The organism is Pseudomonas machongensis (genome assembly GCF_034961125.1).
In the GTDB taxonomy this organism is placed as follows: Bacteria; Pseudomonadota; Gammaproteobacteria; order Pseudomonadales; family Pseudomonadaceae; genus Aquipseudomonas; species Aquipseudomonas machongensis.
In genome coordinates, this window is sequence record NZ_JAYFUI010000180.1 from 188,446 (window position 1) to 246,116 (window position 57,671).

The 57,671-nt window shown below is 61.9% G+C and carries 51 protein-coding genes (2 of these 51 only partly in view); 37 read left to right on the forward strand and 14 right to left on the reverse strand.

Annotation, left to right across the window (positions count from 1 at the left end; translation table 11 throughout):
* The 3 genes from VA602_RS16810 to sthA all read left to right on the forward strand — a co-directional run.
* On the forward strand, positions 1-6 hold the 3' portion of the coding sequence (locus VA602_RS16810) for a glyceraldehyde-3-phosphate dehydrogenase (protein WP_054894439.1). 1,458 nt of this gene lie to the left of the window's left edge; 6 of the gene's 1,464 nt are visible here — the last part of the coding sequence; its start codon lies off the left edge, out of view; it ends in the stop codon at positions 4-6.
* A gap of 131 nt (positions 7-137) precedes the next feature.
* Positions 138-1,136 carry an FAD:protein FMN transferase gene (locus tag VA602_RS16815; protein WP_323453746.1) on the forward strand — a complete coding sequence of 333 codons (999 nt, stop codon included), beginning with the start codon at positions 138-140 and terminating at the stop codon, positions 1,134-1,136.
* A gap of 202 nt (positions 1,137-1,338) precedes the next feature.
* Complete coding sequence (gene sthA, locus VA602_RS16820; RefSeq protein WP_323453747.1) at positions 1,339-2,733, forward strand: Si-specific NAD(P)(+) transhydrogenase; 1,395 nt, start codon at positions 1,339-1,341, stop codon at positions 2,731-2,733.
* A 48-nt stretch (positions 2,734-2,781) separates the two neighbouring features.
* Here the strand turns inward: sthA and VA602_RS16825 are convergent, their stop codons facing one another.
* Both VA602_RS16825 and VA602_RS16830 read right to left on the reverse strand, forming a co-directional pair.
* Positions 2,782-3,498: a glycerophosphodiester phosphodiesterase gene (locus VA602_RS16825; protein WP_054894436.1), complete on the reverse strand. Its 717-nt coding sequence runs from the start codon at positions 3,496-3,498 to the stop codon at positions 2,782-2,784.
* 31 nt (positions 3,499-3,529) lie between these two features.
* Positions 3,530-4,114: a PilZ domain-containing protein gene (locus tag VA602_RS16830; protein ID WP_153774541.1), complete on the reverse strand. Its 585-nt coding sequence runs from the start codon at positions 4,112-4,114 to the stop codon at positions 3,530-3,532.
* Between the two features lie 93 nt (positions 4,115-4,207).
* Here VA602_RS16830 and VA602_RS16835 point away from each other — a divergent pair, with 93 nt between their 5' ends.
* The 3 genes from VA602_RS16835 to VA602_RS16845 are packed head-to-tail and all read left to right on the forward strand — an operon-like array spanning position 4,208 to position 7,450.
* Entirely contained in the window at positions 4,208-5,458 is a 1,251-nt protein-coding gene (locus tag VA602_RS16835; protein WP_054894434.1) for a lipoprotein-releasing ABC transporter permease subunit, read from the forward strand.
* 7 nt (positions 5,459-5,465) lie between these two features.
* On the forward strand, positions 5,466-6,149 hold the full coding sequence (lolD, locus tag VA602_RS16840; protein WP_323453748.1) for a lipoprotein-releasing ABC transporter ATP-binding protein LolD: 684 nt from the start codon (positions 5,466-5,468) through the stop codon (positions 6,147-6,149).
* A 56-nt stretch (positions 6,150-6,205) separates the two neighbouring features.
* On the forward strand, positions 6,206-7,450 hold the full coding sequence (locus VA602_RS16845) for a lipoprotein-releasing ABC transporter permease subunit (protein WP_197891617.1): 1,245 nt from the start codon (positions 6,206-6,208) through the stop codon (positions 7,448-7,450).
* Between the two features lie 83 nt (positions 7,451-7,533).
* On the opposite strand, the gene VA602_RS16850 is transcribed toward VA602_RS16845, so the two are convergent.
* Together VA602_RS16850 and cinR are read right to left on the reverse strand one after the other, a co-directional pair.
* Positions 7,534-8,871 (reverse strand): heavy metal sensor histidine kinase, encoded by a 1,338-nt coding sequence (locus tag VA602_RS16850; RefSeq protein WP_323453820.1) that lies wholly within the window; start codon positions 8,869-8,871, stop codon positions 7,534-7,536.
* Complete coding sequence (gene cinR / locus VA602_RS16855; protein ID WP_323453749.1) at positions 8,868-9,548, reverse strand: two-component system response regulator CinR; 681 nt, start codon at positions 9,546-9,548, stop codon at positions 8,868-8,870. The genes VA602_RS16850 and cinR overlap by 4 nt, the downstream gene beginning before the upstream one ends.
* 207 nt (positions 9,549-9,755) lie before the next feature.
* Here cinR and VA602_RS16860 point away from each other — a divergent pair, with 207 nt between their 5' ends.
* Positions 9,756-10,250 carry a cupredoxin domain-containing protein gene (locus VA602_RS16860; RefSeq protein ID WP_323453750.1) on the forward strand — a complete coding sequence of 165 codons (495 nt, stop codon included), beginning with the start codon at positions 9,756-9,758 and terminating at the stop codon, positions 10,248-10,250.
* 67 nt (positions 10,251-10,317) lie between these two features.
* Positions 10,318-11,148 (forward strand): NADPH-dependent 7-cyano-7-deazaguanine reductase QueF, encoded by an 831-nt coding sequence (gene queF / locus VA602_RS16865; protein WP_323453751.1) that lies wholly within the window; start codon positions 10,318-10,320, stop codon positions 11,146-11,148.
* A gap of 88 nt (positions 11,149-11,236) precedes the next feature.
* Here queF and VA602_RS16870 read toward each other — a convergent pair whose 3' ends face one another.
* On the reverse strand, positions 11,237-11,500 hold the full coding sequence (locus VA602_RS16870; protein ID WP_063545619.1) for a DUF4404 family protein: 264 nt from the start codon (positions 11,498-11,500) through the stop codon (positions 11,237-11,239).
* A gap of 123 nt (positions 11,501-11,623) precedes the next feature.
* The gene (locus VA602_RS16875) at positions 11,624-12,187 is read right to left on the reverse strand and encodes a phosphonoacetaldehyde phosphonohydrolase-related protein (RefSeq protein ID WP_323453752.1); all 564 of its coding nucleotides are present in this window, start codon (positions 12,185-12,187) and stop codon (positions 11,624-11,626) included.
* Positions 12,188-12,387: 200 nt separating this feature from the next.
* On the opposite strand from VA602_RS16875, the gene VA602_RS16880 reads away from it, so the two are divergent.
* The 5 genes from VA602_RS16880 to rssC all read left to right on the forward strand — a co-directional run bounded on the left by VA602_RS16880 (position 12,388) and on the right by rssC (position 17,335).
* Positions 12,388-13,095 (forward strand): MlaA family lipoprotein, encoded by a 708-nt coding sequence (locus VA602_RS16880; RefSeq protein WP_063545617.1) that lies wholly within the window; start codon positions 12,388-12,390, stop codon positions 13,093-13,095.
* 142 nt (positions 13,096-13,237) lie between these two features.
* Complete coding sequence (locus VA602_RS16885; protein WP_323453753.1) at positions 13,238-14,146, forward strand: LysR family transcriptional regulator; 909 nt, start codon at positions 13,238-13,240, stop codon at positions 14,144-14,146.
* Positions 14,147-14,300: 154 nt separating this feature from the next.
* On the forward strand, positions 14,301-15,341 hold the full coding sequence (mgrA, locus tag VA602_RS16890) for an L-glyceraldehyde 3-phosphate reductase (protein ID WP_054894424.1): 1,041 nt from the start codon (positions 14,301-14,303) through the stop codon (positions 15,339-15,341).
* A gap of 330 nt (positions 15,342-15,671) precedes the next feature.
* Positions 15,672-16,856 (forward strand): two-component system response regulator RssB, encoded by a 1,185-nt coding sequence (gene rssB, locus VA602_RS16895; RefSeq protein ID WP_153774534.1) that lies wholly within the window; start codon positions 15,672-15,674, stop codon positions 16,854-16,856.
* Positions 16,853-17,335, forward strand: a complete 483-nt coding sequence (gene rssC, locus VA602_RS16900) for an anti-sigma factor antagonist RssC (RefSeq protein ID WP_323453754.1) — start codon at positions 16,853-16,855, stop codon at positions 17,333-17,335. Before rssB ends, rssC begins: the two co-directional genes overlap by 4 nt.
* 28 nt (positions 17,336-17,363) lie before the next feature.
* On the opposite strand, the gene VA602_RS16905 is transcribed toward rssC, so the two are convergent.
* From VA602_RS16905 to VA602_RS16925, 5 genes are all read right to left on the reverse strand, one after another.
* The gene (locus tag VA602_RS16905; RefSeq protein WP_323453755.1) at positions 17,364-19,256 is read right to left on the reverse strand and encodes an alkaline phosphatase D family protein; all 1,893 of its coding nucleotides are present in this window, start codon (positions 19,254-19,256) and stop codon (positions 17,364-17,366) included.
* A 202-nt stretch (positions 19,257-19,458) separates the two neighbouring features.
* A complete protein-coding gene (tal, locus tag VA602_RS16910; protein ID WP_063545613.1) occupies positions 19,459-20,385 on the reverse strand; it encodes a transaldolase in 927 nt (308 codons plus the stop codon).
* A gap of 195 nt (positions 20,386-20,580) precedes the next feature.
* Positions 20,581-21,582 carry a tRNA dihydrouridine(20/20a) synthase DusA gene (gene dusA, locus VA602_RS16915; protein ID WP_323453756.1) on the reverse strand — a complete coding sequence of 334 codons (1,002 nt, stop codon included), beginning with the start codon at positions 21,580-21,582 and terminating at the stop codon, positions 20,581-20,583.
* A gap of 216 nt (positions 21,583-21,798) precedes the next feature.
* Positions 21,799-24,579, reverse strand: coding sequence for an RHS repeat-associated core domain-containing protein (locus tag VA602_RS16920; RefSeq protein WP_323453757.1), 2,781 nt, complete (start codon positions 24,577-24,579; stop codon positions 21,799-21,801).
* Positions 24,580-24,698: 119 nt separating this feature from the next.
* Positions 24,699-25,685 (reverse strand): SGNH/GDSL hydrolase family protein, encoded by a 987-nt coding sequence (locus VA602_RS16925; protein WP_323453758.1) that lies wholly within the window; start codon positions 25,683-25,685, stop codon positions 24,699-24,701.
* 175 nt (positions 25,686-25,860) lie between these two features.
* On the opposite strand from VA602_RS16925, the gene VA602_RS16930 reads away from it, so the two are divergent.
* Positions 25,861-25,998 carry a hypothetical protein gene (locus tag VA602_RS16930; RefSeq protein ID WP_323453759.1) on the forward strand — a complete coding sequence of 46 codons (138 nt, stop codon included), beginning with the start codon at positions 25,861-25,863 and terminating at the stop codon, positions 25,996-25,998.
* Positions 25,999-26,138: 140 nt separating this feature from the next.
* Positions 26,139-27,380: a M20/M25/M40 family metallo-hydrolase gene (locus VA602_RS16935; RefSeq protein WP_063545601.1), complete on the forward strand. Its 1,242-nt coding sequence runs from the start codon at positions 26,139-26,141 to the stop codon at positions 27,378-27,380.
* Positions 27,381-27,736: 356 nt separating this feature from the next.
* On the opposite strand, the gene VA602_RS16940 is transcribed toward VA602_RS16935, so the two are convergent.
* A complete protein-coding gene (locus tag VA602_RS16940; RefSeq protein ID WP_323453760.1) occupies positions 27,737-31,054 on the reverse strand; it encodes a type III effector HrpK domain-containing protein in 3,318 nt (1,105 codons plus the stop codon).
* 528 nt (positions 31,055-31,582) lie between these two features.
* Between VA602_RS16940 and VA602_RS16945 the strand changes: the two genes are divergently transcribed.
* The 7 genes from VA602_RS16945 (at position 31,583) to VA602_RS16975 (ending at position 39,478) form a co-directional block, all read left to right on the forward strand.
* Positions 31,583-32,065, forward strand: coding sequence for a formate dehydrogenase subunit gamma (locus VA602_RS16945; RefSeq protein WP_323453761.1), 483 nt, complete (start codon positions 31,583-31,585; stop codon positions 32,063-32,065).
* The gene (locus VA602_RS16950; RefSeq protein ID WP_323453762.1) at positions 32,062-33,612 is read left to right on the forward strand and encodes a formate dehydrogenase beta subunit; all 1,551 of its coding nucleotides are present in this window, start codon (positions 32,062-32,064) and stop codon (positions 33,610-33,612) included. Before VA602_RS16945 ends, VA602_RS16950 begins: the two co-directional genes overlap by 4 nt.
* Positions 33,609-36,497 carry a formate dehydrogenase subunit alpha gene (gene fdhF, locus VA602_RS16955; RefSeq protein WP_323453763.1) on the forward strand — a complete coding sequence of 963 codons (2,889 nt, stop codon included), beginning with the start codon at positions 33,609-33,611 and terminating at the stop codon, positions 36,495-36,497. The genes VA602_RS16950 and fdhF overlap by 4 nt, the downstream gene beginning before the upstream one ends.
* Entirely contained in the window at positions 36,494-36,697 is a 204-nt protein-coding gene (locus VA602_RS16960) for a formate dehydrogenase subunit delta (RefSeq protein WP_125929374.1), read from the forward strand. Before fdhF ends, VA602_RS16960 begins: the two co-directional genes overlap by 4 nt.
* A gap of 95 nt (positions 36,698-36,792) precedes the next feature.
* Positions 36,793-36,960, forward strand: a complete 168-nt coding sequence (locus tag VA602_RS16965) for a YhfG family protein (protein ID WP_323453764.1) — start codon at positions 36,793-36,795, stop codon at positions 36,958-36,960.
* A gap of 3 nt (positions 36,961-36,963) precedes the next feature.
* Positions 36,964-37,572 (forward strand): Fic/DOC family protein, encoded by a 609-nt coding sequence (locus tag VA602_RS16970; protein ID WP_323453765.1) that lies wholly within the window; start codon positions 36,964-36,966, stop codon positions 37,570-37,572.
* 94 nt (positions 37,573-37,666) lie between these two features.
* A complete protein-coding gene (locus VA602_RS16975; RefSeq protein ID WP_323453766.1) occupies positions 37,667-39,478 on the forward strand; it encodes an ABC transporter ATP-binding protein/permease in 1,812 nt (603 codons plus the stop codon).
* Between the two features lie 69 nt (positions 39,479-39,547).
* Here VA602_RS16975 and VA602_RS16980 read toward each other — a convergent pair whose 3' ends face one another.
* Positions 39,548-41,212, reverse strand: a complete 1,665-nt coding sequence (locus VA602_RS16980; RefSeq protein ID WP_323453767.1) for an electron transfer flavoprotein-ubiquinone oxidoreductase — start codon at positions 41,210-41,212, stop codon at positions 39,548-39,550.
* A 540-nt stretch (positions 41,213-41,752) separates the two neighbouring features.
* Here VA602_RS16980 and VA602_RS16985 point away from each other — a divergent pair.
* From VA602_RS16985 to VA602_RS17025, 9 genes are all read left to right on the forward strand, one after another.
* The gene (locus VA602_RS16985) at positions 41,753-42,502 is read left to right on the forward strand and encodes an electron transfer flavoprotein subunit beta/FixA family protein (protein ID WP_063545593.1); all 750 of its coding nucleotides are present in this window, start codon (positions 41,753-41,755) and stop codon (positions 42,500-42,502) included.
* Positions 42,503-43,432, forward strand: a complete 930-nt coding sequence (locus tag VA602_RS16990) for an electron transfer flavoprotein subunit alpha/FixB family protein (RefSeq protein WP_323453768.1) — start codon at positions 42,503-42,505, stop codon at positions 43,430-43,432.
* 83 nt (positions 43,433-43,515) lie between these two features.
* A complete protein-coding gene (locus tag VA602_RS16995; protein WP_323453769.1) occupies positions 43,516-44,337 on the forward strand; it encodes a substrate-binding periplasmic protein in 822 nt (273 codons plus the stop codon).
* A gap of 9 nt (positions 44,338-44,346) precedes the next feature.
* On the forward strand, positions 44,347-44,700 hold the full coding sequence (locus tag VA602_RS17000) for a DUF4398 domain-containing protein (RefSeq protein ID WP_054894263.1): 354 nt from the start codon (positions 44,347-44,349) through the stop codon (positions 44,698-44,700).
* Positions 44,697-45,512, forward strand: a complete 816-nt coding sequence (locus VA602_RS17005) for an OmpA family protein (RefSeq protein WP_054894262.1) — start codon at positions 44,697-44,699, stop codon at positions 45,510-45,512. The genes VA602_RS17000 and VA602_RS17005 overlap by 4 nt, the downstream gene beginning before the upstream one ends.
* Positions 45,513-45,691: 179 nt before the next feature.
* Complete coding sequence (locus tag VA602_RS17010; RefSeq protein ID WP_054894261.1) at positions 45,692-47,134, forward strand: aminotransferase-like domain-containing protein; 1,443 nt, start codon at positions 45,692-45,694, stop codon at positions 47,132-47,134.
* A gap of 60 nt (positions 47,135-47,194) precedes the next feature.
* Positions 47,195-47,671: a hypothetical protein gene (locus VA602_RS17015; RefSeq protein ID WP_323453770.1), complete on the forward strand. Its 477-nt coding sequence runs from the start codon at positions 47,195-47,197 to the stop codon at positions 47,669-47,671.
* Positions 47,672-47,778: 107 nt separating this feature from the next.
* Complete coding sequence (locus tag VA602_RS17020; protein WP_054894259.1) at positions 47,779-48,033, forward strand: YkgJ family cysteine cluster protein; 255 nt, start codon at positions 47,779-47,781, stop codon at positions 48,031-48,033.
* Positions 48,034-48,064: 31 nt separating this feature from the next.
* Positions 48,065-48,670: an START domain-containing protein gene (locus VA602_RS17025; RefSeq protein WP_153774980.1), complete on the forward strand. Its 606-nt coding sequence runs from the start codon at positions 48,065-48,067 to the stop codon at positions 48,668-48,670.
* Positions 48,671-48,741: 71 nt separating this feature from the next.
* Here the strand turns inward: VA602_RS17025 and gltA are convergent, their stop codons facing one another.
* The gene (gene gltA, locus VA602_RS17030) at positions 48,742-50,031 is read right to left on the reverse strand and encodes a citrate synthase (protein WP_054894257.1); all 1,290 of its coding nucleotides are present in this window, start codon (positions 50,029-50,031) and stop codon (positions 48,742-48,744) included.
* Between the two features lie 364 nt (positions 50,032-50,395).
* Here gltA and sdhC point away from each other — a divergent pair, with 364 nt between their 5' ends.
* From sdhC to odhB, 6 genes are all read left to right on the forward strand, one after another.
* On the forward strand, positions 50,396-50,770 hold the full coding sequence (gene sdhC, locus VA602_RS17035) for a succinate dehydrogenase, cytochrome b556 subunit (RefSeq protein ID WP_043211450.1): 375 nt from the start codon (positions 50,396-50,398) through the stop codon (positions 50,768-50,770).
* Positions 50,764-51,132 carry a succinate dehydrogenase, hydrophobic membrane anchor protein gene (sdhD, locus tag VA602_RS17040; RefSeq protein ID WP_054894255.1) on the forward strand — a complete coding sequence of 123 codons (369 nt, stop codon included), beginning with the start codon at positions 50,764-50,766 and terminating at the stop codon, positions 51,130-51,132. Before sdhC ends, sdhD begins: the two co-directional genes overlap by 7 nt.
* Positions 51,133-51,135: 3 nt before the next feature.
* The gene (gene sdhA, locus VA602_RS17045) at positions 51,136-52,908 is read left to right on the forward strand and encodes a succinate dehydrogenase flavoprotein subunit (RefSeq protein WP_054894254.1); all 1,773 of its coding nucleotides are present in this window, start codon (positions 51,136-51,138) and stop codon (positions 52,906-52,908) included.
* Positions 52,909-52,919: 11 nt separating this feature from the next.
* Entirely contained in the window at positions 52,920-53,624 is a 705-nt protein-coding gene (locus VA602_RS17050) for a succinate dehydrogenase iron-sulfur subunit (protein ID WP_012315348.1), read from the forward strand.
* Between the two features lie 244 nt (positions 53,625-53,868).
* Entirely contained in the window at positions 53,869-56,700 is a 2,832-nt protein-coding gene (locus tag VA602_RS17055) for a 2-oxoglutarate dehydrogenase E1 component (RefSeq protein WP_063545586.1), read from the forward strand.
* A gap of 42 nt (positions 56,701-56,742) precedes the next feature.
* Positions 56,743-57,671 carry the 5' portion of a 2-oxoglutarate dehydrogenase complex dihydrolipoyllysine-residue succinyltransferase gene (odhB, locus tag VA602_RS17060; protein ID WP_323453771.1) on the forward strand. 295 nt of this gene lie beyond the right edge of the window, so the window shows 929 of its 1,224 coding nt (coding positions 1-929); the start codon lies at positions 56,743-56,745; its stop codon lies beyond the right edge, outside the window.

Here is a 57,671-nt window from a genome sequence, read left to right on the forward strand (position 1 = left end):
CGCTGATAGGCTTGTAAGGCCATGAAAAAACGGGAACCTCCGGGTTCCCGTTTTTTTATGTCGTGTCTGTGCCGGCACTGCCACGGTAAACGCTGGTCCCAGGGTAGACGCGGCACAGGCAACCGAGAATCTGAATCTTGCGCAACGCCTTACTGTTTATCCTGATGCTGCTATCGGCCTGTGACCAGCAACCCACGCTGGAGCGCCTGGGCGGTCCGACCATGGGCAGCAGCTACAGCATCCAGTATGTTCGCAACCCCGGCGGCCCGGCGCCGGACCAGGTGCGCGAAGCTGTCGAAACCATCCTGCACGGTATCGACGCGTATTACTCCACCTACCGTGACGACTCTGTCGTCAGTCGCTTCAACCAGTTGCCGGCCAATCAATGCCTGACCATCCCGCAGGACATGCTCGAGCTGGTCACCTTCGGCCAGCACCTGGCGGATGTGAGCGAGGGGGCTTTCGACCTCAGTGTCGAGCCACTGCTCAACCTGTGGGGCTTCGGCCCGCAGGCGCGTCAGGAGCAGGTGCCCGATCCTCAGGCCCTGGCCTTGGCCCGTCAGCGCGTAGGTTATCGTCACCTGCACATCGATGGAGAGCGCCTGTGCAAGGATGTCGCGCTGGAGCTGGACTTCAACAGCATCGCTGCCGGTCACGCCGTTGACCTGATCGCCGAGCGCCTGCGGGCGATGGGTATCGACAGCTTTGTCGCCGAAGCCACCGGGGAATTGCAGGCCGCAGGCCGCAAGCCTGATGGCAGCCCCTGGCGCATTGCACTGGAGCTGCCGCGCGAGGATCGCCAGATCGCCCGCCAGGTGATTGCCATCGATGGCCTGTCGGTGTCGACCTCGGGTGACTACCGCAACTATTTCGAGGACAATGGCCGGCGCTATTCGCACATCTTCGATGCCCGTCTGGGGCGTCCGGTCGCCCACGGTCTGGCTGCGGTCACCGTGCTTGACCGCTCGGCGCTGATCGCTGACGGTTACTCGACGTTGCTGCTGATTCTCGGGCCCGAGCGCGGCTGGGATTTTGCCGTGGCTCACGGCATCGCTGCCGTACTGGTGACCCGGGTCGAGGGTGGTTTCGTCTCCCGTTCCACACCCGGTTTCCAGCGGGTGTTGAAAGGCGGGTGAAAGGCAGGGCACGGATGATCGCGGCCAGGGAAGCGGCGAAATGACATGTAGTGCAGGCAAAGATGGCCTACGACGCGACCAAGGGTTAATGTGCGCGGCGTTCACGCTTGATTAGACTGCACCCGAATTTTTTCATGGCGCCCCGGCGACATGATGAGCCCCGCGGCCAGCCGGCCGGCGGGCCTGTTCTGAAGGAGTACGCATGGCTGTCTACAACTACGACGTAGTGGTGCTGGGTTCCGGCCCGGCCGGAGAAGGCGCGGCAATGAACGCCGCCAAAGCGGGGCGCAAGGTTGCGATGGTCGACAGCCGTCGCCAGGTCGGCGGCAACTGCACCCACTTGGGCACCATCCCGTCCAAGGCACTGCGTCACTCGGTGCGGCAGATCATGCAGTTCAACACCAACCCGATGGTCCGTGCCATTGGTGAGCCGCGCTGGTTCTCCTTCCCTGACGTGCTCAAGAGCGCCGAGAAGGTGATTTCCAAGCAGGTTGCCTCGCGCACCGGCTACTACGCGCGCAACCGCGTCGACGTGTTCGTCGGCACCGGCAGCTTCGCCGATGAGCAGACCGTCGAAGTGGTCTGCCCCAACGGCGTGGTCGAGAAGCTCAACGCCAAGCACATCATCATCGCCACCGGCTCGCGCCCTTATCGCCCGGCCGACATCGACTTCCACCACCCGCGCGTCTACGACAGCGACACCATCCTCAGCCTGAGCCACACGCCGCGCAAGCTGATCGTCTATGGTGCCGGGGTGATCGGTTGCGAATACGCCTCGATCTTCAGTGGCCTGGGCGTGCTGGTCGAATTGGTCGACAACCGAGGCCAATTGCTGAGCTTCCTGGATTCGGAAATCTCCCAGGCGCTGAGCTACCACTTCAGCAACAACAACATCACCGTACGCCATAACGAGGAGTACGAGCGTGTCGAGGGGCTGGACAACGGGGTGATCCTGCACCTGAAGTCGGGCAAGAAGATCAAGGCCGACGCCTTGCTGTGGTGCAACGGCCGTACCGGCAACACCGACAAGCTGGGCCTTGAGAACATCGGTATCAAGGTCAACAGCCGCGGCCAGATCGAGGTCGACGAGAACTACAGCACCAGTGTGCCGAACATCTACGGTGCCGGTGACGTGATCGGTTGGCCGAGCCTGGCCAGCGCCGCCCACGACCAGGGCCGTTCGGCGGCCGGCAGCATCGTCGACAACGGCAGCTGGCGCTTCGTCAACGACGTGCCGACCGGCATCTACACCATTCCGGAGATCAGCTCGATCGGCAAGAACGAGCAGGAGCTGACCCAGGCCAAGGTGCCGTACGAAGTGGGCAAGGCGTTCTTCAAGAGCATGGCCCGTGCGCAGATCGCCGGCGAGCCTCAGGGCATGCTGAAGATCCTGTTCCACCGCGAAACCCTGGAAATCCTTGGCGTGCACTGCTTCGGCTACCAGGCTTCGGAGATTGTCCACATCGGCCAGGCGATCATGAACCAGCCGGGTGAGCTGAACAATCTCAAGTACTTCGTCAACACCACCTTCAACTACCCGACCATGGCCGAAGCCTATCGGGTAGCTGCCTACGACGGTCTGAACCGGCTTTTTTGAGCGGCTCCGACCGGTGGCCTGAGCCGGTCGGGGAGACCGATTTCAGCCCTACCCGAGGGTGGTCTTGGCCAAACCGGGAAAGTCTGTAATCAGGCTGTCCACGCCAAAATCGGCGAGTCGGCGCATCAGCGCCGGCTCGTTGACCGTCCACACCGACACATGCAAACCCTGCTTCTGCGCCTTGAGCAGGCGTTCGGGGGTGCACAGCGTCCAGTTCAGCGCGAGCATCTCGCAGCCGTAGTTCTGTGCCACTTTCAGTGGGTCGAGCCAGGCGTATTCGGCAACCAGCCCACGCGTGATGTCGGGCACCAGTTCCTGCGCTGCCCCCAGTACTTCCCGCGAGCTCGAGGTGATGGTCACCTTGTCGAGCAGGCCGTATTGTTGTGCCAGCTCGCGAATGGCCAGCACCGTGCTTGCTGCACGGGTGCGCGAAGCACTCTTGACCTCCAGCTGCCAGTGGGCGAAGGCGCACTTCTCGAACAGTTCTTCAAGGCGCGGGATAGGGCAGGGCTGCACATGTCCGGGGCCGCCCTTGCGCGCGTCGTAGGTAACCAGGTCCGCTGCCGGGTGTTCGACGACCTTGCCGCGTCGACCGGTGGTGCGCTTGAGGGTAGGGTCATGGATCACCATCAGCTCGTTATCGGCCGACAGGTGCAGGTCCAGCTCGCAACGGTCGACGCCGTGCGACAGGCACTGGCGGAAGCTGGTCAGGGTGTTCTCGGGCGCTTCGCCCTTGGCGCCGCGATGGCCGTAGATCAGGGTCACGTTCGTTCCTTCAGGTCTAAAGGGAAAAGGCTCAGGATGCCGGGTCGTCGTGTTCGAGTTGCTGGCGCCGCTGTTGTTGCTGACGCTGCAGGATATAGCGGGCCAGGAGCTGGCGCTGGGCATCGGTCATGTCGATGAATTCGGTGCCAACCTCGAAGTCGCCTTCGGGACGTGGGTCGCAGTGGGTGACGCGGCCACGCAGCAGCAGGCCGTGGGCGCGAGGCATCAGTACCATCTTCACCTTGACCCGGGTGCCGGGCGCGATCTGCTGCGCCTGGGCGAATTCGACACCGCCTTCGGAGATGATCACCCGCTGCGGCTGGCCGATCTCGCCGATCAGCGTTTGTGCGACCACCGCGCTGAGCAGGTCGAGGCGTTTGTTCTGGGCGCGCAGGAAGGCGGCCAGGGTGCGGTCCTTGTCGCTGAGCTGGCGCAACAGGTGCTGGGATTCGAAGTCCGACAGGTGCAGCTCGCTGAGCAGGTTGAACAGTGGTGAATCATCCTGCAACAGTTCTGGTTCAAGGGCTTCGGCCGCGCTCAGGGGGCTGATTTCCAGTGCGATCCTGTCTTCGATGCGGTAGTATTCCCGGCGATCTTCTTCGTCTAATGTCGTCATGGCGAACCCATGGTTGCGGCGGTGGTCCGAGTGTAAAGCCGCCGTAGGCGCCTCGCCACCAGGACGTTCCCTTTCATCCGAACAAGCCCCGACATGTTCAGACCTCTCTTCGTATTCATCGGTACGCGTTACACCCGTGCCAAGCGACGCAACCATTTCGTCTCGTTCATTTCCCTGACCTCGATGATCGGCCTCGCCCTGGGCGTGGTGGTGATGATCGTGGTGCTGTCGGTGATGAATGGCTTCGATCACGAGATGCGCACCCGCGTCCTTGGCATGGTCCCCCACGCCACCATCGAGGGCGACCAGCCCATCGGCGACTGGCAGGCCCTTGCTCAACAAGTAAAGCAGAATCCGCACGTGCAGGCGGTCGCGCCCTTCACGCAGATGCAGGGGCTGCTTACCCATGACGGCAAGGTGCAGAAGATGCTGCTCAATGGCATCCAGCCGGACCGCGAGCGCGAGGTGTCGATCATCGACAACTTCCTGCAGCAGGGCAGCCTCGACCAACTGGCGCCCGGCGAGTGGGGCATCCTCATCGGTGACAAGGCCGCCACCAAGCTGGGCGTCAAGGTCGGTGACAAGGTCACCTTCGTCGCGCCCGAGGTGAGCATCACCCCGGCCGGTATGTTCCCGCGCATGAAGCGCTTTACCGTGGTCGGCACCTTTCACGTCGGCGCTGGCGAGATCGATGGCTTCCTGGGCCTGACCAACCTCTCTGACCTTTCGCGGCTGCACCGCTGGAAGGCCGACCAGGTGCAAGGCCTGCGCCTGAAGTTCGACGACCTGTTCAAGGCTCCGCGCGAGGCCTGGAGCATCGTCCAGCAGTTGGGCGAGCACCAGTACTACGCCCGCGACTGGACCCGCACCCAGGGCAACCTGTACCAGGCGATTCGCATGGAGAAGTCGATCATCGGCCTGCTCCTGCTGCTGATCGTCGCGGTGGCCGCGTTCAACATCATTTCCACCCTGGTGATGGTGGTCAATGACAAGCGCGGCGACATCGCCATCCTGCGTACGCTCGGCGCCACGCCCCGGCAGATCATGGCGATCTTCATGGTCCAGGGCACGGTGATCGGCGTGGTCGGCACGCTGATCGGCGCAGTGGTCGGGATCATCGCCGCGCTCAACGTCAGTGCGGCGATCGCTGGCGTCGAGACCCTGATCGGGCACAAGTTCCTCAATGCCGATGTGTACTTCATCGATTACCTGCCGTCGCAGATCATCGCCCAGGACGTGTGGATGGTCTGCGGTGCGGCGCTGGTCCTGAGTTTCCTCGCCACCCTGTATCCGGCCTGGCGTGCAGCGCGCACCCAGCCTGCAGAGGCGCTACGTTATGAGTGAGTCGCGCATGAGTGATAAAGCCGTACTGAGTTGCCGCAACCTGGACAAGTCCTATGACGAGGGGCCGGAGTCGGTGCAGGTGCTGTCGGGCCTGAGCCTGGAGCTGCACCCAGGGGAGCGGGTGGCCATCGTCGGTAGCTCCGGCTCGGGCAAGAGCACGCTGCTCAACCTGCTTGGCGGCCTCGACACGCCAACCCAGGGCAGCGTCTGGCTGGCCGGGGAGGAGCTTTCGGCGCTCGGCGAGCGTGATCGCGGCCTGCTGCGCAACCGCGCCCTGGGTTTTGTCTACCAGTTCCACCACCTGCTGGCAGAATTCACGGCCCTGGAAAACGTCTGCATGCCGCTGCTGATCGGTCGTACACCCATCCCGGAGGCGCGCCAGCGCGCAGAGGCGCTGCTCAAGCGTGTAGGCCTCAGCCATCGCCTGAATCACAAGCCTGCCGAACTGTCTGGCGGCGAGCGCCAGCGCGTGGCGATTGCCCGTGCGCTGGTCAATCAGCCAGGCCTGGTGATGCTCGACGAGCCTACCGGCAACCTTGATCACCATACCGCGCTGGGTATCCAGGAACTGATGCAGGAGCTGTCGACGGCGTCGCGCACGGCGTTCCTGGTGGTGACCCACGACCTGAGCCTGGCACGCAAGATGGACCGTGTGCTGAGCCTGGAAGACGGTCGTCTGATCTCGATCTGATTGCATGGGGCCGCCTGCGCGGCCCCAATCTACTGTTCAACTGGGTGTTCGCGTACATGTTCAGACCCTTGCCCTTGTTCATCGGTGCCCGTTACACCCGTGCCAAGCGCCGCAATCACTTCATCTCGTTCATCTCCATGACCTCGATGATCGGCCTCTCTTTGGGCGTGCTGGCGATGATCGTGGTGTTGTCGGTGATGAACGGTTTCCAGCGTGAAATGAGCTCCCGCGTGCTGGGGTTGGTGCCGCATGCCAGCATTCTTGGCGTACAGCCGCTGGATAACTGGCAGCGTGTTGCCGAGGCCGCGCTGAAGAACCCGGCGGTGATCGCCGCGGCGCCCCTGACGGAAATGGAAGGCATGCTCTCCTACAAGGGCGCGATGCAGCCGATCCAGGTCAGCGGTATCGATCCGGCGCAGGAGGGCAAGGTCTCCATTGTCGGCCAGCATATCGTTCAGGGTGCCCTGCAAGCGTTGCAGCCCGGTGAGTATGGCGTGGTGCTCGGGGAGCTGACGGCGCGCCGTTTTCGCCTGAACACCGGCGACAAGGTCACCCTGATCGTGCCGGAAGTGAGCAGTGCGCCCGGTGGTATTACCCCACGCATGCAGCGCCTGACCGTGGTCGGCATCTTCAAGGTCGGTGCCGAACTGGACGGTTCGCAGGCCTACATCCACATGGCCGACGCCGGCGAGATGCAACGCTGGGCACCGGGCCAGGTGCAGGGCGTACGCCTGAAGCTGCACGACCTGTACGCTGCGCCGCAGGTGTCCAAGGCGATCGCTTCGGGCCTGGGCGATGCCTTCCGCGCCGATGACTGGTCGCACACCCAGGGCAGCCTGTTCAGCGCGATGAAGATGGAAAAGACCATGATCGGTCTGCTGTTGCTGATGATCATTGCCGTGGCGGCGTTCAACATCATCGCCACCCTGGTGATGGTGGTGAACGACAAGGGTGCCGACATCGCGATTCTACGCACCATCGGCGCGACGCCGGCGCAGATCATGGGGACCTTCATGGTCCAGGGCAGCCTGATCGGTATCGTCGGCACCCTCATTGGCGGGGTGTTGGGCGTGATCGGTGCGCTTAACGTCAGCGCCATCGTCGGTTGGCTGGAACGCACCAGCGGCCAGCATATCTTCACCTCCGACATGTACTTCATCAGCAGCCTGCCATCGCAGTTGCAGTGGGGCGATGTCGCGATCATCTGTATCGCCGGCCTGGTGATGAGTTTCCTGGCCACGTTGTATCCGGCGTATCGCGCGTCGCAGATCGAGCCTGCGATGGCATTGCGTTACGAGTGACGTCGTGGTCTGCGCATGAAGGTGGGCGCGATCCCTGCGCTGGCGCGAGCGTAAACGAAGCCCGCGCCAGCCGTTGCACTGCCTCAGCGCTTCGGGGGCAGGTCAATCACAAAGCGTGTCCATCCCCCTTCACAGTGGGCGTGAATTCCCCCGCCATGGGCCTGCACGATGGACCGGGTGATCGCAAGCCCCAGCCCCGCATGTTCGCTGCTGCCTTCATGGCGTGTCGGATCCTCTCGGTAGAACCGGTCGAACAGGCGTGGCAGGGCCTGCGCTGCAATCGCGGGGCCGGTATTGGCGATCTCTATGTGCAGCCCCGGTGACAGCGTCACTTCGATGGTCCCGCCAGGTGGGGTGAAGCGCAGTGCGTTGTCCAGCAGGTTGGACATGGCCCGGCGCAGCATGTGCCGGTCGCCCTCTGTCTGTGCTTCACCGCGGCGTCGCAGGATGATGCCGGCATCTTCGGCCAGCGGCGCGTAGTACTCCAGCAGAGCATCGGTCTCGGTCGCCAGGTCCAAAGCCTGTCGGCTGGGCATCAGCAGACCATGGTCGGCCTTGGCCAGGAGCAGCATGTCGTTGACCATCTGCGCCATGTGTTGGAGTTCCTCGAGGTTGCCGTGAAGGGCTTCGCGGTACTCCTCCAGGCTGCGGGGGCGGGTGAGGGTGACCTGGGTGTGGGTGAGCAGATTTGACAGCGGCGTGCGCAGTTCATGGGCGATGTCGGCGGAAAAGGCCGAGAGGCGTTGAAAGGCATCGTCCAGGCGTTGCAGCATGGCGTTGACGGTGTGGCCGAGCTCGGCGAGTTCTTCAGGCAGTTGTGCCACTGGCAGGCGCGTGGTCAGCGAGCGCGCATTGACGCTGGCGGCCACCGCGCCCATCTGGCGCAACGGTTGCAATCCGCGGCGCGCAGCCCAGGCGCCGAGGAGGGCTGTAGCCAACGCGCAGAGCCCGACGGTCAGCCAGATCAACTGCTGCATGCGTTGCAGAAAGTGCTGGTGGTGGGTGATGTCGAGAAACAAGGTGACCTGGGCGTTTGGCAACGCCTGGCACAGGCTGCGGTAGTCCATGCCGTCACTGTGCAGGGTGGCCAGGCCCGGCTGACGGGGTTCCTGCGGCAAGCCTGCGCGGCTGTCGAACCACAGCGTACCGTCGTTGCCGCGGATACGCAGGGCCAGGTCCGACTGGTGGCTGAGCTCGCTGCGCAGCGTCGGCAGGTGGGCGTCCAGCGCGGCGCGGGAGTCGACATCGGCCAGGTGCGCACGCAATTGCGAGAGGCGGGCGCTGAGCAACTGCTGGTCGAGCTCGACGAAGTGACGTTCACTGGCATGGCTGAACAGCAACCCGGCGCTCAGCGACACGGCGGCGGTGCAGGCCGCGAACAGCAGGGCCAGGCGCCCGCTGAGGGAGAGTCGGGGCATCAGTCGTGGCGCTCCTCGAGCACGTAGCCCATGCCGCGCACGGTATGGATCAGCTTGTTGGGGTGGTTGTCGTCGATCTTCAGGCGCAGGCGACGGATCGCGACCTCGATCACATTGGTATCGCTGTCGAAATTCATGTCCCACACCTGCGAAGCGATCAGCGATTTGGGCAGCACCTCGCCCTGGCGCCGCAGCAGCAGCTCGAGCAGGGCGAATTCCTTGGCGGTCAGGTCGATGCGGCTGCCGGCGCGCTCGGCGCGGCGACGGATCAGGTCCAGGCGCAGGTCGGCCAGGGCCAGGGTGGCGTCCTGGGAGGGGCTGGCGCCGCGGCGCAGCAGACTACGTACCCGGGCCAGCAGCTCGGAGAAGGCAAAGGGTTTGACCAGATAATCGTCGGCCCCCAGCTCCAGGCCATGGACGCGGTCTTCGACAGCGTCACGCGCGGTAAGGAACAATACCGGCGTGTCCAGCCCCGCCTGGCGCACCGCCTGAAGGATCTGCCAGCCATCCCGGCCCGGCAGCATGACATCCAGGATCAGCAGGTCGTGGTCGCCGGTGAGCGCGAGGAATTGCCCCGTTTCACCGTCATCGGCCAGTTCCGTGGCAAAACCGGCCTCGCTCAGGCCCTGGCGCAGGTATTGGCCGGTCCTGGCCTGGTCTTCGACGATCAGCAGTTTCATGTACTGTCCATTGTCAAAAAGGTAAGCGCACAAGCACTCCAGTTTTCATAGAACAGGCCGGAGTGTCGTGCCGCAGCATTGGCTCAAATGATACGTGACGATCGGCAAGCGCGCCCAAGCTGACAAACTTGTAATCTGCCTGTCAGCTAGCCGCCAGTCCCATGACCCTAGAGTGGCTCCATCTCTAGCGCACAAACCGGAGTTGCCATGAAACACCTGATCCTCGCCGCCACCCTCGCCGTGGCCAGCCTGCCGGTCTTCGCCGATGGCGCCAAGACCTTCGGCTTCGGCGAACCGGCGCCGGCCTCCAAGGCCACCCGTACCGTCGATGTGGTGCTCAAGGACATCGCCTTCGAGCCCAAGAGCCTGCAGGTCAAGGCCGGCGAGACGGTGCGCTTCGTGGTGATCAACGAAGGCAAGCTGGCTCATGAGTTCAACCTGGGTGACAAAGCCATGCACGTCGAGCACCAGAAGGAGATGGCGGCCATGGCAGGCATGGACCATGGCAACATGGCCGGGATGGACCACAGCCAGATGGGCCATGGCGACAACGGGCATGATCAGGGCAACACTGTGCTGGTCCAGCCCGGGCAGCGCGCCGAGCTGACCTGGACCTTCCGCAAGTCGGCGCCCATCGAATTCGCCTGCAACGTACCGGGCCACTATCAGGCGGGCATGGTCGGTCAGTTGACCATCGAGTGACATCATCCCCAAGGCGGGGTGCAAAACCGGTAGAATGGCGCCATTCCCGCGCTTTCAGGTCAGATACATGCATCCCGCCGCCGAACACTCCCCGCTGGGCAAGTCCAGCGAATACATCGCCACTTACACCCCGTCGCTGCTGTTTCCGATCCCACGCACGGCCAAATGGGCCGAGCTGGGCGTGACCGCGCAGACCCTGCCGTGGCAGGGCGTGGACTACTGGAACTGCTTCGAGCTGTCGTGGTTGCTGCCCTCCGGCAAGCCGGTGGTGGCCATCGGCGAGTTCGCCATCCCGGCCGACTCGCCTAACATCATCGAGTCCAAGTCGTTCAAGCTCTACCTCAACTCGTTGAACCAGACGGTGTTCGCATCGACCGGCGAGCTGCAGGCGTGCCTGGAGAAGGACTTGTCCGCTGCTGCAGGCAAGCCTGTGAAGGTTCAGGTTCGAACGCTGGGTGAGGTCGAGCAGCAGGGTGTGGTGGCCTTGCCGGGCCAGTGCATCGATGGGCTGGACGTGAGCATCAGCAACTACGAGCAACCGCAGCCTGAACTGCTGCGCTGCGACTCGCAGCGTATCGTCGAGGAAACCCTGCACAGCCACCTGCTCAAGTCCAACTGCCCGGTCACCGGCCAGCCTGACTGGGGGAGTGTGGTGGTCGAGTACAAGGGCTGCGCGCTGGATCATGCCAGCCTGCTGACCTATCTGGTGAGCTTCCGCCAGCATGCCGACTTCCACGAGCAGTGCGTCGAGCGGATCTACCTGGACCTGCTGCGCCTGCTGCAGCCGGAGCATCTGACGGTGTATGCGCGTTATGTGCGTCGGGGTGGGCTGGACATCAACCCCTACCGCAGCAATCGGCCGATCAGTCCGAGCAACGGGCGGTTGGTGCGCCAGTAAGCGCAATGCTTGGGGGCGTTATACCCCCAGCGTAGCGCGAGGCCGCTCCGGCAGGTGATGACTGCAGGGGCGGCTCTTGGTGATGAAATCAGATCCCCATGCTGTGCAGCGAGTTGGCAATGCTGCGCAGCGTCGCCGTGAGGTCCGGGTGATCGGCTTCGAAACGCTCGATGGCCAGATTCACGCCATCGACCAGGTTGTTGTCTGGCGTGGCCTCTTCGAGCTTCAGTTGCGCTTCGATCTGTCGCGCTTCCTCATGCAGGCTGGCAAGTTCTTCTTCCGACAGCGGTACGTTTCGATCCAGTTGCTCGCGCAGGCTGTTCAGGCGCTCTTGCAATTCGCGGGCGGGCATTGGCTGTTCTCCATCAATGACTTGGCAAGCCATGGACCTCGGCGAAGCGGCAAAGGTTCTGGCCTGACCTCAAGCGTAATCCACTTGCTGGCGCTTTGCATGACCGGCATCAACGACGCTGTGTCAGGGTTTTTCACCCTTGCGTCGGCGCTGAGCGATGTCCGCAAGGCAGGTGTCCAGTGACTCCAAGTGGTCAATCACCGAGTGCACGCCCAGGCCGAACAGTTCGAGGGTAGCCTTGCCGCGGGCCAACTCCTGCTCCTGCGTGCTCATGGCTTGCCACCGACTCGATGCCAGGTCGCAGGAGGGGCTGCAGGCGGCAAGGCCGACCGTCCACAGTCCGGCGTTCAGGCCCGACTGCAACAGGCGCGGCTCGCCACTGACCAGCACGCAGCCATCGAGGCGATCGCTGTTCAATGACATCAAGGCATGCCAGCAAGCATTCGGTGAGGGCCATGGCGAACCGTTGGCAACCTGGCCGGGCAGCCAGTCGGGGAGCACGCTGGCCAGATGCTCGCCCTGATGGTCGCTCAGGTCGTCCAGCCAGATGCAAGGTACTTGCTGACGCCGCAGTTGTTGGAGAGTGTCCAGGGCACCGGGGGCGGGTAGGGGGCTGCCGTTCGCGGCCTGGACCAGGCAGCCGCGCAGACCGAACAGCACAGCAGTGGGGGCGGGCGCTTCGTGCATGGCAACATCCCTGAAATACACCGCAGGCTAAACGCCCTTCATGACGGTCGGATGACAGTTGGAAGATGAAAATCTTTGTTCACAAAATGTTGAACAAAGGTGTGTAATGCTGGCTGCCTGCCAGATTGCCTTTATACTGGCGCACTATCCAGCAGCGCCTTCAGGCGGCTGCCACCGTGAAATCCGATGGAGAAACATCTATGCAGAGGATCGGTGCCGGTGTGATCGAGCGAATCACCCAGGCCTGTGTCTGTGCCACTCTGTTGCTGGCGCCTGTGGCCGCCACCCAGGCGGCCACCGAGGAAGATCCCTGGGAAGTGGTCAATCGACCGATCTTCAGGTTCAACGACACCATTGATACCTACGCCCTCAAGCCGTTGGCCCAGGGCTATCAGGCGATCACCCCGCAGTTCCTCGAGGACGGCATTCACAATGTCTTCCGGAATCTGGGCGACGTCGGCAACCTGGCCAATAATGTCCTGCAGCTCAAGCCTCGCGCGGCAGGCATCGACACGGCGCGGCTGATCGTCAATACCACGTTCGGCCTGGGCGGCTTCATCGACGTCGGCACCCGCATGGGGCTGCAGCGCAACGACGAAGATTTCGGCCAGACCCTCGGCTACTGGGGCGTGCCCAGCGGGCCATACGTGGTCATCCCGCTGCTGGGGCCGAGCACTGTGCGTGACGGCCTGTCCAAGTACCCGGACTCCTTCACCGAACCCTACCGCTATATCGATCATGTACCGACCCGCAACTCGATCTTCGCCCTGGACGTGATCGACACCCGCGCCAGCCTGCTGTCGGCAGAGAAGCTGATGCAGGGCGACAAGTACATCTTCATCCGCAACGCCTACCTGCAGAACCGCGAGTTCAAGGTCAAGGACGGGGAAGTCGAAGACGACTTCTGAGTCAGGCAAGCAGAAGAAGGCGACCGCAAGGGTCGCCTTCTTCGTTTTGGCGCAGTGTGAAAGTGATGCACCTGTGCGTTCAGCTTCTCCCTGATTGACGGCACAATGGCCGTCGTTCTCATTCTCAAGGGTGGCTGGCCCCATGGCGGCATTCAAGCGCTCCGATCTGGCGGACCTGAACGTATTCTTCACCATTGCACGTCGCGGCAGTTTCGTCGATGCCGCCAACGAGCTCGGGCTGACCGCCTCGGCGTTGAGTCATACGATGAAGAAGCTCGAAGATCGCCTCGAAGTCCGCCTGCTCAATCGCACCAACCGCTCGGTTGCACTGACCGCCGCCGGCAGCGACCTCATGCAGTCCCTGGCCCAGGGCTTCGAAGCCATCGGCCACGGCCTCAATGCCCTCGAAGGCCACCGCAAGGCGCCCGTCGGTCGCCTGCGCCTGAACATTCCCCATGACGCGGGGCGCCTGCTGATCCTGCCGGTGCTTGATCGGTTCCTGTCGCGCTTTCCCCAGGTGCACCTCGACCTGGTGATGGACGACCGCATGCTCGACATCGTTGCCGAAGGCTTCGATGCCGGCATCCGCTTCGGTGCAACCGTGCCCCAGGACATGATCGCCATCCCGCTGACCGGCGCGTTGCGTTGGGTTGTGGTTGGCGCGCCTGCATATCTGGACAAGCACGGCCGGCCCACATCGCCCGCCGAGCTCATGCAGCATCGCTGCATCCAGATGCGTATCGGCGACGATTCGGTCTACCCCTGGGAGCTGGGTGACGGAGAACGGCAGGTGCGCATCGAAGGGCCGGGGCCGCTGCGCCTGAACGCCAGCGACATGGCCATTGGCACCGCAGTTGCGGGGTTGGGCCTGGCGTACTGCCTGGAAATGCGTGTGCGCGAAGAGCTGCGCAGCGGTGCGCTGGAAGTGGTGATGCCGCAATGGGCCTCCAGCGACGAGCCACTGGTGATGTACTACCCCAGCCGCCGCCAGACGCCACCCGCCCTGCGTCAGCTGATCGAGTTGATTCGAGCCGATCAGGGCCTTTCATGAGCCTGGTCTGACCAAATGATGAAAATGGTTCAGCATGGCGCTGAGTTCTTTTCTGTCTGAAGTTCACGCGTTTGCTGATTGAATGGATTCAGCGGTGGTCGCGCCGACAGGCTGCGCACTGCCTAGCATGTAACCAGACCAAGAGGTGGACTTGATGACTTATTTTGCCGATCCCGGTCGCTATGAGGGCGCCATGCCCTATCGTCGTGTTGGGCGCAGCGGCCTGGTACTGCCGGCCATTTCCCTGGGCCTGTGGCAGAACTTCGGCGGCGTGGATCAGTTCGAGACCGGTCGCAGCCTGCTGCGCCGTGCCTTCGACCGTGGTGTCACGCACTTCGACCTGGCTAACAACTACGGCCCGCCTGCCGGCTCCGCCGAAGAACACTTCGGGCGCTGGATGGCCCAGGATTTTGCCGCCTACCGCGATGAGCTGGTGATCTCCACCAAGGCCGGCTGGCACATGTGGCCGGGCCCTTACGGCGGCCCGACCGGCTCGCGCAAGCACCTGATCGCCAGTTGCGAGCAGAGCCTGCGACGCATGGGCCTGGATTATGTCGACATTTTCTATTCGCACCGGGTCGATGCCGACACACCGCTGGAAGAGACCATGGGCGCGCTGGCGCAGTTGCACCGCCAGGGCAAGGCCCTGTACGTGGGCATCTCCTCCTATTCGCCGGAGTTGACCCGCGAAGCTTCAGCAATCCTGGCTTCTGAAGGCGTGCCGCTGCTGATCCACCAGCCCAACTACTCGATGCTCAACCGCGATATCGAGCAGGGCTTGCTCGGCACGCTCGACGATCTGGGAGTCGGCTGCATTGCCTTCTCGCCGTTGGCCCAGGGCATGCTCACCGACAAGTATCTGCAGGGCGTGCCAAGCGAATCGCGCGCCACTCGGGGTGGTTCGCTGCCGTCGCGCATGCTCGGCGATGACAACCTGGCGCGAATCCGCGGCCTCAACGACATCGCCCAGGCCCGCGGCCAGACCCTGGCGCAGATGGCGATCGCCTGGGTGCTGCGTGATTCGCGGGTGTCCTCGACGCTGATCGGCGCACGTACGCTGGCACAGCTCGACGACTCCCTCGATGCGGTGGGCAATCTGCAGTTCACCCCTGACGAGTTGGCCGCCATCGACCGTCATGCCACAGACGGTGGTGTCGATCTGTGGAGTGTGTCGTCGCACATCGGTCGTCGCTGAAACCTGATCTTCTCCAGACCTGCCCGCGAGTAGCCAGGCATTTACATCCTGTAATTGTCTGGCCGCTCAAGGGCTTTTCTATACCCAACCGTATGCCAAACGGCCCTGCCAAATAACCGCTGGTGATTAGCACATCGAACTCGACCCTCGTATGCTTGAAACGCCCCGCGGATGGGAGTACCGTCTGCGCCTTACAGGGCACCACTGCGATTTGCCGGACAGGTTTTCTTGTCCTACACCTCAAAGAGAAGTGGTCACAGAGTATTCCAGTAGCCGTCCGTCGCCCTTGCCGATGTCCGCTACGCCAACCAATCGGCGCCGTTCGCCCACCTGCAGAAAACCAGTGCAACGCTGCTGATCATCGATGACGACGACGTGGTCCGTGCAAGCCTCGCCGCCTATCTGGAAGACAGTGGCTTCAGCGTCCTCCAGGCCAGTAATGGCCAGCAGGGGCTCCAGGTCTTCGAAGAACACCAGCCCGACCTCGTGATCTGCGATCTGCGCATGCCGCAGATGGGCGGCCTCGAATTGATCCGCCGGATCACCGAGCACGCTCCGCAGTTGCCCGTGATCGTGGTATCCGGTGCGGGCGTCATGAGCGATGCGGTCGAGGCCTTGCGCCTGGGCGCGGCCGACTACCTGATCAAGCCGTTGGAAGACCTTGCCGTGCTCGAGCACTCGGTGCGCCGTGCGCTCGACCGTTCGCGCCTGGTGCTCGAGAACCAGCGCTACCGCGACAAGCTCGAAGCTGCCAACCGGGAGCTGGAAGCCAGTCTGCACCTGCTGCAGGAAGACCAGACCGCCGGTCGCCAGGTGCAGATGAACATGCTGCCGGAAAAGCCGTGGACTGCGGGCGATCTGTCGTTCGACCACCAGATCATTCCCTCGCTCTACCTCTCCGGCGATTTCACCGATTATTTCCGCGTCGACGAGCGCCGCATCGCCTTCTACCTGGCCGACGTGTCCGGCCATGGCGCGTCTTCGGCCTTCGTCACCGTGCTGCTCAAGTTCATGACCACCCGCCTGCTGTTCGAATTCAAGCGCAACGGCAAGATGCGCGAGTTCAAGCCGTCGCAGGTGTTGGCGCACATCAACCGTGGCCTGATCAACTGCAAGCTGGGCAAGCATGTGACCATGGTCGGCGGGGTGATCGACGAAGACACCGGCCTGATGACCTACAGCGTCGGCGGCCACCTGCCGCTGCCTGTGCTCTATACCCCGGGGCAAGCCCGCTATCTGGAAGGCCGTGGCCTGCCGGTGGGGCTGTTCGATGAAGCCACCTACCAGGACCATGTGCTCGAGCTGCCGCCGCGCTTCAGCCTCACGCTCATGTCCGATGGCATCCTGGACCTTTTGCCCGGGGATACACTCAAAGATAAGGAGGCGGCCTTGCCGGAAATCGTCAAGACCGCGGGGGGCAGCCTGGACGGGCTGCGCCAACGATTCGGATTGGCTACGCTTGGGGAGATGCCGGATGATATCGCCCTATTGGTGTTGAGCAGGAACCTTCAATGAGTACCGGTAGAATCCAGTTCGCCGAGCAGAGCGGTACCTTCGTGCTGAAATTCGTCGGTGAAGTGCGCCTGACCCTGTGTTCGGCGCTGGATGCGACGATCGAGAAGATCTTCACCGCACTGAATTTCTCGGCCATCGTCATCGACCTGACCGAAACCGAAAGCATCGACAGCACCACCCTGGGCCTGCTGGCCAAGCTGTCGATCCTGTCGCGGCAGAAGGTCGGCCTGCTGCCGACCGTGGTCACTACCAACCCGGACATTTCCCGGCTATTGCAGTCGATGGGGTTCGACCAGGTATTCAACATCGTCGACCGTCCGCTGCCATGCCCGGATTGCCTGAGCGACTTGCCATCGCAGGATCAGAACGAAGAGGTGGTGCGCTCCAAGGTGCTGGAGGCGCACAAGATCCTCATGGGCCTGAACGACTCCAACCGCGAAGCGTTTAGTGATCTGGTGAGTGCGCTGGAGCGTTCCTGATTCGGCACCAATGGCGCCCCGGGATCCGCTAGCGGTCCCTCTCACCACACCGCACGAACTCCGTCGCTTCATCGCCCTCGGCACTCAGCTGGACAACCCGCGCCGGCCGCCCCTGCTCGTCGAAGAATACCTGCCCCAGGCCCGCACCAGTCCACAGCCGCTCCCCGGCCTTGCTTCGGCTTGGCACGCGCGGCACCACCTCCATCGATCGGCGCTGGGTGAACCAGTTGAGCGGCGAGCGCGGTGAGTACAGCCAGCGGTTCAGACGGTCGAGCACATCCAGCAGGCGCACTGGAAAGGTGTTCTTGATCCCGCTGCTGGTGACCTGCCACAGGTGTGGGCTGCGTTGGTGGTGGCGGATCAGCACTTCATAGACGAATGAATAATGCACGTCCCCGGACAGGATCACGTAGTGTCCTGGCGTGCGGGAATGGCGGAAGATATTCAGGATCACCTGAGCGGCGCCGCGATGGGCCATCCAGTTCTCGGCATCCACCAGCAGCGGGTAGCCCAGCGCAGTGAACACTCGCTGCACCGTCTCGATCAGCTTGACCCCGAAAATCGGCGCCGGTGACACGATGATTGCCGACGGATGATCAAGCAGAGCCTGCTGCAGTTCGCACAGCGCTTCCCAGTCAAGCAGCCCGGACGGCTTGCTCAGCTTGCTTTCGCTGCGCCAGCGCCGGGTGCGGGTGTCCAGTACGCGTAGCGGTGGGTCGCTGGGCAGGTCGTATTGCCAGCCTTGGAAACGCAGCAGATCGCCGATCAGTGTATCCAGGGTCTCACCGTCCAATGCGCTTTGCCGTGTATCTGCAGTCAGTGCCTGCAATCCCTCGACCAGCGTCGTGCAGCCCTTGGGGTCGTTGCCCCAGCCTTGGCACAGCAGGTAGCCGAGCAGGGCGTTGCCGATGATCCGACGCGAGAAGGGGTGGCCATAGGCGGTCTGCTCCCATTGCGCCGACAGGTTCCAGTCATCGGTGATGTCGTGGTCGTCGAAGATCATCAGGCAGGGCAGGTGTGCCATGACGCGCGCCACTTGGCCCAGGCCGTCGCGGAACGCCTCGATCAGCGGCAGTTCGTCCTGGTAGCGCTGCTGGCGCCTGACAGAGAGCCCTTCGGGCGCCTCCAGCCCCACCAGTGTCCAGGGTGTGGGCGACCAGACCAGCAGGTACATGGCCATGACCTCGGCGAAGGTCACCAGATGATTGTCGGCATTGCTCGACGAGAAGATCGGCTTGCGCTTGCCCCGGAAGAAACGCCGGCGCAGCGGCTCATTGCCCTGCTGGGCTGGCAGCAGGTCGGCGCGATGGTAGTAGCAGGCGGGATGACGATAGAGCGCCTGGCCGCTGTCGACCAGCGCGCCGTCGAGTGGCTCGTCGAACAGCTTCAGGCGTTCGATCAAGCCGTGGATAGCCTTGAGCGTGGGGCCGGCCACATCGTCGGCATAGACCTGGTCGCCGGTCATCATCAGCAGTGCCGGGCGTTGTTCAGGGGGGGGACTGTCGAGCAGCAGGCGGTCGGCGCAGAGCAGGCCGTCGGCGGCGGGGTGATGGGGTTTGCGGCACGAGCCGTGCAGCAATGGATCGATACGCTTGCGCAACACGAAGCTCGGACGACTGGCACCTGGGTACAGCAGGTGCGGCGCCCAGTCGGCGATGCTCTGATCATTGTCCAGGTGCAGGTCGTACTCCAGCAGCACATCTTCGGGCAAGGGCTGGTCGAAGTGCAGGTTCAGCAGGTGTACATGAGCATGTTCGCCGATGGCGACGACCTGGCACTCCAGTTGGCTGCCGACGTGCGGGCAGTCCAGCACGAACTTGGGATTCAGTGGTCGTGAAGCGACCAGCCAGATGGCCAGGCGTTGCGGTTCCAGGCGGCGCAGTACGGGGCCAGCGAGAACTAGGGGGAGGGTGGTGGTCATTGCTTCCATCTGTTGGGAGGCTGCCGGCCCAATCGCGGGACAAGCCCGCTCCTACAGCAGCACCTATTCCGTGGTAGGGCACATGCTTCTGTGGGAGCGGGCTTGTCCCGCGATGGGTCGACAGCCTCTTTTTCGAATACATAAACGCAAACGGGCGGGAAATACTCAGTACTTCCCGCCCGTTCCACAACTCGGATATGTATCAGCCTTTGTCGGCCATCAACGCCTCGAGCTTCTCCTGGTCGCGCGCAAACTGGCGAATGCCCTCGGCCAGCTTCTCGGTGGCCATGGCATCCTCGTTCATCGCCCAGCGGAACTGGCTCTCGTTCAGCACTTGCTTGGCTTCGCCGGTATTGCCCGGCTTGAGGATGCGTGGCAGCTCGCCTTGGTCGTCGCTCAACTGTTGCAGCAGCTCCGGGCTGATGGTCAGGCGATCGCACCCGGCCAGTTGCTCGATCTGCCCGACGTTACGGAAGCTCGCGCCCATGACCACGGTGTCGTAGCCGTTGGTCTTGTAGTAGTCGTAGATACGTGTCACCGACTGCACGCCGGGATCCTCGGCGCCCACGTACTCCTTGCCGGTACTTTTCTTGTACCAGTCGTAGATCCGGCCCACGAACGGCGAGATCAGAAACACCCCGGCATCGGCACAGGCCTGGGCCTGGGCGAAGGAGAACAGCAGCGTGAGGTTGGTCTGGATGCCTTCCTTTTCCAGCTTCTCGGCGGCGCGGATGCCTTCCCAGGTGGAGGCCAGCTTGATCAGTACGCGATCCTTGGAAATGCCGGCAGCTTCGTACAGGGCGATCAGCTGGCGGGCCTTGTTCAGCAACGCCGGCTCATCGAACGACAGGCGTGCATCCACTTCGGTGGAGATACGCCCGGGAATGACCTTGAGAATGCCCGCGCCCACGGCCACCGCGAATTTGTCGCAGGCCAGGTCGACGTTGCCCTTGGCATCAGCCTTGACCTGTTTGAGCAGGTCGGCGTAACCCGAGATGGCCGCGGCCTTGAGCAGCAGCGACGGGTTGGTGGTGGCATCGACCGGCTTGAGGCGGGTGATGGCATCCAGGTCCCCAGTGTCGGCGACCACGGTGGTGAACTGCTTGAGTTGTTCCAGCTTTGAGGTCATGGGCGTGCTCTGTCCTGATGCTCTGTCCTGTGAGTGTCTTGACATTACCCGAGCCCTGGCGGCCACTCAAGGCCAAACACCGGCTAAGGCTATCCTGCATCATGCGGGCGCGGGCTGGCCCCGCGATGGCCACATGGCAGCCCCTGGATGGGGCGTCGACTCCCCCTTCGAGTCCAGCCCCCGCCCAGGGTTCCCCTAGCGTCCGGCCAGCAACTCTGCCGCTTGCTCGACCACCTTCAGCGGCTCGGCCGCCGTGTGAATGTCTGCCGACAGCAACTGGCGGAACCGCCGCGCCCCCGGGAAGCCCTGGCCCAGGCCGAGGATATGCCGGGTGATGTGATGAATGGCCCCGCCACTCTCCACATGCGCCACCAGATACGGCATCAGCCGCGCCATTGCCTCGCTGCGCGTCACGACGGGCGCGTCGCTGGCGAACAGTTGTTGATCCACCTCGGCCAGCAGGTACGGGTTGTGGTATGCCTCGCGCCCCAGCATCACGCCGTCGAAGGTCTGCAGGTGCGTGCGGCATTCGTCGAGGGTCTTGATCCCGCCGTTGAGCACCAGCTCAAGGTCCGGAAAGTCCTGTTTCAACTGCGCCGCCACTTCGTAGCGCAGCGGTGGCACCTCGCGGTTCTCCTTTGGCGACAGGCCCTCGAGGATCGCGATCCGTGCGTGCACGGTGAAGCTGCGACAGCCCGCGTTGCGCACCTGGCCGACGAAGTCGCACAGCTCGGCATAGCTGTCGCGGCCATTGATGCCGATGCGGTGCTTGACCGTCACCGGAATCTCGACCGCGTCGAGCATCGCCTTGACGCAGTCGGCCACCAGCGCCGGATGGCCCATCAGGCAGGCCCCGATCATATTGTTCTGCACCCGGTCGCTGGGGCAGCCGACGTTGAGGTTGACCTCGTCGTAGCCCGCTTCCTGCGCCAGACGAGCGCAGGCGGCGAGCTCAGCCGGATTGCTGCCGCCCAACTGCAGGGCCAGCGGGTGCTCGGACTCGTCATGACGCAGGAAACGCGCCGCATCCCCGTGGAGCAGGGCGCCGGTGGTGACCATTTCGGTGTAGAGCAGGGCGCGTTGGGAGAGCAGGCGCAGGAAGTACCGGCAGTGGCGGTCGGTCCAATCCATCATGGGGGCAACGCTGAACCGGCGGGAGGGTTCAGGACGCTGGGTTGCTGCAAATGCTTGAGACATTGGGGACACGTATTGATACCAGGCTTAACGGTGCTGACCGAATGGAGAGGCTGAATGGCATATTCTACCAATTAACCGTGGCTTTAGCCTGGGGGAAGATTACGACCGAGCCAAACGCAGATGAACCCGTATTAGCTGTCCTCTTCATAGAAATCCATGCCAGGGGCCTACTCCGTTTGAATCTACGGGTCGTCGCTTGAAATACGAGTGGGCGGTTTAAAATTTCAGCCGTGACATCAAACGTCCGATTGGTGTTTTTGGCTTGACACGTGGCGTGTAAGCTTTCCATTGAGTGGGGTTTGAGACCCAAGGTGCGGGTACTTCCTCGCCCTTTTCGTAGAAGTGGATTTTTTCATTCAATCTTGACCTGTTTCTGTAGACGTAGCGCAACTCGCTAGACGTTACAGATTGTCCTTCATACCCTTGTTTGCTAAGGATGGCTGAGTAGTCAAGGCCATCGAGTACGAAATGAATTTTGTTGCCGGCGTCACTGGCTGCCATTTCAATGCCGAGCTTGCTACTTCTTTTCCATAGAAGTTTTGGTGCGATGCTTGTTGTATCCCAAGTGTGATAGGGGGTTTTGTTTGGGTGGTCTTTTACATCTTGGTAGATCTCGTTAATGTTGAATTTTTTGTGCGTGCTTTGTATGGAGAAGTAGCTTTTCCACAAGGGGTGGTTGCGTCCGTTTTCAACCAGTTCTTGCAGCTTGGTTGGCGGGGCTATTACCTTCTCAAGCTCCGATCTTGATAGCAAGGGGTTCGCTTTGCGTGTGGCAGCCTCTGTGATGTCGGCAATGCGGTCGGTATATTGGTTCATGATCACAAAGGGTGCAGAGGGGTGGTTTGTATATATCAGTTCTATGACCCCTCCCATGTACTTGACTCGTTCGCTGTGTAGCCCGTAAATGAGGTCGCCGCGTCTGTTGCTGATGTTGTCGTTCAGTGTGACTAAACCCATACTGTCGGTGAAGGTCGTGGGGTTGTTTTTTGTCATGGTAAACAAATTTAAGCCATCAATCGTGCCCGCCGGGTCTGCACTTATCCAGCGCCCCGTCCAAGGCAGATAATATCGATATTCGAAGTGATAAAGTCCTGTCGCATCTCGCTCTTTTCCCGCGAAGCGAACAGTTCTGTAATTCACCTCCACTTGGCTGCGCGCCGTGAGGATAGCCGTCCCACCATATGGGTAGTATTCTTCCTTGCTGATGATGTTGCCTTCGCCATCCAACTCCAGCTCACAGCTGTTATTGAGGTTGCCATAGCTCCAGCGGAACTGGTCGTTGACAATTTCTGCTGGCTTGCCGAGCTCCCAGTGCAGGACACGAACGCTTGCACACCCTGCGTTATTAAAGATGAGCGTATCGAGGTGTTCTCTAACGTTGCCGTCGGTTATCACTTGTTTAACCTCCATCTCAGGAAGGTAAACCGTAGACTGCGTATGTGCTGTATTGTTGTGGTGTGAGCGGTTGATTTTTAGAATGCGTTGGCGGTTTCCGTCATACCGATAGTGCTCCATGTGCACGCCGTTTTTTAGCGTTGCTGCTTGCAACTCTCCGCGACTTGTCCAATGCAGTAATCGACTGGGTGTCAACTTTTTTTGATGGCCGCTGAAACGGAAGAGTGCATCTACCTCAGTGGCATCGTTGGCAAGTTCTATTGGCACTGCGCGGTTGCTTCGATGGCTTACGGTTATTTTTCGAGTGTGATTTTTTGAACTTTTTTGAGTGGTATGTTGGATCTGGTACAGGTTGCCGCCATCGTCATAGCTGTACTGCTGATTGTACTGGCTATAGTTGGTCTGGGTTGAAGGTGAAGAAAGCATTGCCAGTGGCATACGCCGACGGTGGTCGCCACTGTCAGCCATCTCGCGACCGCTAGCGCTTGTGAGTTGATAGAGGCTGTCATATTGAAATGTGTTGCGAGGTTCTATTCTCTGATTGTTCGAGAAATGTACTGCCTCGGTGTCGTTGGTAGTGGAGAGAAGATTTCCGATAGGGTCGTAATGGTAGAAAAAATAAAGTAAGGTTTTTTTAGTGTCGCCGGTTCGCTCTATCCGAACTGCGCTCAACCGCTCGGTTTGGGACTGATAAGTATAGGTCACCAGAACATGGTTGCCGTGTTTTTCCCTCAGAGGTTTACCGGTTGGCGAGTACTCAATCGACGCAATAATGACCTGTGGCGCTTGGGTATTAAGTGCTACCCAGCGTTTAGTGAGTGCACCCGTCACGTTGTTTGCCATGCCGCGCTGATTACCAGCGCTATCCAGCGTGGCGAGCACGGAACCCATGGCATCTGAGAGGTGGCATGTTGAGATTGTTACTTTATCGAGCATCGCGTCCCAAAGACTAGGATCCTCGCCCCGCCAGTCAACCAGAAAACTTTCGTCGTCTGACTGTTCCAATAATTTTCTCCCGGTACAGGATATTGTTCCGGTGAGGGCCGCGCTGGAGGTTTGTATCATGCCAGCGGTATCATAGTGCCTGACCCGAATGCCTGCCAAGTTTCGATCTTTTTCGTATTGACTGTTGCTTGCATATATAAAGCGTTCAGCAATCTTGGGCCGCTCAGCTGTCGGGTTATCGCTAACAGCGGTGAGACGCCCTGGTAGTGGGGCAGATTCATATGATAAAGAGTGGCATACAGCGTCATTTAAATTATCCTGCCCAGCGTCGGTAACGCCAATGCCGGTCATCGACATAACTGGCCGTGTGGCGATGTCGCCCAAGGCAATCGTTACCCCTGCGTCAACACCTTGCGTACGTAGTGGCTGGCCAATCAGATCATACAGGCAGGTAAAGTTCGCAATACCCGTACGGTGCAAGCGCGGATCGGCTGTCTGTACAAGCATGCCCGTGCCGCTGTAGCGACGGCGGGTGATTCGCGCGTCGACTGCACTCGCTGCAAGCGGTGAGCGGTGATACTCAATTTGACGAACGGTATGGCCACGATTGTCGAGTACATTTATTGATGGTGTTTGATGGAATATTGAACTTTGCACAGTCCCCTCCAATCACTGGGTACGAGCAGCCAACGCTGTCGAGCGCGCCGCTTTTCAGGACGACTGTATTTACCCGCGGGTAGGTGGGCAACTGGCAAAAATGATAGTGCTGATTGCCATTACTTGTCTGTTGCATCGCTGGATCGAGCTTGTCTGCCTTGTTCTTGGTCGAGCTGAGTGCGTGGAATGGTGCTCTGGCGCAACGACAGCGTTTCAAACATCCGCTCCGCGGCCTGCGCGTGGACTTTGCGGGTGGGGTGCCATTCATCCCAGTAATAATGGGCGTCTGGATTTTCACACACGGGCTTGATCTGAGGATAGGTGGCTTGGCACGGTGTATCGAGATACATTAAGCCTGCAGCACCGGGCGCCGAGCGAAGCGTGCTGCTGAAGGCCAAATGGTCGAAGTAAGTGATATTGATGTGGTGGGCGTTGACAAGGGCTGTCAGCACGGCAGGCAGTCTTTGCCCGAGTATCTGCTGGTAGGCTGAGGCATTATTGACTTGGTTGCCCTGTACCACGGCCGGCACATGGCTTAAATCCGTCGTTCCCACTACCATCAAGTGCTTCGCGCCCGCAGTTATCAGCCTCTCGACAGCCTTCTGGATGTTCGTCACGCTGTTTTGACTTAGTACTTCAATTGATTCTGAATGTGAAAAGTCGGCCCACTCAAAAAAATCGTTGGCTGAGACAAAAATAAAATAGAGCGAATTGGGATCCGCTTTGTGGGTTTTGACGGCTTTGAGATAATCACTAATTTGGCCGAAAACTCCAGTATTGCGATATGGGCCCATCCAGGCATAGTAATTGCCGTTGCCACTTTTGGCCCCGCCAATACCATAGTCTGTCAAGGGGATTTTCAAAGCGTGAGCCAAACCCTCGACAGCAGTGGGGCCATTGCTCCAGCGTCCCCTCCAGTACAACGAGCCTGGTAGCTCTTGTGCATCTTTGACCTGTTGTGCAACCAATGTTCTGGTGAGGTTTTGACCCTCACCGTTGTCAGAGTAGCTGTCACCGAAAGCGTAGAGATGATTGTAGTTGGGGGCGCCAAAAGCAGTCGTTGCAGTCAGTGTCAAAACAGCGGCCAAGCAAGCGCTTCGAGTCATTGTAAGGCTCTCCGATTGTCATCTCAGACTACCGGCGACGACGTTTCGCCTTGGCATAATTGCGACCTGTATTTAGTCGTGCACGCACGGGCTGTCCTATCGGCGGCACAACGATCCAGTTAGCGACATAATCCAAGTTGAAGTAGAGAAGATTTACGTCGAAATTATCAAACTGATGGCAGAGACTCGCAAGCTCGATGCCGATTCAGAAGAGCTGACCCATGGAGTCTTCTGGTATCCGGTCGCTATCGCTACCGGTCTGGTAACCGCAGTGGCGGGCATCACCGCACTGATAATCAAGCTCGTCGGCTGAACTCCCCCCAGCCCCGCAATCGCGGGGTTTCTTGCATCAAGGCCAATGGCCAGCACTTCATCAAATGGTCTACAAAGCTGGCGCCGCCGCCGTCGATGGTCAAAGCTGCAGGTTCCCCTTGCATTGATAAAGGACTTCGCATGCCCATCCGACGCTCACCGATCGCCGCTGCCATCGCCTTGTCATTCCTGTCGTTTTCCGCCCTTGCCGCCAACCTGACTCCCGACGCGCTACTGAAAAAGGCCGAAGCCGAGCAGAAGGCCTATCTCGCGACCGTCAAGCAACTGGTCAATGTCGATACCGGAACCGGGCAGGCGCCGGGGCTGAAAACCGTCAGCGCCCTGCTGGTCGAGCGGCTCAAGGCGTTGGGTGCCGAGGTCAAGACCAGCCCTGCAAGCCCCTCGGCGGGCGACAATATCGTTGGCACCTTCAAGGGCACCGGCAGCAAGTCGTTCCTGCTGATGGTCCACTACGACACGGTGTTCCTGCCGGGCACCGCTGCCAAGCGGCCGTTCAAGGTCGAGGGCGAGCGTGCCTATGGGCCTGGCGTGGCCGATGCCAAAGGTGGTGTGGCGATGATCCTGCACTCGCTGAAGCTGCTGCAGGACGAGAAGTTCAAAGGCTTCGGCACCTTGACCGTATTGTTCAACCCGGATGAGGAAACCGGCTCCAGCGGCTCGAAGGCGATTATCGCGGAGCTGGCGCGCAAGCATGACTACGTGTTCTCGTACGAGCCACCGGACAAGGATGCGGTGACGGTCGCGACCAATGGCATCAATGGCGTATTTCTCGAAGTGAAAGGCAAGTCTTCCCACGCAGGCTCCGCACCCGAGGCTGGGCGTAATGCCGCCATGGAGCTGGCCCACCAGATGCTGCAGTTGAAGGACCTCGGTGACCCGGCCAAAGGCACCACGGTCAACTGGACGATGGTCAAGGCAGGCGACAAGCGCAACATCATTCCCGCCAGCGCCACGGCCGAGGCGGACATGCGCTACTCGGACCTGAGCGAAAGCGACCGAGTGCTGGCCGACGCGCAACGCCTGGTGCAGAAAAAACTCATCGACGGCACCGAAGTGACGGTGCGCCTCGACAAGGGCCGCCCGCCGTTGGCGAAGAACGCCGGCTCCGAGCAGTTGGCGAAAACCGCCCAGACGCTCTACGCGAAGATCGATCGCAACATCGAGCCGATCGCCATGCGTTTCGGGACTGATGCGGGCTATGCCTACGTGCCCGGCAGCGAGAAGCCGGCAGTGCTTGAAACCATGGGTGTGGTGGGAGCGGGATTGCATGCCGATGACGAGTACATCGAGCTGTCGAGCATCGCGCCGAGGCTTTATCTGACAGTGGCATTGATCCAGCAATTGTCCGAGGCGGCGAAGTAAGCGCGCGTAGGATCAGGTGGTTATAGTCCTGCGATCACTGGCGATGCCGGTTTGATTTGCTGAGGTGTGGTGGAGGGCAGTTGTAGGAACAACTGTCTTGCTTCGCGCATTGGAATGGTGGATGTCCCTGAGCCTGCAGGTGAGGGCTTCGCCCTCATTTCGCGACACGAGGCCGCTCCTACAGCAGATCGCGGTGCCGGTAGGAACGGCGGTTCGCCCCGACTTGTCCCGGGAACACGGGCGTAGCCCGTGCCAGGCAGCGCGGTGTTTTTTTCGCGGGCAAGCCCGCTCCCACAAGGCCCACGCAGGTTTTGACAACCCTGCATCGCAGGCCAGCAGGCGCGGGCAGCCTTGCCTCAGCCGTAGGCGAAGTTGTACTCCTCGTCGCGATCCTCCTGGGTGATCGGTCCGCCGGTCAGGTCGTACTTGTCCAGCACCGGCTTGAGCTCGCCGAAGAACTGGTCCTGCATCTTCTCGCGCTTGGCTACTTCGATGATCGGCAACACGATCCCGGCTACCAGCCCGATACCCGCCGTGGCCCAGCCCAGCACGCCGGAGAAGGCACCGGCGATGGCGCCGACATCGGCCAGGCCAAACAGGCCCGCACCGCCTTCGATGATCGAGGTGATCGCCGCACCTGTACCCAGCGCGCCGGTGGTCAGCGAGAAGCCGGCCCCGAGCTTGTCACCGGCGAAGGCGCTGTTGACGCCGCTGATCAGGCCCAGCACGCCGCCGATGAAGCTGCCCGCACCGCCGATGACCTTACCCAGGTTGCCCAGGCGGTTGATACCGTCGGTGTTCTGCACCATGTTGCCGGTCGGGAACTCGCCGATCGGCGCGGGTTTGGACGGGTCGACCGGGGTGGGTTTCCAGACCATGCCATAACCGGCTTCCTTGGCGTACTTGGTGCCGCTCTCGATGATCAGGCCGGCGAACTGCATGCCTGCCGAAACCCGCGAGGCGTTGTCGGTCGGGCTGTTGCCACCGGTGGCGGAACGTGCGGCCAGCACACCACCGGCGAGCAGGGCGCTGCCGATGTGCAGCAGGCCTTGCTTGTAGGACTCGCTGACATTGAGCTTCAGACCGTCGATCGACTTGGGCAGGACGTCGCTGATCTTCTCGCCCTGGCGGTTGGTGTCCCACACCGAGCGCAGCATCGAGATCACATCCTGCGGGCGGATCGGCGCACCGCTGGAGTCCTTGAACATGTCCGGATCGTCGGCCATGGCCTTGTCGATGATGGCCTTGGCCTTGTTTTCATCGAAGTTGCCGCTGCCGTCGCCAAAGATATCCTTGAGCGTGGTGTTGTCGGCACCGTCGATCAGTGAATCGGACACTGCCTGGTTGATGCGCTGGCCGACTTCGGAGGCTTCCTGCGGCGTCACCTTGTCGCCGAGGAACTCTTTGAACAGCGCGGCATTGGAGGCGTACTGGCCGATGACGGTCATCGGGTCGCCGCCCTTGGACAGGCCATCCTCCAGGTCCTTGCCGTTGAGGATGTGTTCGCGGAAATACTGCTCGATATCCCCGGACTTGCCCGACTTGTCGGCGATCGATGCCAGGTCGACGTTGCCGTCGCCGCCCAGGGCCAGGTCGGTCAGGGTTGCATCGGTACCGGCCAGGGCGAGGGCGTCGGGCAGCGAGAGCGGGTTGCCGTTGGCATCCTTGGTGGCCAGGGCGGTGTTGATGATGTTGCCGCTGTTGATCTGGCTGTCCTGGCTGTGCTGCAGCGCCTTCTTCATCGCCGGGTCGGCGTTGATGATGTCGCGCATGCCCGGACCCTGGTTTGCGGCCATGTAGGCCTTGACGTCCGCGTCGTTGCCCAGTTTGGAGATGGCATCGTCCAGCTGCTTCATGACCTTGGACTTGGTCGGGTTGAGGTGGTATTGGCTGTCGGCGGTGATGCCGGCATACAGGTCGCCGTCGACCTTGTCGCTGGCCTGCAGGCGCACACGCGCGTCAGTGATCTCCAGCATGGCCGCGGCCTTGGTCTTGCCGTCGTAGTTCTCGGGGTGCTCGAGCACGTCCTTGGTCAGCTTGGAGGTGTCCACGCCCGCCAGGGAGCCGCGAATCGAGGCGTTGCTGAGCATCATCAGCACGCCGTGGTCGTCCTTCGGTGCCTGGTTTTCCAGCCAGGCGCCGATGTTCTTCTGCTGGACGATGCCGTCGGAGGAGGCGGTCGCGGGGTGGTCGCCGGCCGAGTCCATCACGTGCCACATGCCTGGGTTGGACCAGTAACCGGCAGCGCCTGTCAGCTCGGGGCTCAGGCCGCTGTCGGACTTGATCGCGTTGAGGTTGTCGGTGGTCAGGCTGCCGTTGTTGGCGCGCTGGTTGGCGCCTTCCATCTGCGGGCCAGCGCTGCTGACCAGCGAGATGTTGGCCATGACGATGGCTGCGGACTTGGCGTTTTCCTTGGCCAGGTCGGAGGCGCCCGGGTTTTTCGAGAGGAACTTCGAATAGGAAGAAGAGGCGGCCGACAGGTCCTTGTTCTGCTGGCTGATGAACTTGTCGACATCGGCGTGGGTGATGACGCCATCGCTCTTGCCCAGGCCGCCGCTGTCCAGGGCGTTCATCAGGCTCGGGCTGCCCGCCAGGTACTTGAGCGTGGCCTGCGCCTCGGGCGGCAGGTCGCTGGGCGGGTTGGAGAAGTCGATCTTGCGGTCGTGCAGGCCCCATTTGTCCCAGTTGTCGCTGAGCATCTTGGATGCGGCACGCGGGCGCTCCAGGTCTTTTTCGGCTTGAGAGGGTTTGTCGGCACCCTTGTTGCCGGTGATGGTGTCCCAGTCGCGCACACCGCTGGCGTACTTGGAATTGTCGATCCAGCTGGTGTCGACCGCGCCGTCGACACCGAAGATGCCATTGGACTCCTTGCTCATCGAGGCATAGAGATCCGGGCTGATGCCTTGGGAGACGATGATCTTCTCGCCGCTTTCGGTTTCGTAGCGGATCAGGCCGTGGCCCAGCTCCTCGGGTGTGCCGATGGCCTTGATGCCGTCGGCGGGCTCGTCGGCCCTGGCCAGGCGATAGCCTTCCTGCTCGCTCTTGTTGATCAGGGTGAGGGCTTCGCCGTCGGACTTCACCTGGTCGAACAGGGCATGGTTGGTCTCGTTGGCGACGATCACCTTGTCGCCGGATTGGGTTTCGTAGCGAATCAGGCCGGGGCCGACTTCGTCGGCAGGGCCGATGAACTTGTAGTCGTCCATGCCCGGCGGCACATCGCCGGCCTGGGCGATGCGATAGCCCTCGGCCTTGCTCTTGTTCAGGGCGTCCACGGCGTCGGTCTTGCTGGCCATGCCGTCGAACAGGTAGGGGGTCATCTGCTTGATGATGACGATGTCGCGGCCGTCGCGGGTCTTGAGGTCCAGGACGTTGTCGGAGAGCTTGGTGATCGAGGCGATGTTGGCCAGCGGGATGCCGGTGTTGCCGATATCGGCGAGGTTGGGATCGTTGAGGTGCTTGATGACTTCCGGGTCGTGGGTGGCCAGTGCGGCGGCGATTTCCGCTTCCTTCTTGTTGTCGACCGCGGCGGCGACGACGAAGCGTTTGTTGCCGGCCGGCGTGGGGTCTGGCGTGTCCTTGAAGTTGGAAAGCGAGCGGGTGACCGCAGTTTCGAAACGGGCGAGGGGATTGTCCGAGGACGTTGTGCCAGGGGCGTCGGTGTTCGAGGTTTTCATGGGGCCGGACCTAGTGATACAGGAGGATTCCGACGATAAGGAGGCGATAAGTCATATTTGTTTCAAATTGTAAAAGAACCGTGCGAAGCGTGAATTTATTATCGTTTTCACGCGTTTGCTAAATGGTGTGATTGCCGCAGCGGAAGTTGTGAATTTAGTTGCCTGTCAAGTGAAGTGTTGTTTGGTAAATAGCCATTGTTAGCGGCAAGCTATTAACTAAGTGAAATGTTGTGAAATTACTCCTAACTATCTTTCCCGGATTGGCACTGCGCTTGTGGAGGTGAGCTTATGTGCAATCTCGCACGCGTCGGTTTCAGGATGCGCCCTGTCGCTTGCGCGCTACCGTTTTCGGCCAACGGTGCCATTCTTATCAGGATGTCCGACGACCGAGTGCGCACAGACGCACCGGCTTGGACGAGGAGGGCGACCGTGACCCTGTGACCGTGACAGGCTCGGAACGCCGCAGCAGAACACCGCCGGACACCTGCCCGCACCCTCGGGCGGCTCCGGGTTGCCGAGGTCCGCTGTATGCCTGAAGAGACGCTTGACCTGCCCTTGATCCAGCGCGTGCTGGACAACCACAAGGAGGTACCCGGCGCGCTGTTGCCGATCCTCCACGCCATCCAGCAAGGCCTGGGCCATGTACCCGATGAAGCAGTCCCTGAGATTGCCCATGCGCTGAACCTCAGCCTCGCCGAGGTACGTGGGGTGATCAGCTTCTACCACGATTTCCGTACTTCGCCCCCGGCACGCCACACCCTGCGCCTGTGCCGCGCCGAATCGTGCCAGAGCCGCGGCGCCGAAGCCCTGGCCGCGCAACTGCGCGAACAACTCGGGCTGGATGACCATGGCACCAGTGCCGACGGTGCGTTGAGTTTGCGCCCGGTGTACTGCCTCGGCGCTTGCGCCTGCTCGCCAGCGCTGGAGCTGGACGGCCAGGTGCATGCGCGGCTCACGCCCGAGCGTCTGCAGGCTTTGGTGAAGAGCTGCAGGGTGGAGGCGGGCGCATGATCAAACTGTGTATTTCCTGCGATTCGCTGGCTCGCGCAGTGGGCGCCGACCAGGTGGCCGAGGCGTTCGAACGTGAGGCCGCACAGCGGCAACTGCCGCTGCAGATCCAGCGCACCAGCTCGCGTGGCCTGTATTGGCTCGAGCCATTGCTGGAGCTGGAAAGCGCCGAAGGGCGCCTGGGCTTCGGGCCGGTCATGCCGGAAGATGTGCCGGGCCTGTTGGAGGCCCTGGACAAGGGGGGCGAGCATCCACTGGCATTGGGCCCTGTCGAGCAGATCCCTTACCTGAAGACCCAGCAGCGCCTGCTATTCGCCCGTGCCGGCATTACCCGGCCGTTGTCGCTGGACGACTATCAGGCCCATGGCGGCTTCGAGGGATTGCGCAAGGCTGCATTGCTGGATGGCGATGCAGTGGTTGCCGCGGTGCTCGATTCCGGCCTGCGTGGCCGAGGCGGGGCTGCGTTTCCGGCGGGTATCAAGTGGCGCACCGTGCGCCAGGCACCGGCCGGGCAGAAGTACATCGTCTGCAACGCCGACGAAGGCGACTCCGGCACCTTTGCCGACCGCATGCTGATGGAAGGCGATCCGTTCCTGCTGATCGAAGGCATGATCATCGCCGGCCTCGCGGTTGGCGCTAGCAAAGGCTATATCTATGTGCGCTCCGAATACCCGGACGCCATTCGAGTGCTCAACGAGGCCGTCATGCTGGCGCGCGAGGCCGGTTCTCTGGACGTCACCGGGAGCGGCGTGGCCTTCGAGCTCGAAGTGCGTGTGGGGGCTGGTGCTTATATTTGCGGCGAGGAAACGGCGCTGCTGGAGTCGATCGAAGGCAAGCGCGGCATCGTGCGCGCCAAGCCGCCGCTGCCGGCGCTCGAGGGGCTGTTCGGCCAGCCGACGCTGGTGCATAACGTCCTGACCTTGGCTTCCGTCCCGATCATCCTGGCGAAAGGTGCAGCGTTCTATCGCGACTTTGGCATGGGCCGTTCGCTGGGCACCTTGCCGTTCCAACTGGCGGGCAACGTGCGCCAGGGCGGGCTGGTCGAGCGTGCCTTTGGCCTGACCCTGCGTGAGCTGGTCGAAGGGTATGGCGGTGGTACCGCCAGTGGTCGTCCGCTGAAAGCTGCGCAGGTCGGTGGCCCGCTGGGTGCCTGGGTGCCGCCGTCGCAGTTCGATACGCCGCTGGACTACGAGGCCTTCGCTGCCATCGGCGCCATGATCGGCCATGGCGGTGTGGTGGTCGCCGACGACACGCTGAACATGGCCGGCATGGCGCGTTTCGCCCTGCAGTTCTGCGCCGAGGAATCCTGCGGCAAGTGCACGCCCTGCCGCATCGGGTCGACCCGCGGCATGGAGGTGGTGGATCGCCTGATCGCCAGCAGCGACCCTGCTGCGCGCGAAGACCAGGCGCACCTGCTGCGCGATCTGTGCGACACGATGCAGTACGGCTCGCTGTGCGCCATGGGCGGGATGACCGCTTACCCGGTGGCCAGCGCCCTCAAGCACGTCCCCGCCGATTTCGGTCTGGCCAGCTCGGAGGCCGCACAATGATCCATTATTTCGACCCCGCCAACAGCGATATCGACCTGGGCACGCCTGTCCGCGACAGTGAGTTGCAGGTCAGCGTGAACATCGACGGCCGTGCGATCAGCGTCCCCGCCGGCACCTCGGTGATGCGCGCCGCCGCGCTGCTGGGCACCAGCATCCCCAAGCTGTGCGCCACCGACAGCCTCGAAGCCTTCGGCTCGTGCCGCATGTGCATGGTCGAGATCGACGGTATGCGTGGTTATCCGGCTTCATGCACCACGCCGGTCAGCGAAGGCATGGTGGTGCGCACCCAGACGCCGCGCCTGGCCGACCTGCGGCGCAATGTCATGGAGCTGTACATCTCCGATCACCCGTTGGACTGCCTGACCTGCTCTGCCAATGGCAACTGCGAGTTGCAAACGGTCGCCGGCCAGGTGGGCCTGCGCGAGGTGCGCTATGGCTATGACGGCGCCAACCATCTTGACGAGGCCAAGGACGTCTCCAACCCCTACTTCGACTACGAGCCCAGCAAGTGCATCGTCTGCAGCCGCTGTGTGCGTGCCTGCGAAGACATTCAGGGCACCTTCGCCCTGACCATCAGTGGCCGAGGCTTCGAGTCGCGGGTGGCAGCGGCCGGTGGCGAGAATTTCCTCGCCTCCGAGTGCGTGTCGTGCGGCGCCTGCGTGCAGGCCTGCCCGACAGCGACCCTGACTGAGAAGAGTTTGGTCCAGCTCGGCCAGCCGGAGCGTGCGGTGATCACCACCTGCGCCTATTGCGGGGTGGGCTGCTCGTTCCGCGCCGAGATGAAGGGCGATCAACTGGTGCGCATGGTCCCGGACAAGAACGGCGGCGCCAACCACGGTCACGCCTGCGTCAAGGGGCGCTTCGCCTGGGGCTACGCCACCCACCCGGATCGCATCACCACGCCGATGATCCGCAAGCGCCTGGAAGACCCATGGCAGGAAGTCAGTTGGGATGAGGCGCTGGCCTATGCCGCCAGTGAGTTCCGGCGCATCCAGCTCAAGTACGGACGCGACTCGATCGGCGGTATCACCTCCAGCCGTTGCACCAACGAAGAAGCCTATCTGGTGCAGAAGCTGGTGCGTGCCGCCTTCGGCAACAACAACGTCGACACCTGCGCGCGGGTCTGCCATTCGCCGACCGGTTATGGCCTGAAGCAGACCCTGGGCGAATCGGCCGGTACCCAGAGCTTCGACTCGGTCATGCAGGCCGACGTGATCCTGGTGATCGGCGCCAACCCGACCGACGCTCACCCGGTGTTCGGCTCGCAGCTCAAGCGCCGCCTGCGCCAGGGCGCGCGGCTGATCGTCATCGACCCGCGCCGCATCGACCTGGTCGACTCGCCCCACGCCCGCGCCGAGCTGCACCTGCAACTGCGTCCGGGCACCAACGTCGCCATGCTCAATGCCTTGGCCCATGTGATCGTCGATGAAGGGCTGCTCGACCAGGCCTTCATCGACGCGCGCTGCGAGAGTGCCGAGTTCACGCGTTGGCGTGAGTTCGTCAGCCTGGTCGAGAATTCACCCGAGGCGCTTGGGCCGCTCTGCGGCGTGCCTGCCGAGCAGATCCGCGAGGCAGCACGGTTGTATGCGGGCGCTGGCAATGCGGCGATCTACTATGGCCTGGGCGTCACCGAGCACAGTCAGGGCAGCACCGCGGTGATGGGTATCTCCAACCTGGCCATGGCAACCGGCAACATCGGTCGCGAGGGCGTGGGCGTCAATCCGTTGCGTGGTCAGAACAACGTCCAGGGCTCGTGCGACATGGGCTCCTTCCCCCATGAATTGCCAGGCTACCGGCACATCTCCAACGAGACCGTGCGCAGCGAGTTCGAGCAGGCCTGGGGCGTGACCTTGCAGCCCGACCCTGGGCTGCGCATTCCCAACATGTTCGAGGCCGCGCTCGATGGCAGCTTCAAGGCGCTGTACTGCCAGGGCGAGGATATCGCCCAGAGTGACCCGAACACCCAGCACGTCACCGCGGCACTGATGGCCATGGAATGCGTGGTGGTGCAGGACATCTTCCTCAACGAAACTGCCAAGTTCGCCCATGTGTTCCTGCCGGGCAGTTCGTTCCTGGAGAAGGACGGCACCTTCACCAACGCCGAACGCCGCATCTCGCGGGTGCGCAAGGTGATGGAGCCGCTGGCCGGCAAGGCCGACTGGGAGGCGACCGTGGCCCTGGCCAATGCCCTGGGCTATCGCATGGACTACCGGCATCCGTCCGAGATCATGGACGAGATCGCCCGCCTGACGCCGAGCTTCCACCGCGTCAGCTACGCGGAGATCGACCGCCATGGCAGCTTGCAATGGCCGTGCAACGAAGCCGCGCCCGACGGCACCCCGACCATGCACATCGACCAGTTCGTGCGCGGCAAGGGGCGATTCATGCTCACCGGTTATGTGCCCACCGACGAGAAGGTCAATGCCCGTTATCCGTTGTTGCTGACCACCGGCCGCATCCTCAGCCAATACAACGTCGGCGCCCAGACCCGCCGCACGCACAACGTTGCCTGGCATGACGAAGACCGCCTGGAGATCCACGCCAGCGATGCCGAAAGCCGTGGCATCAGTGACGGCGACTGGGTCGGTGTGGGCAGCCGCTCCGGGCAGAGTGTACTGCGTGCGCGGGTCAGCGCGCGGGTGGCGCCGGGTGTGGTGTACACCACCTTCCACTTCCCCGAGTCTGGCGCCAACGTGATCACCACCGACAACTCCGACTGGGCCACCAACTGCCCCGAGTACAAGGTCACGGCGGTTGAGGTGGTGCGAGTCTTCCAGCCCTCGGAATGGCAGAAGCGCTATCAGCATTTCAGTGACGAACAACAGCGTCTGCTCAAGGAGCGGCGTCAGGCCGAAGGCCAGGAGAAAGCCGAGGTGCGCCGATGAGCAGTGACAACCTGGTCAAGATGGCCAACCAGATCGCCCACTATTTCGACAGCGAGCCGGACCGGGCGCTGGCGGTGCAGGGGGTGAGGCAGCACCTGCAGAGTTTCTGGACCCCAGCGATGCGTCGTCAGTTGAGCGAGTGGATCGAGGCCCATGCGGGGGAGGGGCTCGATTCGAAGGTGCGGGAGGCGTTGGGGTAGTGATCGGCCTCGGCATGACCCATGCCGAGGCCGCGCAGGCATTAGCCGTTTTCGCTATAATCGAACTTCCATCACCCTGTGAGAGGCGCTGAACGGTGAAAGGCATCAGCTTGGAAACCAAAAAAGCAGTTTGGGAAAAGAATCGCCGCTCGAACTACGCAGCCAGTCTGCGGCTTGAGGGTTTTGATGTCACGCCTGACTCCGCGGAGCGTAAGCTCCCGTCCAAGGAAGAGTTGTTGCGTCACTACCGCAAGCAGGATTGATCCTTGGACAAGTATGGTGCCGGACAGGACGCCTACTGTTATCCCGGTACGGTCGTCCTGTGCAATCTACTTGACCTTCGTGATGACTCAGCGCTTGCCAGGGCCGAGCGGGACTTTTCCGAGCTCGCTGCCAGCCAGCTCCCATTCGAGCTCCCTCCTTACGATCTTCCCTATCTCCAGAGGCTTCATCGCGCGCTTTTTCAGGATATCTATGCGTGGGCTGGAGAAATTCGCACGCTCGATATTTCCAAAGGCCACACGCGTTTCTGCAATGTGGGCCGCATTGAAGCCGAAGCTTCAAAAGTATTTAGCAGCCTCGCACAGCAAAGCTGGTATGAGGGCTATTCGCGTGCGGATCTGATCCATGCCGTGGCAGAAAGCTTTGGCGATTTGAACATGGTCCATCCGTTTCGCGAGGGAAATGGGCGAGCTCAGCGGATTCTTTACGAACACGTGATCTTGAACGCGGGTTTTGAAATCGACTGGTGGTCGGTCGATCCTGATGAGTGGGTGGCTGCGAACATAGCGGCAGTTGTTTGCGATTATTCGCCTCTGGAAGCGGTTTTCGACAAATGCATCGGGCGGACCATCATCGGCTTGTCGCCGGTATAGCGTTCATGGCGATGCCCAACATGAAACCTCCGTCATCTTCGCCAACCCCAGCCGGTGCTAGGCTCGGGTAAATACTCGCCACGGAAACCCCACCATGGAAATGAACTGGCACCAGGCCCTGCAAGAGAGCCTGAGCTGGCTTGCAGTCGCTTCATTGATCACCCTTGTCGGCTTCACCGCCGCCGCTTTCCTGGCGGTGCGCTTCACTCGCTGGGGCCAGCAGTTCTGGCAACTGGCAGGCGATTACTTCAGCTTCAGGCGCAGTTGGCGTCCGCTGTTGGTGTTTGCCCTTCTGCTGTTCCTGGCGCTGTTCTCCGTGCGCATGAACGTGTTGTTTTCATTCTGGTACAACGGTTTCTATAGCGCCCTGCAGGGCATGGACCAGACGGCGTTCTGGTACCTGCTCGGGGTGTTCGCGGTACTGGCAACCATTCATGTGCTGCGTTCTCTGTTCAACTACTACGTCACCCAGTCGTTCAACATCCATTGGCGGGTCTGGCTGACCGAGCGCCTGACCGCCGACTGGATGCATGGCGATGCCTACTACCGCGGGCAATTCCTCGAAGAGCCGGTGGACAACCCGGACCAACGTATCGAACTGGACGTCAACGCCTTCGTTACCGGCTCGGTGTCGCTGGCCCTTGGGGCAGTGAGTGCGTTGGTCTCGCTGGTTGCCTTTACCGGCATTCTCTGGGGGCTGTCGGCGCCGTTGACAGTGGCTGGGGTCGAGGTGCCACGGGCGATGGTGTTTGCGGTGTACGTCTATGTGCTTATCGCCACCTGGATCGCCTTCCGCCTTGGGCGGCCGTTGATTCGCCTGAATTTCCTCAACGAGAAGCTCACGGCGAACTTCCGCTACGCACTGATGCGCTTGCGCGAGAATGCCGAGAACATTGCCTTCTACCAGGGCGCGCAGGTCGAGCGGGGCACGTTGCTCGGGCGCTTCTTCGCCTTGATCGGCAATGTCTGGGCGCTGGTCTGGCGGAGCCTGAAGTTCAACGGTTTCAACCTGGGTGTCAGCCAGGTGGCGGTGGTGTTCCCGTTCATCCTGCAGGCGCCGCGTTTCTTCAGCGGAGCGATCAAGCTGGGTGACGTGATGCAGACGTCTCAGGCGTTCGGGCAGGTGCAGGATTCGTTGTCGTTTTTCCGTGAGTCCTACGACACCTTTGCCAGCTACCGCGCGACCCTCGATCGTCTCACCGGTTTTCTCGATGCCAACCAGCAGGCCAGCGAGCTGCCGCACGTGGCAACCCGCGAGCTGCCACGGGCCCTGGATATCACTGGCCTGCAGGTGTTGCGCCCGGATGGCCATCGGTTGATTGCCGACCTGAGCCTGAACCTGCAGGCCGGGCAGGCATTGCTGATCAAGGGGCCTTCGGGCAGCGGCAAGACCACGCTGCTTCGGGCCCTGGCGGGATTGTGGCCTTATGCAGAAGGGGCGGTCGCGAGGCCTTTGGGGGCGCAAGCGCTGTTCCTGTCGCAGCGGCCTTACCTGCCGTTGGGGGATCTGCGCACCGCCATCGCCTACCCGGCCCAGGTCGGTCAGGAGCAGGATGCACGGATGCAACAGGCATTGCGGCAAGTTAACCTGGCGCATCTGGCCGAGCGCCTGGAGGAAAGCCGCGACTGGACGCGCATCCTGTCGATCGGCGAGCAGCAGCGCCTGGCGTTCGCCCGAGTATTGTTCAACCAGCCGCACGTGGTGTTTCTCGATGAGTCCACTTCGGCGATGGATGAAGGTTTGGAACATGCCTTGTATTCGCTGCTGCGCAACGAAATGCCGGAAACCTTGCTGGTGAGTGTCGGGCACCGCAGCACGCTGGCTGGCTTTCACAGCCACCGGCTGGAGGTCGATGGCAAGGGTGGTTGGGCGTTGTTCGAGCAGGACGCGGTGGTGCTGTCCTGAGTATCGGCAGCAGATGAAAAAGCCCCCTGGCATCGCTGCCAGGGGGCTTTTTTACATGCGGCGCGGGCCTTACATGTTGGGGTAGTTAGGGCCGCCGGCACCTTCGGGGGTGACCCAGGTGATGTTCTGCGACGGATCCTTGATGTCGCAGGTCTTGCAGTGCACGCAGTTCTGCGCGTTGATCTGGAAGCGCTTGCTGCCGTCTTCCTGGGTGACCACTTCGTAGACCCCGGCCGGGCAGTAACGCTGGGCTGGCTCGTCGTACAGCGGCAGGTTGGTGGCGATCGGCACGTTCGGATCGGTCAGCTTCAGGTGGCAGGGCTGTTCTTCCTCATGGTTGGTGCTGGAGAGGAATACCGAGCTGAGTTTGTCGAAGCTGAGCTTGCCGTCGGGCTTGGGGTAGTCGATCTTTTTCGCGTCGGCAGCCAGCTTCATGCAGGCGTAGTCCGGCTTGGTGTCGTGCAGGGTGAACGGCATCTTGCCGCCGAACCAGTTCTGGTCGACATAGTTGAACGCAGCGCCGAACAGTGGCCCGAATTTGTGCATGGCCGGGCCGAAGTTGCGGCTGGCGTACAGCTCTTCATACAGCCAGCTGGCCTTGAACGCCTCGACGTAGCTGTTGAGCGCGTCGCCACCTTCGCTGCCGGCGAACAGGGCATCGGCCACTGCATCGGCGGCCAGCATGCCGGACTTCATCGCCGTGTGGCTGCCCTTGATCTTGGCGAAGTTCAGGGTGCCCAGGTCGCAGCCGATCAGCGCGCCGCCGTTGAACACCATCTTCGGCAGCGAGTTCAGACCGCCCTTGCAGATGGCACGGGCGCCGTAGCTGATGCGCTTGCCGCCTTCCAGGTACTGGCTGATCACCGGGTGGTGCTTCAGGCGCTGGAACTCGTCGAACGGCGACAGGTAGGGGTTGGCGTAGGAAAGATCGACGATCAAGCCAACTACTACCTGGTTGTTCTCCAGGTGATAGAGGAACGAGCCGCCGGTGTTCTCGGCGCTGATCACATCCAGTGGCCAGCCGGCGGTGTGCACCACCAGGCCTTGCTCGTGCTTGCTCGGGTCGATCTCCCAGATTTCCTTGATGCCGATGCCGTAGTGCTGCACGTCGGCTTCGCTGTCCAGGTCGAAGCGCTTGATCAGCTGCTTGCCGATGTGGCCGCGGCAACCTTCGGCGAACAGGGTGTACTTGGCGCGCAGCTCCATGCCGGGGGTGTACAGGCCGTCCTTGGGCTGACCTTCGCGGTCGACACCCAGGTCGCCGGTGACGATGCCACGGACTACGCCGTTCTCGTCGAACAGCGCTTCCTGGGCGGCGAAGCCCGGGTAGATTTCCACGCCCAGGTTCTCGGCCTGCTGGGCCAGCCAGCGGCACAGGTTACCCAGCGAGATGATGTAGTTGCCCTGGTTGTGCATGGTCTTGGGCACGAACAGGTCCGGCACCTTGACCGAACTGCCCTGGTCCTTGAGCACATAGATGTCGTCGCGCTTGACCTCGGTGTTCAGCGGGGCGCCGAGTTCTTTCCAGTCGGGGAACAGCTCGTTCAGCGCGCGGGGTTCGAAGACCGCGCCGGAGAGGATGTGGGCGCCGACCTCGGAGCCTTTCTCGACCACGCAGACGCTGATCTCGTTACCGGCTTCGGCGGCCTTCTGCTTCAGGCGGCAGGCGGCAGACAGGCCCGCCGGGCCTGCGCCGACGATGACCACGTCGAATTCCATGTATTCGCGTTCCACAGGTTCTCTCCTACTCAAGGCTCATCGCGTTGCTTGTCTTATGGGTGTCGGATGCCCGCTCACGGTCGGGGCAGCTGTAGCCGTGCCGGTGGCGGACTACACCGTTTTGTCTTGGCCGCGCATTATATCTACACCACTTGGCGGGTCCAATACAAACGTTTGTTTGAATTTGCCGCAGCCCAGTAAAATCACAGGAGGGCGGCTGGAGGCTGGCCAATTTGCCGTATTGACCGGATTGGGTGTTACGGTCAAGATACGAGCGGTTTTACGCTCGCCGTAGGCTGACCGTCGGGCGCAGGTGCACCTCTAAAAACCAGGCGTAGAGCAGGTAATACAGGCCGAAACCCTTTTTGTAGTGGAGTCTACACGCCACGACAGGAAATGACCCGCGGGTTTTGCCCCGCCAGTCCGCACAGGACTGATCGGTCATGGCAAATTTCGCTCGACCCGGAACGTTTTCAGAGGTGTCCTTGTACCCACGCGCATTCGCCGGGCACGCCCCAGGCGACATTCTTTTCACCGGAGAGTAACGAGGAATCCATGAAGGTTCTTGTAGCTGTCAAACGAGTGGTCGACTACAACGTCAAGGTTCGCGTCAAGGCGGACAACTCCGGCGTCGACCTTGCAAACGTCAAGATGTCCATGAACCCCTTCTGCGAAATCGCCGTGGAAGAAGCCGTACGCCTGAAAGAGAAGGGCGTTGCGACCGAGATCGTCGCCGTTGCCGTCGGCCCGACCGCCGCCCAGGAGCAACTGCGGACCGCTTTGGCACTGGGTGCCGATCGTGCCATCCTGGTCGAGACCAGCGAGGAACTGAACTCCCTGGCCGTGGCCAAGGCGCTGAAGGCCATCGTCGATAAAGAGCAGCCGCAGCTGGTCATCCTCGGCAAGCAGGCCATCGACAGTGACAATAATCAGACCGGCCAGATGCTGGCTGCGCTGACCGGCTACGCCCAGGGCACCTTCGCCTCCAAGGTCGAAGTGGCTGGCGACAAGCTGAACGTCACCCGTGAGATCGATGGCGGCCTGCAGACCGTCGCGCTGAACCTGCCGGCGATCGTCACCACCGACCTGCGTCTGAACGAGCCGCGCTATGCGTCGCTGCCGAACATCATGAAGGCCAAGAAGAAGCCGCTGGAGACTGTGACTCCAGATGCGCTGGGCGTATCCACCGCCTCCACCACCAAGACCATCAAAGTCGAAGCGCCTGCTGCACGCAGCGCCGGTATCAAGGTCAAGTCGGTGGCCGAACTGGTCGAGAAGCTGAAGAACGAAGCGAAGGTAATCTAAATGACTATCCTGGTTGTCGCTGAACACGAGAACGGTGCCGTAGCCCCGGCCACCCTGAACACTGTCGCTGCTGCCGCGAAGATCGGTGGCGACGTCCACGTGCTGGTCGCAGGCCAGAACGTCGGCGGCGTAGCCGAGGCTGCGGCCAAGATCGCTGGCGTTGCCAAGGTGCTGGTCGCTGACAATGCGGCCTATGCCCACGCCCTGCCGGAAAACGTCGCGCCACTCATCGTCGAACTGGCCAAGGGCTACAGCCACGTGCTGGCTCCGGCCACCACCAACGGCAAGAACATCCTGCCGCGCGTCGCCGCGCTGCTGGACGTCGACCAGATCTCCGAGATCATCTCGGTCGAATCCGCCGATACCTTCAAGCGTCCGATCTATGCCGGTAACGCCATTGCCACCGTGCAATCGAGCGCTGCGGTCAAGGTCATCACCGTGCGCACCACCGGCTTCGACGCCGTGGCCGCCGAAGGTGGTTCGGCTGCGGTGGAAGCCGTTGCTGCCGCCCACGACGCCGGCAAGTCGGCCTTCGTCAACGAAGAGCTGGCCAAGTCCGACCGTCCCGAGCTGACCGCTGCCAAGATCGTCGTCTCCGGCGGCCGTGGCATGGGCAACGGTGACAACTTCAAGCACCTGTACGCCCTGGCCGACAAGCTTGGCGCCGCTGTCGGCGCTTCGCGCGCTGCGGTCGACGCAGGCTTCGTGCCGAACGACATGCAGGTCGGCCAGACCGGCAAGATCGTCGCACCGCAGCTGTACATCGCCGTCGGTATCTCCGGCGCGATCCAGCACCTGGCGGGCATGAAGGACTCCAAGGTGATCGTCGCGATCAACAAGGATGAAGAAGCACCGATCTTCCAGGTGGCCGACTACGGCCTGGTTGCCGATCTCTTCGAGGCGGTGCCGGAGCTGGAAAAGCTGGTCTGATCCGAGCGCTTCACTTATAAAGAAGCCCGACCCTCGTGACAGGGGTCGGGCTTTTTTTTGCATGGCTGGCAAGGAGTAAGGTAATGGCGTTTGGCAGAACGGGTCGGTTGCTGACCTGCATGGTGGCCTTGTTATCCTCGCAGGCGATGGCCGCCGGCAAGTGTGAAAAGCTGGTGGCCACTGGCAGCCCGGATGCACCGCCGTACTCCTGGCAGGACCCGCAAGACCCCCGGCACCTGATCGGTGCCAATGTCGACCTGTTGCGCCAGGTGGCGGGCGAGTTGGGGGTGAGGGTCGAGGTGCTGCATGCCGGGCGCCGCGAGCAGGCGCTGGAAGAGGTGCGCAGCGGGCGGATGGACCTGTTGCTGGACACGCCGATGCAAGTCGGTCAGTTGACCGCGCTGGACTACATCCATCCCCCCTTGCAGCTCAACGAATACCTGGTGTGGACTCGCCATGATTCGGCATTGGATTTCGACGGTCCGGCGGATCTGGCCCGCTATCAGGGCAGCCTTTCGGAGAAGGCCCGGCTGACCCCGGCGTTCGAGGCGTTCGCCAAGTCCCAGCTCAAGCTGGTGCCTGCGCAGAATCTCACCCATGCCTTCCAGAAGCTGGTGCTGGGGCAGGTCGACTACGTATTGGCTGGACGCTATTCGGGGATGGCCATGACCCAGAGCCTGGGCATGAGCAACGACCTCGTCGCGCGCGGCCTGCCGGTGGATCGTCCGGGGCTGTACCTGGCGGTGTCGCACAATTCGGCCTGTAACGATGCCTGGCTGCGTGGGCAACTGGCGAAAAAGCTGACAGAATTGCCGATCTCTGGCGCCTCCGAGGCGGTGCTGCAGCGGAATGTGGAGCGCTGGAAAGCGCAGATGCAGATGACCGGGGACGCCCCCAAACAGTAGGAAGAATGCGTGAGAATCCAACCACTGATCCTGGTCCTGGCTGTTGCAGCCCTGGCCGGTTGTGCCAACGATCCGGCTCCTCATGAGCAGATGCGCCTGTCCGAGCAGGCGCTGGAGCAGGCCAAGGCTGTCGGCGCGACTGAGCAGGTCGAGGCGTTCAAGCTGGCCGAAGACAAGTTCGCCCGAGCCAAGACCAACATGGTCAGCGAAGACTTTCGTGATGCGCGCATGCGCGCCGAGCAGGCCGAGCTGGATGCACGCCTGGCCGAGGCTCAGGTGTTGACCCAGAAAAGCGAAGAACAGTTGAAGGTGACCGAGTCGCGTATCAAGCGCCTGCGCAAGCAGTTGGAGGTGCAGCCATGAGCCGTACATTCAAGCCCGGCGCTGCCCTGGTCGTGCTGGCGTTGGCCGTCGGCCTGCAGGGTTGCGCGAGCCAGCGCAGCGAGTCGGCGTTGGACGATGCCACGGCTGCGTTCCAGAAGGTCAAGGACAACTCCGACGTGCTGCGCAGTGCACCGCGCGATGTGATCCGTGCCGGTGAGTCGCTGGCGCGTGCAGAGCGCCTGGCCAGCTATGTCGGCAGCGGCACCGATGTACGTCACTATGCCTATCTCAGCCAGCGCTACAGCGAGATCGCCCGCGAGCACGCCAATCTGGCACTGAACCAGGAGCGCCTGGCCAAGCTCGATCTGGAGCGCCAGCGTCTGCAACTGGCGCTGCGTGAGGCGAAGCTGGCCAGCGTGCAGCAGCAGGGCAAGTGGGTCGAATCGCAGATCGCCGCCCTGGCATCGGAGCAGGCTGATCGCGGCCTTGTGATGACGCTGGGGGACGTGCTGTTCGACACCGGCGAGGCGGAGCTCAAGAACTCCGCCAGTCGCACGGTGCTCAAGCTGGTGCAGTTCCTGCAACTCAACCCGCGCCGCGTGGTGCGGATCGAGGGCTACACCGACAGCACCGGGGCGTCCGAAGACAACCTGAAGCTGTCCCGTGACCGTGCGCAGTCCGTGGCGGACATGCTGGTCGACCTGGGCATCGATGAAAAGCGCATCGAGGTCGAGGGGTATGGCGATCAGTACCCGGTCGAGGTCAACGCCTCGGAGCGGGGCAGGGCGCAGAACCGCCGTGTGGAGATCGTGTTCTCCGATGAGAAGGGCAAGCTCGCGCCGCCGCGCTGAGTGCTGTTCGGGTGCGGCCTGGCACCCGCGCTGACGGTTCGTCTATTCGTCGCTGTCAAGCAAGTGTAATGTCGACTATTCTCGGAACTGTCCCAGTACACTTTGCAACTGTTACGGTATTCTGTCTCGACTGTGAGTCGTACAAGAACAACGAACCCGTCCGCGCTTCGAGAATCACCATGACCAACCTGCTGTTGTACCAGCGCATTGCCCAGCAACTGGCCGATGACATCCGTCGCGGTGTCTACCAGCCAGGCGAGCGCGTGCCCTCCGTGCGCAAGATGAGCGCCCAGCTCAATGTCAGTCATGCCACGGTGCTGCAGGCCTACGCCAACCTCGAGGATCAGGGGCTGATCCGTGCCCGCCCGCAGTCTGGCTACTATGTCCACCAGACGCCCGCCCTGACCGCGCAGACGCCGGATATCGCCCGGGTCGAGCGCCCTGGGTTGGTCACCCGAGCCAGTATCATCCAGCAAGTGCTCACTGAAGCGCGCCGCGATGGCGTGTTCCCGTTTGGCGCTGCTGTTCCCCATGTGGACTACCTGCCGGTTCGGGCCCTGCACCAGCAGATCGCCAAGGTGACGCGGTTCCACAGCCCGCGTGCCTTCAGCTACATGTTCAGCCCGGGGTTCGAGCCGCTGCGCCGGCAGATCGCCATTCGCATGCGTGACGCTGGCGTGCTGGTCGACCCGCGCGAGGTGATTGTCACCCATGGCTGTGTCGATGCCCTGCAAATGGCGCTGCGCGTGTTGACGCGTCCTGGCGACCTGATCGCCGCCGAGTCGCCGACCTACTATGGGCTGCTGCAGTTGGCGGACTTGCTGGGCCTGAAGGTGATCGAGATTCCCAGCGACCCGTCCACCGGCATCAGCCTCGAGGCGCTGCAACTGGCGGCCAACCAGTGGTCGATCAAGGCCCTGGTGCTGACGGCGCGCCTGAGCAACCCTCTGGGTGGGACCATTCCGGAAGAGCGGCAGAAACAGTTGCTGCGCCTGGCGTCAGACTTCGATATCCAGATCGTCGAGGACGATATCTATGGCGAGCTGATGTTCGAGCAGGGGCGAACCAAGGCGCTGAAGGCGTTCGACCGGCTGGATCGAGTGATTTACTGTTCGAGCTTCTCCAAGACGCTGTCGCCAGGGGTTCGGGTCGGCTGGATGATTCCTGGGCGCTACCAGGACGAGATCCAGCGCCTGCAGACCTTCACCACGCATTCGGCCTGCAGTGTCACCCAGATGGGTGTGGCGGCCTATCTCGAGAATGGCGGCTACGACCGCCACCTGCGCTTCATTCGTCAGGAGTACCGCAAAAATCTCAGTGCCTATCAGCTGGCGGTGCAGCAGCACTTCCCGGACGGCACGCAGATGACCCGGCCCACGGGTGGGTTCATTCTCTGGGTCAGCCTGCCGGGGCGAGTCAATACCCAGGAGTTGCATGTGCGGGCCCTGGAGCAGGGCATCAGCATCGCGCCTGGCTTGATCTTCAGCAACACCGAGCAATTCAATCACTGCATCCGCCTCAATTGCGGGATTCCCTGGAGCAAGGAGGCAGAGCGGGCGGTGATGACCTTGGGGCTGCTGGCCCAACAATTGTGTCGAGAGTCCGCTGTCTCGATTTTGTAGCTTGTCATAAGGGCAGGGAACAGGGAGCATAGGCATTTTGATGCCATGCTCTTGATGCCCATGAATGCGTTTCGCCCTATTGTCCTGATCCTGTGTCTTGCGCTGCCCTGGTTGCCGGGTGCGTCGGTGCAGGCTGCGCAGGTGCAAACCAAGAGCGAAGTCTCCCAGGGCAAGACCGCCAAACCGGCGGTCAAGACTCCGGTGAAGACGGCCAGTAAACCGGCAAGCAAGCCTAAGCCAAAGCCAAAGCCAAAGAGCAAGCCGGTCAGCAAGGCGGCGAGCAAGCCACTGCCCAATCCCAAGCTCGATCTGAGCCTGCCGACCGAGATGGTGAAGAACCTCAAGCCGGATGTCGGCAATGCCTCGTCGACGCGCAAACCCCTGCTGCCATCAATGTTCCCCGAAAAGCCCGCGTCCGATGACAGCCCGTTCCAGCTCAACGGCCGGCTCATCAGCAACGAAATGCAGTTGCAGTTGCGCAACGACAGTCGCCGTGATGTCGAGGGTGCCGCCATCGATTTCGAATTTCGCAACTGACTGCCGAGTCACCGCGGATTTCATCGGTTCGGTAATTTCAAACATATGTTTGAGCGGTTAGTATCCAGGGATGTCCGTCCCGTCCAGTTCCAGGGAGTCCAGTTGTCATGAAATGCCGTGAGGGCTGCGGTGCCTGCTGCATTGCCCCGTCCATCAGTTCGCCGATCCCCGGTATGCCTCAGGGCAAGCCGGCGGGCGAGCGTTGCCTGCACCTGTCCGTGGACTATCTCTGCGCCTTGTTCGGCAAGCCCGAACGGCCAAAGGTCTGTGGCGGGTTCAAGGCCGAGGTGGATGTCTGCGGCAGCGATCGCGACGATGCGATCAGGATCATTGGCTGGCTGGAGCAGATGACGGCGGCGTGACGTTTGGATCTTCGACAAAAGGAACAAGATGATGAGATCGATCAAGCGCGTTGTACTGCTGTGTGGCATGGGTGTCTTGCTGGCGCCGACGGCCTGGGCCGAGAGCTGGCAGGTGGCCAAGGACGAGGAGGGCATCAAGGTGTCCCTCAGCGAGGTGTCGGGTTCCAAGTACAAGGCCTACCGTGGGGTGACCGTCATCAAGGCGCCGCTGGCCAAGGTCAAGGCGCTGCAGGAGGATGTAGCCGGCGCCTGCGCCTGGGTGCATGAGTGCAAGTCGCAGAAGCTGCTCAAGCATGAGGGCGACCAGAGCTGGACCTACACCCAGTTCAACACGCCCTGGCCGGTGACGCCGCGCGATTCGATCCTGCACGTGACCACGGTGCAGGAAGCCGACGGCAGCCTGACCCGCAAGCTCGAGGGTGATCCGAAGTACCTGCCGGAGGAGAAGGGCTTCGTGCGCGTGGCGCAGGTCGAGGGCTTCTGGAAGCTGGTGCCCAAGGGCGACAGCACCGAGGTGACTTATCAGGTGCACACCGAGCCAGGTGGTAGCGTGCCTTCGTGGTTGGCCAACAAGTTCGTGGTGGATGCGCCGTTCAATACGCTGAAAGGCTTGCGTGAGCGGGCCGAGAAGAACTGAGGTTCTTTCGTCGAATGGCCCAATGAAAAAGGCTGCCCGAGGGCAGCCTTTTTGCGTTCAGCCTGGGAGGCTTACTTGCGGTCTTTCAGTGCGGTGATGTCGCGCTGCGGCTCGCCGGTGTACAGCTGGCGCGGACGGCCAATCTTGTACGGGCCGGAGAGCATTTCCTTCCAGTGCGAGATCCAGCCCACGGTACGTGCCAGGGCGAAGATTACGGTGAACATGCTGGTTGGAATGCCGATCGCCTTGAGGATGATCCCCGAGTAGAAGTCGACGTTCGGGTACAGCGAGCGCTCGATGAAGTACGGATCGGTCAGGGCGATCTCTTCCAGGCGCATCGCCAGTTCCAGTTGCGGATCGTCCTTGATGCCCAGCTCGCGCAGGACTTCGTCGCAGGTCTGCTTCATCACGGTGGCGCGCGGGTCGCGGTTCTTGTAGACGCGGTGACCGAAGCCCATCAGTTTGAACGGATCGTTCTTGTCCTTGGCCTTGGCGATGAACTTGTCGATGTTCGAGACATCGCCGATTTCATCGAGCATGGTCAGGACCGCTTCGTTCGCACCGCCGTGGGCAGGGCCCCACAGTGCGGCGATACCGGCGGCGATACAGGCGAACGGGTTGGCACCCGAAGACCCGGCCAGGCGCACGGTGGAGGTGGAAGCGTTCTGCTCGTGGTCGGCGTGGAGGATGAAGATCCGGTCCATCGCCTTGGCCAGCACCGGGCTGATCGGTTTGATCTCGCACGGGGTGTTGAACATCATGTGCAAGAAGTTCTCTGCATACGACAGGTCGTTGCGCGGGTACATCATGGGTTGGCCCATGGAGTACTTGTACACCATCGCTGCAAGCGTCGGCATCTTCGCGACCAGGCGCACGGCGGAGATTTCGCGGTGCTGCGGATTATTGATGTCCAGCGAGTCGTGATAGAACGCCGAGAGGGCGCCGACCACGCCGCACATGACGGCCATCGGGTGGGCGTCGCGGCGGAAACCGTTGAAGAAGGACTTCAGCTGCTCGTGGACCATAGTGTGGTTCTTCACGGTGCTGACGAATTGGGCCTTCTGCTCTGCGTTCGGCAGTTCGCCGTTGAGCAGCAGGTAGCAGGTTTCCAGGTAGTCCGATTGCTCGGCGAGCTGTTCGATCGGGTAGCCGCGGTGCAGCAGCACGCCCTTGTCGCCGTCGATGTAGGTGATCTTCGACTCGCACGAGGCGGTCGCCATGAAACCGGGGTCGAAGGTGAAGTGACCGGATGCCCCCAACCCGCGGACGTCGATAACATCGGGACCAACGGTGCCGGTTAAAATGGGCAGCTCTACGGGGGCTGCGCCCTCGATGACCAACTGCGCTTTTTTGTCAGCCATGTGGCCTCCTATTAATGCTTGAAATCATCAGACAGACCCCCCACGCAGGGCCCGCACCACTATAGAGGGATAAATTCGAATGTCAATTTGCCTAAAGGCTGGTTGAAACACCCTCCAAGCCCATGATTTTCACGAAATTGCCGCCCGTTTACGCCTTTTGTTCGCTAAAGGCAATGCGCTATTCGGGCTAGCCCCTTACGTTGTCATAAGCAGCCTAACTGTCTATACTCGGCAGCCGACTCCCAGGGGCTTTCCAGCCCGCCCTGCTGGGTGTCGTGTTCTCTTCGGTGGTGGGTACCTGACCAGTACACTTACCAACAACTTTGCCCTGTTCGCTAGGGGCTCTTCAGTGTGAAAAAAAGCCGTGAAAAGCCAACGACCTGTAAACCTAGACCTAAGGACCATCAAACTCCCGATCACCGCGTACACGTCCATTCTTCACCGTATTTCCGGCGTCATCCTGTTCCTCGGCCTTGCCATCATGCTGTACGCATTGGGCAAGTCGCTGGGTTCCGAGGAGGGCTTTGCCGAGGTGAAGGCGTGTCTGACCAGTCCGCTGGCCAAACTGGTGACCTGGGGCCTGCTGTCCGGCCTGCTGTATCACCTCGTCGCAGGTGTTCGCCACCTGATCATGGACATGGGTGTCGGTGAGACGCTGGAAGGCGGCAAGCTGGGCTCGAAAATCGTGATCGTCATCTCCGTGGTGCTGATCGTTCTGGCGGGAGTTTGGGTATGGTAACTAATGTCACGAACCTGTCGCGTTCGGGCCTCTATGACTGGATGGCGCAGCGCGTCTCGGCGGTCGTTCTCGCGGCTTACTTCATTTTCCTGATCGGCTACCTCGCGATCCACCCGGGCATCGACTATGCCCAGTGGCACGCTCTGTTCTCCAACAACGCGATGCGGATCTTCAGTCTGCTGGCACTCGTTGCCCTGGGCGCTCACGCCTGGGTCGGCATGTGGACCATTGCCACCGACTACCTGACGCCGATGTCGTTCGGCAAGTCGGCGACTGCGATTCGTTTCCTGTTCCAGGCGGTATGCGGCGTTGCGATGTTCGCTTACTTCGTCTGGGGTGTGCAGATTCTCTGGGGTATCTGATTCATGGCTAACATTCCAACCATTTCGTTCGACGCCATCATCATCGGTGGCGGCGGTGCGGGCATGCGCGCAGCACTGCAGCTGGCTCAAGGCGGCCACAAGACCGCAGTAGTCACCAAGGTGTTCCCGACCCGTTCGCACACTGTATCCGCCCAGGGCGGTATCACCTGCGCCATCGCTTCGGCCGACCCGAACGACGACTGGCGCTGGCACATGTACGATACCGTCAAGGGTTCCGACTACATCGGTGACCAGGACGCTATCGAATACATGTGTCAGGAAGGCCCGGCTGCTGTTTTCGAGCTGGACCACATGGGCCTGCCGTTCTCGCGTACCGAAACCGGCCGTATCTACCAGCGTCCGTTCGGTGGCCAGTCCAAGGACTTCGGCAAGGGCGGCCAGGCTGCGCGTACTTGCGCCGCGTCCGACCGTACCGGTCACGCCCTGCTGCACACCCTCTATCAGGGCAACCTGAAGGCGGGCACCACCTTCCTCAACGAGTACTACGCCGTTGACCTGGTCAAGAACCAGGACGGCGCTTTCGTCGGTGTGATCGCGATCTGCATCGAAACCGGCGAAACCATGTACATCAAGTCCAAGGCCACCGTTCTGGCCACCGGCGGTGCGGGCCGTATCTACGCCTCCACCACCAACGCCCTGATCAACACCGGCGACGGTATCGGCATGGCCCTGCGTGCAGGCGTGCCGGTGCAGGACATCGAGATGTGGCAGTTCCACCCGACCGGTATCGCCGGCGCCGGTGTACTGGTCACCGAAGGTTGCCGCGGTGAGGGTGGCTACCTGATCAACGCCCACGGCGAGCGCTTCATGGAGCGTTACGCGCCGAACGCGAAGGACCTGGCTGGCCGCGACGTGGTCGCCCGTTCCATGGTCAAGGAAATCATCGCCGGCAACGGCGTGGGCCCGAACAAGGACCACGTACTGCTGAAGCTGGACCACCTGGGCGAGGAAGTGCTGCACAGCCGCCTGCCAGGCATCTGCGAGCTGTCCAAGACCTTCGCCCACGTCGACCCGGTGGTCGCGCCGGTTCCGGTCGTGCCGACCTGCCACTACATGATGGGCGGCGTTGCCACCAACATTCATGGCCAGGCCATCACCATGGACGCCGAAGGCAAGGATCAGATCATCCCAGGCCTGTTCGCTGTGGGTGAAGTGGCGTGCGTATCGGTTCACGGTGCCAACCGCCTGGGCGGCAACTCGCTGCTCGACCTGGTGGTATTCGGTCGCGCTGCCGGCCTGCACCTGGAAAAGGCACTGAGCGACGGCGTCGAGTACCGCGACGCGAGCGACACCGATGTCGACGTTGCCCTGAACCGCCTGAACAAGCTCAACGAGCGCACTACTGGCGAAGATGTCGCAAGCCTCAAGCGCGAGCTGCAGAGCTGCATGCAGAACTACTTCGGTGTATTCCGTACTGGCGAATACATGCAGAAGGGTATCGAGCAGTTGGCCGGCCTGCGTGACCGCATTGCCAACGTCAAGATCAACGACAAGTCCCAGGCCTTCAACACCGCGCGTATCGAAGCGCTGGAGCTGCAGAACCTGCTGGAAGTTGCCGAAGCGACCGCCATTGCAGCCGAAGCCCGTAAAGAGTCCCGCGGCGCGCACGCCCGTGAAGACTTCGAAGACCGTGACGACGAGAACTGGCTGTGCCACACCCTGTACTACCCGGGTGAGAAGCGCGTCGCCAAGCGTGGCGTCAACTTTGCGCCGAAGACAGTTCCTGCCTTCGAACCAAAAGTCCGGACTTACTAAGGGTGGCCGCTATGTTGAAAGTCGAAGTTTATCGTTACAACCCGGACACCGACTCGGCGCCCAAGATGGAGTCGTTCGACGTCGATACCGGTGGCAAGGACCTGATGGTGCTGGACGTGCTGGCGCTGATCAAGGAGAAGGACGAGGGCTTCTCGTACCGTCGCTCCTGCCGTGAAGGCGTTTGCGGTTCCGATGGCATGAACATGAACGGCAAGAACGGCCTGGCCTGCATCACCCCGCTGTCGGGTGTGGTCAAGGGCAACAAGCTGGTCCTGCGTCCGCTGCCAGGCTTGCCGGTCATTCGTGACCTGGTCGTCGATATGAGCATCTTCTACAAGCAGTACGAGAAGGTGAAGCCATTCCTGCAGAACGACACTCCGGCTCCGGCCATCGAGCGTCTGCAGTCGCCGGAAGATCGCGACAAGCTGGACGGTCTGTACGAGTGCATCCTGTGCGCTTGCTGCTCGACCTCCTGCCCATCGTTCTGGTGGAACCCGGACAAGTTCCTGGGCCCCGCCGCGTTGCTGCAGGCCTATCGTTTCCTGGCCGACAGCCGTGACACCAAGACGCAAGAGCGTCTGGCGTCGCTGGATGACCCGTTCAGCGTGTTCCGCTGCCGCGGGATCATGAACTGCGTGAACGTCTGCCCGAAGGGTCTGAACCCGACCAAGGCGATCGGCCACGTACGTAACATGCTGCTGCAGAGCGGCACCTGATTCAAAAATGTTGCACCAGCAGTAAGCCGAAGCGCGGGTGGTGAGCCCGCGCCGAGGTAAAACCCGAGCAAGGGCCCAAAAAGCCCGCGCTCATTACCTATGAAGATATGAGACCAGCAGGGGCTTCCGGGCTGGTACCCGGAAAATCTGCAGGATCCAGGTGGCGTGGTTAGTCGCTGTGTTCGGACTTTTCCAGGTTTGCGTGGTTCTTGCCGATCCGTCCCCTAACCGAGGGTGACCAAGCATGCAAGAAAGCGTGATGCAGCGCATGTGGGAAAGCGCCCACCTTTCAGGTGGTAACGCTGCATATGTGGAAGAGCTCTACGAGCTCTACCTGCACGACCCTAACGCTGTGCCAGAAGAGTGGCGCACCTACTTCCAGAAGTTGCCCGCCGACGGCAGCACCGCTACCGACGTATCGCACTCTACGATCCGCGACCATTTCGTACTGCTGGCAAAGAACCAGCGCCGCGCCCAACCGGTTTCCGCCGGGAGCGTGAGCAGTGAACACGAGAAGAAGCAGGTTGAAGTGCTGCGACTGATCCAGGCCTATCGTATGCGCGGCCATCAGGCTGCCAAGCTCGACCCGTTGGGGTTGTGGCAGCGCCCTGCGCCTGTAGACCTGTCGATCAATCACTACGGCTTGACCAATGCCGACCTTGATACGACCTTCCGTGCCGGCGACCTGTTCATCGGCAAAGAGGAAGCGAGCCTACGCGAAATCTTCGAGGCGCTGCAGAAGACATATTGTCGCACCATTGGCGCCGAGTTCACCCACATCGTCGATTCCGAGCAACGCAGCTGGTTCCAGCAGCGTCTCGAAAGCGTTCGTGGCCGTCCTGATTTCTCCGTTGACGTGCAGACTCACCTGCTCGAGCGCGTTACCGCGGGTGAAGGCCTGGAGAAATACCTGGGCACCAAGTACCCGGGTACCAAGCGCTTCGGTCTGGAAGGCGGCGAAAGCCTGATTCCGATGCTGGACGAAATGATCCAGCGCTCCGGCTCCTACGGCACCAAGGAAGTCGTGATCGGCATGGCCCACCGTGGCCGTCTGAACGTGCTCGTCAACACCTTCGGCAAGAACCCGCGCGAGCTGTTCGACGAGTTCGAAGGCAAGAAGATGAACGAGCTGGGCTCCGGTGACGTGAAGTATCACCAGGGCTTCTCCAGCAACGTCATGACCCCTGGTGGTGAAGTCCACCTGGCAATGGCGTTCAACCCGTCCCACCTGGAAATCGTCTCGCCAGTGGTAGAGGGTTCGGTTCGTGCCCGCCAGGACCGCCGCAACGACACTGTCGGCGACAAGGTCCTGCCGATCTCGATCCACGGCGACGCGGCCTTCGCAGGCCAGGGCGTGGTCATGGAAACCTTCCAGATGTCGCAGACCCGCGGTTTCAAGACCGGCGGTACCGTGCACATCGTGATCAATAACCAGGTCGGTTTCACCATCAGCAACCCGCTGGACGCGCGCTCCACCGAGTACGCCACCGACGTGGCCAAGATGATCCAGGCGCCGATCCTGCACGTGAACGGCGACGATCCTGAAGCTGTGCTGTTCGTGACGCAACTGGCCATCGACTACCGCATGCAGTTCAAGCGTGACGTGGTGATCGACCTGGTCTGCTACCGTCGTCGCGGCCACAACGAGGCCGACGAGCCGAACGGCACCCAGCCGCTGATGTACCAGCAGATCACCAAGCAGCGCACCACCCGTGAGTTGTACGCCGACGCGCTGATTCAAGCCGGTCGTATCGACGCCGAGCGCGCTCAGGCCAAGATCGACGAGTACCGCAACGCGCTGGACAATGGCCTGCACGTGGTCAAGAGCCTGGTCAAGGAGCCTAACCGCGAGCTGTTCGTCGACTGGCGTCCGTACCTGGGCCATGCCTGGACCGCGCGTCACGACACGCGCTTCGACCTCAAGACCCTGCAGGAGCTGTCGGCCAAGCTGCTCGAGCTGCCGGAAGGTTTCGTCGTCCAGCGCCAGGTCGCGAAGATCTACGAAGATCGCCAGAAGATGCAGGCCGGTGGCTTGCCGATCAACTGGGGTTACGCAGAGACCATGGCCTACGCCACTCTGCAGTTCGAAGGTCACCCGATCCGCATGACCGGCCAGGACATCGGCCGTGGCACCTTCTCGCACCGTCACGCGGTGCTGCACAACCAGAAGGACGCCAGCACCTACGTTCCGCTGAAGAACCTGTTCCCGGGCCAGCCGAAGTTCGAACTGTACGACTCCTACCTCTCGGAAGAAGCTGTACTGGCCTTCGAATACGGCTACTCCACCACCACGCCGAACGCGCTGGTGATCTGGGAAGCTCAGTTCGGTGACTTCGCCAACGGTGCGCAGGTGGTGATCGACCAGTTCATCACCAGCGGCGAGCACAAGTGGGGTCGTCTGTGCGGCCTGACCATGCTGCTGCCACACGGCTACGAAGGCCAGGGCCCCGAGCACTCCTCGGCGCGTCTGGAGCGCTACCTGCAGCTGTGCGCCGAGCACAACATTCAGGTGTGCGTACCGACCACGCCGGCGCAGATCTACCACCTGCTGCGTCGTCAGGTCATCCGTCCGCTGCGCAAGCCGCTGATCGTGCTGACGCCAAAGTCGCTGCTGCGCCACAAGCTGGCCATCTCGACGCTGGAAGATCTGGCAGAAGGCTCGTTCCAGACCGTGATCCCGGAAATCGATGCCATCGATCCGGCCAAGGTCGAGCGCCTGGTGCTGTGCAGCGGCAAGGTCTACTACGACCTGCTGGAAAAACGCCGTGCCGAAGGCCGCGAAGACATCGCCATCGTGCGTATCGAGCAGCTGTATCCGTTCCCTGAGGACGACCTGGTCGAGATCCTGGCGCCTTACACCAACCTCAAGCATGCAGTGTGGTGTCAGGAAGAGCCGATGAACCAGGGCGCCTGGTACAGCAGCCAGCATCACATGCGCCGTATCCTGGGCCGCCACAACAAGGCGCTGGTCCTGGAGTACGCCGGTCGCGACGCTTCTGCCGCGCCAGCCTGTGGTTACGCATCGAAGCACGCCGAACAGCAGGAAAAGCTGCTGCAAGACGCGTTCACTGTCTAATGCCTTCGCGCACCTGAAACCGAATTTAAGGAAACACTGATAATGGCTATCGAGATCAAAGCCCCAACCTTCCCGGAATCGGTTGCCGATGGCACCGTTGCCACCTGGCACAAGAAGCCGGGCGAAGCCGTCAAGCGTGACGAGCTGATCGTCGACATCGAGACCGACAAGGTCGTCCTGGAAGTCCTGGCCACCGCCGATGGCGTGCTGGGCGACATCGTCAAGGGCGAGGGCGACACCGTCCTGTCCGACGAAGTCCTGGGTTCGATCGTTGAAGGTGGCACTGCTGCTGCAGCTCCTGCTGCCGCCGCCGCTCCTGCTGCCGCTCCGGCCGCTGCTGGCGCCGACGCTGGCGAAGACGACCCGGTTGCCGCCCCTGCCGCGCGCAAGCTGGCCGAAGAGAACGGCATCGACCTGGCGACCGTTTCCGGTACCGGTAAAGGCGGTCGCATCACCAAGGAAGACGTGGTGGCTGCAGTCGCCAACAAGAAGTCGGCCCCTGCCGCACCTGCTGCCAAGCCGTCTGCTGCTGCCGCTGCTCCGGTTGTCGTCGCTGCTGGCGATCGCACCGAGAAGCGCGTGCCGATGACCCGCCTGCGCGCCAAGATCGCCGAGCGTCTGGTCGAAGCCCAGTCGAGCATGGCCATGCTGACCACCTTCAACGAAGTCGACATGACCGAAGTCATGGCCCTGCGTTCGAAGTACAAGGACCTGTTCGAGAAGACCCACAACGGCGTACGCCTGGGCTTCATGTCGTTCTTCGTCAAGGCCGCCACCGAGGCGCTGAAGCGCTTCCCGGCAGTCAACGCTTCGATCGATGGCAACGACATCGTCTACCATGGCTACGCGGACGTCGGCGTTGCCGTCTCCAGCGACCGTGGCCTGGTGGTACCGGTGCTGCGCAATGCCGAGTCGATGTCGCTGGCCGAGATCGAGAACGGCATCGCCACCTTCGGCAAGAAGGCCCGTGA

Coding starts and splice junctions, on each gene's coding strand:
- sthA (WP_323453747.1), top strand. CDS start 1,339: ATGGCTGTCTACAACTACGACGTAGTGGTGCTGGGTTCCGGCCCGGCC.
- VA602_RS16830 (WP_153774541.1), bottom strand. CDS start 4,114: ATGACGACATTAGACGAAGAAGATCGCCGGGAATACTACCGCATCGAA.
- VA602_RS16835 (WP_054894434.1), top strand. CDS start 4,208: ATGTTCAGACCTCTCTTCGTATTCATCGGTACGCGTTACACCCGTGCC.
- lolD (WP_323453748.1), top strand. CDS start 5,466: ATGAGTGATAAAGCCGTACTGAGTTGCCGCAACCTGGACAAGTCCTAT.
- VA602_RS16845 (WP_197891617.1), top strand. CDS start 6,206: ATGTTCAGACCCTTGCCCTTGTTCATCGGTGCCCGTTACACCCGTGCC.
- cinR (WP_323453749.1), bottom strand. CDS start 9,548: ATGAAACTGCTGATCGTCGAAGACCAGGCCAGGACCGGCCAATACCTG.
- VA602_RS16860 (WP_323453750.1), top strand. CDS start 9,756: ATGAAACACCTGATCCTCGCCGCCACCCTCGCCGTGGCCAGCCTGCCG.
- queF (WP_323453751.1), top strand. CDS start 10,318: ATGCATCCCGCCGCCGAACACTCCCCGCTGGGCAAGTCCAGCGAATAC.
- VA602_RS16870 (WP_063545619.1), bottom strand. CDS start 11,500: ATGCCCGCCCGCGAATTGCAAGAGCGCCTGAACAGCCTGCGCGAGCAA.
- VA602_RS16875 (WP_323453752.1), bottom strand. CDS start 12,187: ATGCACGAAGCGCCCGCCCCCACTGCTGTGCTGTTCGGTCTGCGCGGC.
- VA602_RS16880 (WP_063545617.1), top strand. CDS start 12,388: ATGCAGAGGATCGGTGCCGGTGTGATCGAGCGAATCACCCAGGCCTGT.
- VA602_RS16885 (WP_323453753.1), top strand. CDS start 13,238: ATGGCGGCATTCAAGCGCTCCGATCTGGCGGACCTGAACGTATTCTTC.
- mgrA (WP_054894424.1), top strand. CDS start 14,301: ATGACTTATTTTGCCGATCCCGGTCGCTATGAGGGCGCCATGCCCTAT.
- rssC (WP_323453754.1), top strand. CDS start 16,853: ATGAGTACCGGTAGAATCCAGTTCGCCGAGCAGAGCGGTACCTTCGTG.
- VA602_RS16905 (WP_323453755.1), bottom strand. CDS start 19,256: ATGACCACCACCCTCCCCCTAGTTCTCGCTGGCCCCGTACTGCGCCGC.
- tal (WP_063545613.1), bottom strand. CDS start 20,385: ATGACCTCAAAGCTGGAACAACTCAAGCAGTTCACCACCGTGGTCGCC.
- dusA (WP_323453756.1), bottom strand. CDS start 21,582: ATGTCTCAAGCATTTGCAGCAACCCAGCGTCCTGAACCCTCCCGCCGG.
- VA602_RS16925 (WP_323453758.1), bottom strand. CDS start 25,685: ATGACTCGAAGCGCTTGCTTGGCCGCTGTTTTGACACTGACTGCAACG.
- VA602_RS16930 (WP_323453759.1), top strand. CDS start 25,861: ATGGCAGAGACTCGCAAGCTCGATGCCGATTCAGAAGAGCTGACCCAT.
- VA602_RS16935 (WP_063545601.1), top strand. CDS start 26,139: ATGCCCATCCGACGCTCACCGATCGCCGCTGCCATCGCCTTGTCATTC.
- VA602_RS16940 (WP_323453760.1), bottom strand. CDS start 31,054: ATGAAAACCTCGAACACCGACGCCCCTGGCACAACGTCCTCGGACAAT.
- VA602_RS16945 (WP_323453761.1), top strand. CDS start 31,583: ATGCCTGAAGAGACGCTTGACCTGCCCTTGATCCAGCGCGTGCTGGAC.
- VA602_RS16950 (WP_323453762.1), top strand. CDS start 32,062: ATGATCAAACTGTGTATTTCCTGCGATTCGCTGGCTCGCGCAGTGGGC.
- fdhF (WP_323453763.1), top strand. CDS start 33,609: ATGATCCATTATTTCGACCCCGCCAACAGCGATATCGACCTGGGCACG.
- VA602_RS16960 (WP_125929374.1), top strand. CDS start 36,494: ATGAGCAGTGACAACCTGGTCAAGATGGCCAACCAGATCGCCCACTAT.
- VA602_RS16975 (WP_323453766.1), top strand. CDS start 37,667: ATGGAAATGAACTGGCACCAGGCCCTGCAAGAGAGCCTGAGCTGGCTT.
- VA602_RS16985 (WP_063545593.1), top strand. CDS start 41,753: ATGAAGGTTCTTGTAGCTGTCAAACGAGTGGTCGACTACAACGTCAAG.
- VA602_RS16990 (WP_323453768.1), top strand. CDS start 42,503: ATGACTATCCTGGTTGTCGCTGAACACGAGAACGGTGCCGTAGCCCCG.
- VA602_RS16995 (WP_323453769.1), top strand. CDS start 43,516: ATGGCGTTTGGCAGAACGGGTCGGTTGCTGACCTGCATGGTGGCCTTG.
- VA602_RS17005 (WP_054894262.1), top strand. CDS start 44,697: ATGAGCCGTACATTCAAGCCCGGCGCTGCCCTGGTCGTGCTGGCGTTG.
- VA602_RS17010 (WP_054894261.1), top strand. CDS start 45,692: ATGACCAACCTGCTGTTGTACCAGCGCATTGCCCAGCAACTGGCCGAT.
- VA602_RS17015 (WP_323453770.1), top strand. CDS start 47,195: ATGAATGCGTTTCGCCCTATTGTCCTGATCCTGTGTCTTGCGCTGCCC.
- VA602_RS17020 (WP_054894259.1), top strand. CDS start 47,779: ATGAAATGCCGTGAGGGCTGCGGTGCCTGCTGCATTGCCCCGTCCATC.
- VA602_RS17025 (WP_153774980.1), top strand. CDS start 48,065: ATGAGATCGATCAAGCGCGTTGTACTGCTGTGTGGCATGGGTGTCTTG.
- gltA (WP_054894257.1), bottom strand. CDS start 50,031: ATGGCTGACAAAAAAGCGCAGTTGGTCATCGAGGGCGCAGCCCCCGTA.
- sdhD (WP_054894255.1), top strand. CDS start 50,764: ATGGTAACTAATGTCACGAACCTGTCGCGTTCGGGCCTCTATGACTGG.
- sdhA (WP_054894254.1), top strand. CDS start 51,136: ATGGCTAACATTCCAACCATTTCGTTCGACGCCATCATCATCGGTGGC.
- VA602_RS17050 (WP_012315348.1), top strand. CDS start 52,920: ATGTTGAAAGTCGAAGTTTATCGTTACAACCCGGACACCGACTCGGCG.
- VA602_RS17055 (WP_063545586.1), top strand. CDS start 53,869: ATGCAAGAAAGCGTGATGCAGCGCATGTGGGAAAGCGCCCACCTTTCA.